Below are 43361 nucleotides of genomic sequence, written 5' to 3' on the forward strand. Positions count from 1 at the left end.
TTTTTGCGGTTCTAAGTGATAGAACAACCCTAATTAGTTGCCCAATAACCCTTTCATGACATTATTTAAAATTTGCTTTTGCGCTTCGGCGGCATTTTTACATTCTTGCGTTTTACTGTCTTCACCCTTCATCAACTTAGCCGTACACTCAGCTAGCACGTCAGTTAACAACTCAGGATCATCGATCAAGTCTTCCACCGAAGGGGTACCACAAGCAGTCAATGCAAACACCAATGGCAATATACCTATAATTTTTTTCATTTTTCTTCCTTAAATACCCATCAAAAAACCCTTAACGCTTGGGTTGAACGCCAAGTTTGCCCCTTCAACTCGTTGAAAAGGCGAGATTTACATATCTATTAACAATTTATCATTTTTAGATACTAAAAAAATATCCCTAAAAATACAATTTTTTCTATTGAAAATCAGCTGCTTATCATCATCTCTCAGGGGAGAACAAAAGTAACTTGTGCGTATTAGGAGCATGGTTACATCAACTATCTTCTATTGCTTTTGTTGCTCACTCATCTCAATTTTATATTAAGGAATCTCAATGAAAGCTTCAAAAATTGCTTTATTCGCAGCAACAGTTATCTCCGTGCCTTCCGTTTACGCTGCTTCTCCTGATTTCAATTATGTTGAAGGGGGTTACGCCAAAATTGATGTCGACAACAGTGATTATGAGCCCGATGGCATTAAAGTATCCGGTTCCGCGTTGGTTGGCAAAAATGTCTTTGTGAATGGCTCATATACCGACACGTCTGATGAAATCGCGAACCGTGACGTTGACTTTAATCAGCTTAGCCTAGGTATTGGTTATCGTATGGCCGCTTCTAGCAATACCGATGTGTATGGCGTAGTTAGTTATGAAGAAGCTGAGCTTGAGTCATATGACGAAAATGGCTATGGCTTAACCGCGGGTATTCGTTCCCGCGTCACACCGAATATTGAGTTGGATGGCGGCGTGTCATATATCGATTTGGACGATGATGATGATACTTACCTGAATTTGGCTGCTAGTTATTATTTCACTCCAGCCGCCGCAGTGAGTGTGTCATATCGCACGTCTGACGATAACGACATCATGGGTGTCTCTGCGCGTTATTCGTTCTAACCCTTGCAAAATCTAAGACGAGGGAACAAATAGATGTTGCCTCGTCTTGTGTTTACTGTATGTGTTTTATGCTAGGCAGTACCCTAAAAATTTTCTAACACGTAATCCGGCAAGTCATCTTCGGACGGCAGTGGCATGGGTACGCCGTGTTCGTCTATGGCGACAAATTTAAAACGTCCTTGAGTTACTTTTTCACGCAAACCAATTCGGTCTCGTCGAACCCAAGCTTCGACATTTATCACCATAGAGGTACGCCCCAACTGCACAACGCTCGTATAAAGGCCTAAAATGTCCCCTACTCTCACTGGGCGAATAAAACTCATGCCATCCACAGACACAGTGACTACTCGACCTTGGACACGCTGGCCAGCACAAATACCTGCGGCAATATCCATTTGAGACAATACCCAGCCGCCAAAAATATCGCCGGCTGCATTTGTATCAGCTGGCATGGCTAGGGTTCGTGTGGTCAATTTACCTAGGGCTTTTTCTTTGTGCATTTCGCTACCTTTATGCTAGTTGTAAGCGGGATAATGAGGGCTGTAGCGAGATTGTAGCATCAATTTAGCCTGTGATTTGATACCAAAGTGCAGGATTTTGTAACGGTGTTTGCAGCGGTAAAATTGGATTTGGCAAATCGATGATCCTGCGCTCACCTAAGCTTCCTTTACGAATAAGCCACTCGTTATATTTCATAAATAACGCTTCGAACGAGCCATCGTCGATAGCAGCCAATAAACCTCGCTCTATATCCGCAGCAAGCGTTTTATCATCCCCATTCACAAAGAAATAAATGGCGGCTGGGTAGCGCAACAAAATGTTCTTTTCCACCGTTAAATTAAATTCAGGTCGTGCTTCCAATTCATCCCAGATTTCAATCAGCGAACGAGGGAAAAAATCGAAGCGTTCTTTATTTAGCATATCAAACAGCCGCTCATATTTAGACGATGACATCACATCAATGTCACTATTGTTCAATATGTAGGTGTCTGGCCAATCATGGCCTTGCCCCGCGGTTAGTTTTTGTAAATCCTGCAGATTGTTTATTTGGTCGAATTTGCCTTGGTCACTGGCATGGATCAAAAACAATCGCCATCCTATCAGTCCTTTATAAATCGGTATTCGTATGGGAATAAAATTGTCTTCACGCTCTTGCGTTGTCATTGTCCACACCACGTCGGCAGCATTTTCTTTACCCACCATACGCAGGGCGCGACTTTGCGTCATCAGTGCATTGCTTTGTTTGAGTCGGTAGGTTTTATTCAGTTTGCTGATCGCCAGTTGCAATAAGCGTACTGGATAAATAGGGCGACTATCTTTTATTGAAAGGGGTTTTGGGTAAAGGATGACCGTTTCGGCTCCAGCTTGATCTTCTGTCGCGCCTTGGCCAACCCGCGTAAATAGCGACAATAGTGCAACCACTAGAAATACACTGACGTGCCTTGAATAGGTATTCAAATTAGGCCTCCTCATTAGCCTATAGCTTGGTACATTTATACCCCGTACGTACCCGCTCACTTGGGTATCGAATTTACCTTTTTTAATTGACTTAATCAATTTAACAGTTCACACGAATAACGCTACTGAAAAATAAGCCATCTCACTTAGGGTGGTTCCTCCCCCTGAATACGTATGCATGGCCTAGCCTATTGCTGCGGCTTCACCAATAATGAGCGTCAGCTAAAGCACCCGACCAGCATGTTAATATAAGCCTACATCGAACAAAAGGATCACCGAATGTCCCATTTATATCGAGCACCTTTTTATCAGATTATTATATGTTTAAGCGTACTTTGGGCGTTCCCTGCCAGCGCACTTGTAAAACCGTCTTCACCTAGCCCATCGGTGGATCCGTTTTGGAAAAATGCCGTGGTTTATTTCATGCTGACCGACCGTTTTGCCAATGGTGATAAGCACAACGATAACAACTTCAACCGTCAGCAAGATGGCGCCACGCTTAGAAATTTTATGGGCGGTGATTTAAAGGGCGTTACCCAAAAGATAAAATCCGGCTACTTTCACGACCTGGGCGTTAGCGTGTTGTGGATAACCCCAGTAAATGAACAAATTCATGGTTATTGGGACGAAGATTGGGGACGTAGTTATCCATTTCACGGTTATTGGCCAAAAGATTGGACTTCCGTTGATCCTAACTTCGGCACTGAAGCTGAGATGGCCGAAATGATCGCCACTGCCCATCAACATGGTATGAGAGTATTGGCCGATGTGATCATTAATCACACCGGACCTAAAACACTCAGCGATGTGGCCTGGCCAAATGAATGGATCAGAACTCAACCTACCTGTAGTTGGACCAGTTATGCAGGCAACGTAACCTGCGCCCTTGCCGACAGCCTGACTGATATACGTACTGAGTCTGACGACCCAGTTGACCTGCCCGCTTTTTTAATCGAAAAATGGCGCACAGAAGGGCGGCTTGAAAAAGAACAAACAGAACTTAATGCCTTTTTCGCCCGCACCCAACTGCCAAGGGCACCGAAGAATTACATCATCAAGTGGCTCACCGACTGGGTACGGGAATACGGCATTGATGGCTTTCGAGTCGATACCGCTAAACATGTGGAAGCCCAAGTGTGGCAAACCTTGAAGATTGAAGCGACCACAGCCCTTAACCAATGGAGAACTGCGCACCCTGAGCGAGCGCTTGATGACAAACCCTTTTTCATGATCGGGGAGGTCATGCATTTTGGTGTGAACGGCTTTAAAAACACCCCAAAGGGTACACGCTTATACGACTACGGTGATAAGCAAGTGGATTTCTATGATTATGGTTTTGATAGCTTAATCAATATGGGGTTTGCTACCCATGCTAACCAGCCAATGGAGCAAATATTCAGTACGTATTCCCATGAGCTAAACCAAGGCCCATTAAGCGGTGTTGGGGTACTTAACTATGTGGTTTCCCACGACGATCCTGAGCCTTATGATCCCCAGCACACAACCCCTTATCAAACCGCTCTTAAGCTAATGCTCGCCCCAGGGGCAGTACAAATTTATTACGGCGATGAACTAGCCCGTAACCTCAGCTACCCAGACGCCATCGGAGATGCCACATGGCGCTCATTCATGAACTGGCAAGATCTAGCTCAGCCTGAAACCCAACGATTATTACAACATTGGCAAAAACTCGGGCAATTTCGCCAAGCACATTTAGCTGTTGGTGCGGGCATACATAAAAAGTTGAGTGACAAACCCTATGTATTTCAGCGGACTTTGGCTGAACAAGGCACACACCAAGCCGACAAGGTGTTAGTTGGAATTGCTATGCCCAAGGGTGAGAAAACCCTGCACCTTAACGGCTTGTTCCCGGATGGCAGTGAAATAACAGATTATTACTCAAATACCCGAGTCGAAGTACATGATAACAAAGTGATCCTCAATACGCCTTTTAGCGTGGTGTTACTGGGTGTACAAAGTGAAAACGATTAACTGACGGTCACGGTATATTTGCCCAAAACAGCGGGATAAATAGGATGATTAACCACTCTATATTTGCAGCACACATTGCGTATGTTGTGGTTAATCATAAGAACTATTTTAAAATATTGGACACCACTGCAAGATAGCTTTTGCAAAACTCTCTCTTGCATGCAGTTTATTTGCCCATGCTTGTACTGCGGGAAACTGTGCAAAATTGTAACCTACACCCGACAACGTGAAATGCAACGGCACCCACGTAATGTCTGCCAGCGTAAATTGCTCGCCAACCAACCAATCTTGGTGAGTTAATCTGGTATTCGCTTTTTCAAAAAAGTGGTCCAAGGTTTGCTCCGCTTCTTTAGCGTCTGCCACTGAGAAACCTTTACTGCTCGCGTTATGAAATTCCACTAGCTCTTTATTCGTTTGCAGCTTCTCATAGGCCTGTCGCTGTTGGTCCGACTGTTTCATTTTTCCCTGCATCTTATGGTAATAGATGTAGGTTTTCACTGCCTTTACATGGATCGCACCAGCGGATTTCATCCACCAGTACATTTCATCTAAGTCTTCTGAGGATTCCGGTCTAAGGGCCGACTCGGGGAAGGTTTGGTCAATATAGTCAATAATGTCATCGGATTCGATGATCACCACGCCGTCGTGCACCAAAGTCGGTACGACCCCATTGGGATTAATCCCAAAATATTCCGCTGTAATGTGCTCTTTTTTGGTGATATCTAAGTGATGGCTAGTCCAGGCTAGTTTTTTCTCTTCCAGCGTCATGCGCACACGCATTGCACAGTTTGACACACCCGAATGATACAAATGTAAGCCCTTGAACCCGAGCACCTCTTTGTTGGTTGGTGTAACAATCCCCATGGCAGTACCTCACAGCAAGTAAATAAAAGAGGCTTACTATAATTAAACTCCAATAGAATGATAATATTCAAAAATAACTACTATTTGTTCACATTTTGGAAACAATAAATGAATGAACTAGAATGCATACGGGCGTTTGTAAAAGTAGCGGAAGTCGGCAGCTTTACCGAAGCCGCTCGGCAAATGAATGTCGCTAAGTCAGCCGTCACAAAACGTATTAATCAACTTGAACAACACCTTGAGTTGCAGTTATTTCAACGATCCACCAGGCGTCTTTCCATTACCGAAGGCGGCACTGTCTTCTATCAGCGCAGCATTCATGTTCTTGGGGAGTTGGAACAAGCAAAAGCAGACGTAAGTACCCTTGAGTGGAGCCTAAGCGGTACCTTGCGGGTGAGCTGTGTTTCCTCCTTTACTCAGCTCTATTTAGCGGATGACCTATGCGAATTTCGCCAACAACACCCTGATTTGCTGATTGATTTTAGCCAGCACGACCGCTATTGCGATCCGGTGCAAGAAGGCTTTGATTTAAGTATTCAAACTGACGTTGCCCACAGCGAAATTCTGCAAAAAGTTGAAATTGCGCCTTTAAAGCGCCTTATAGTCGGCTCACCCGCCTATTTAGAAAAACAGGGAATACCAACAAAACCCGAAGACTTAAGCAAACATGCTCTGGCCCACAACCGCTATATTCATCCAGATTTCACCATGCATTTCGAAAATACAAAAGAGGTCGTTTCAGTCCCTTTTACCCCTACCTATTCATCGAACACCATCATCCTTCTGCGTTCAGCAGTGATGAAAGGGCAGTGTTTAGCCATGATGCCAATCTTCTTTATCGAGCAGGAAATTATGTCCGGCGAGCTTGTTCCTGTGCTGACCGATTACCGCATGGAGGGAGCCAAACTGTGCGCCTTTTACCGAAAGTCAGCGTTTGTACCAATGAAAGCTCGGATTTTCTTAAACTTTCTCAAGCGCAAATACGGTGATATACCGCCCTGGGAACAAAGGTTACTCCTGAAAAACCCCGAATTATCTTACGCGTTGGGGATTGCCCCATAAGGGGCTTTCACTCCAATTACTCGTTATCCATGCCTGGTTTTTGCCATACACGCACGTACTCAATGGCAAAATCAACCACCCCATCGTCTTTTTCACCTTGAGGGCTATTAGCTTCAAGATCAGCTTTTGACTCAGGGTAACCCCGCCAAGGAAACGTCTCTTGGTCTAGCCACAAGTGCATGGCCTTATCGATCACGTAACCTTTTTTAAAGCCGCGTTTTTTAGCCCATTGCTCAATCGTCTCTTTTGATGCTTGACTAAAAAGCTCACCATCAATGAAGTACCGTATACCGCTGTGAGTCCATTCGAACCCATAAGTATGGAAATCGTCAGCCACTCTAAAACCAAGATCCTTGGTTTCGGTGTAGGTCACGTTTTTACCGTTTTCTTGACCTAGGTTGGGATTCCAATCGTGCAGCGACCACCACAAGTCACGATCTCTGTGGGCTTGGCCTTTAATACGATGACTACCGAAGTGCTCAAACATATCCAGTTCAAGCTCACTGTCATTTCGTTGGCCGTTCTCAGTTTCATGGCGCGTCATCCAAAAAGCACTAGAGACTTCCGCATCGGCAGCCTTCGCGCGAATTTCCATGTAGCCATATTTGAAAATTTTGCGATTAATTAACGCTGCCGTAGTGATATTTTCATATTTACTGATAACTTGATCAGCCCCCATGGATCACTCGCTTGCTCACTAAAAGGAAAATCGGGCTCCCAGCGAGTTTCAAGCATCAACTTGCCGTCTTCCAAGCGATAATTACGACCAGAAAACTGTGATGGTGCACGGCCAATCCACACTTCACGCTCAGGATGATCGGGATCTTTATAAACCGGCTTGCCATTTTCAAATTTACCCACCACATACCAACGATCCTCATCTAGGCTGCTGCCTTCGAATTCGTCACTGACGTCCGTGTTTAATACCCAGCCGCCAGCATTGCTTGGATCAGAAAGAGGCATAACCTGGTCTGATGCAGCCCCTGATGTAGCGCTAAAAAACAGACCTGCAGCCATAGCACCCACGCCCATAAAGGATCGAAACCACCCAGTGGAATATGTACCCATAATAACCTTCTCCCATCAAAAATTAATTGCAACAACAAACATTGCACATAATTAAACATATGATGTTTAATTTATCAATCTAAATGTTATTTTTTTGTTACTTAGGGTTAAACATGAAGACAGTTTCAGAGAAGATGCCCCTATGACAGCTCACTTGATTTTGTCCCTCGGCCGAATATGACGAGGCCTATCCTGTGCTTTTAACACTTCGGTATATTAAGATCCCTGAGTAGGAGCTTGGTTTTTATATGTTTTGTTATAAATCACACTACTTGCCCTGCTACGTATCCACTCGACCAGGCCCACTGGAAATTGTAGCCGCCCAACCAGCCAGTGACGTCCATCACTTCGCCGATAAAATATAATCCCTCGACGTCTTTTGCCATCATGGTTTTAGAAGACAGCGCATCTGTGTCGACCCCGCCTAGGGTGACTTCGGCGGTGCGGTAGCCTTCGGTACCATTGGGTTTCAATTGCCACTGATGAAACGCCTGTGCAACCTCGTTTAGACTCTTGCCTTGATATTGTTTCAACGGCTTGTTCTCAATCCCTAGGTAAGGCAACACAGTTTGTACGTAGCGCTTGGGATAAAATGCTGATAGCGCATTGCTGAGCAAAACATCGGGTTGATGCTGCTGCGCTTTCTGCAGTTGCTCGTGTAAATCACCGTTGGGATATAAATCGAACTCAACCCCTTGACCTGGCTCCCAGAACGAAGAGATTTGCAGCACCGCTGGGCCGCTTAAACCGCGGTGGGTGAACAAAATATTTTCATTGAAGCTGGTGTCGTTACAACTGGCGCTAGCATCAAGTGAGATACCACTTAACCCAGCCAATACGCTTTTGTCTTGCTCGTGCAATGTAAAAGGCACTAAACCTGCGCGAGTGGGTTTGACTGGCAAGCCAAATTGTTCAGCTAATTTATAGCCAAAGGGGCTAGCACCGAGTTTAGGTATAGATAAACCGCCAGTCGCCACTACCAATGACGCACACTGGTACTCGCCTTTGCTCGTTTGCAAGGTAAACCCGGAAGGTGTTTTTTCTACGTTAAGCACTTCGCATTGATTGGTGACGGTTGCTGCGGCTTTTTCACACTCACTTAACAGCATATTGAGTATGTCTTTGGCGCTGTCGTCGCAAAATAGCTGACCTAGGGTCTTTTCATGATAAGCAATACCGTACTCGGCGACCAATCCGATGAAGTCCCATTGGGTATAACGGCTTAGAGCCGATTTGCAGAAGTGCTTGTTATCACATAGAAAGTTTTCGTGAGACGCATACATATTAGTGAAGTTACAGCGCCCGCCGCCTGACATTAAAATCTTGCCACCGATACGCTTGGCGTGGTCAAGCACGGCAACACTGCGCCCGCGTTTACCCGCATGGGCGGCACAAAACAAACCTGCGGCCCCTGCACCTAATACTACTACGTCAACTTTATTCAATTTACTGCCTGTTTATTTGCGCCATGTGAGTCGGCGCCGATTATAAGGAATTTAAACTCAAAAACCCAAATAATACCGACATCCATTAAAGTTCGAGTGGTCTGCACATGTATTCAATTTGCTATCAGTGCTAGTGTGCTGGCTTCGTCTGTTTATCACCTAAGAAGCTGCTATGCCTAACAAGCCCCACCATAACAGTAAGTTTATTGATTTGAGTCACCGTATATATGACGGCTTGATCACCTACAAAGGCCTACCAGCACCTATTATGTGCGATTACCTGAGCCGAGAAGAGTCCAAGAAGATTTACGGTGAAAACTATCAGGTACAAATCGGTAAAATCGAGATGGTGAGCAATACGGGCACTTACATAGATACGCCTTTTCATTTCGCCGCCGATGGTGACGATCTTGCTCAAGTGTCTTTAGCATTATTAGCCGACTTACCTGTCTTAGTCATAGATGCGAAAGATAGCATCGAAGTGGGTGTGCACTTTTTCAAAGATCTGGAGGTATCTGGCAAGGCCGTGCTTATCAACACCAACTGGAGTAAACACTGGAATAGTGAACAATACTTTGAAAATCATGCTTTTTTGACCGCGCAAGCAGCCCAACTGCTGCTTGATAAAGGCGTAAGACTAGTAGGAATAGATTCACACAACATCGATGATACCCGAGGCGCAGAGCGTCCTGTACATAGTCTGTTGCTGGGTAATAATGTTCTAATTTGCGAGCACCTAACCAACCTAGAAAAAGTCCCCAGCACCGGCGGCCGATTCTATGCAGTTCCGCCTAAAATCAATGGTGTGGGCACATTTCCTGTCAGGGCGTTTGTACAAATAAAAACAGATTAGCCCTTTTGCAATGCCTCAATGCGTTTCTCTAAGGGTGGGTGGCTCGAAAACAGCTTTTGAACTTTGCCCGCGCTGATGGCAAATGCAGCCATTTCTTCCGGCATGGGCGGGGCATCTTGGTTTTGCTTTAAGCGCTTAAGTGCCGCTATCATATTGTTACGACCTGCTAAGCTTGCCCCACCTGCATCGGCTTTAAATTCACGATACCGCGAGAACCACATCACTATCATCGATGCAAAAATACCTAAAATCACTTGGCTAATAATGGATACGATCCAAAACGCTGGCCCATGACCACGCTCTACTTTGAATACCACGCGGTCAACTACGTGACCAATTACCCGAGATAAAAATACCACGAAGGTATTCAGTACCCCTTGAATAAGTGTCATGGTTACCATGTCGCCATTGGCCACATGGCTAATTTCATGGGCCAGAACAGCTTCAACTTCACTTTGCGTCATGTTTTCAATTAAACCCGTGCTCACGGCTACTAACGCATTGTTTTTATTCCAACCTGTGGCAAATGCATTGGGGCTCCCATGCACAAAAATACCCACTTCCGGCATGCCAATTTTCGCTTGCTCAGCTTGACGCTCCACGGTACGTAACAACCAACTTTCGGTGTCGTTCTCAGGACGCTCAATCACATGTACCTTCATACTGCGCTTCGCCATGAATTTAGAAAGCAAAAGCGAAATAATAGACCCACTAAAACCTATCACAGCGGAGTAAACAAGTAAGGCTTGCAGGTCTAAATCAACGCCGTTTTGCGCCAGCAACCCCTGAAAGCCGAACAGACTAAAGACCAAACTAATCAATGCCATCACGGCAATGTTAGTCGCTAAAAACATTAATATTCGAAACATACCCAGCACTCCAAATTAGATGTGGTTAATATGAGGTCGATATCAACGCAGCGCAATAGTCCTCTGAAAATATCCCTCACGTCAACGCGTAAACACAGCCCAAAACAGGTTCACTTTTATCAAACATATCAGGCAAACTAGTCTTTCCCAGGCACATTTTGCAGCAACGCAATAATAGTACTGTTGTTATTCAACTTAGCTAAATCAAGCAAATAGCCTTTCTCTAGCTCGTTCATCGACCCTTTTGGCAATAGATCTTTGACGGTTTGCTCTTCACCATTGGCGATGGCCGTTTTCAGGGCGGCGAAGTGGGCGATCCCGTGCTTATTTTGTTCGGTTTGATTTGCACTCATGTATGACTCTCCATTAACGATTCACTTATAACCTAACAGCTCGCTCTTCAAAGAATCAACAAGCGTTAATGATTTGTAACGCTTGTATCTGTTCTCGTAAAAAAGAGCATTAAGAGACCCAGTCTATAACCAGCCATTTTGGTGGGCTATTCGTGCCGCTTCGATGCGGTTTTTGGCATCTAACTTACTGCATGCCGAAGATAAATAGTTACGCACCGTGCCTGGCGACAAAAACAGTTTACTGGCAATGTCTTCGGTAGACAGGCCGTCTTTGGCCAAGCGCAAGGCCCGGCGCTCTTTGTCCGACAACGGATCTTTTTCCATCCACGATTCAACCATTAACTCGGGTGCAATGGCACTGCCCCCTTGATGGACTTTTTGAATAGCAGCAATCAGCTCGTGAGAGGGGGAGTCTTTAAGCAGGTAGCCTTTCACCCCTGAGTCCATTGCCCGGCGCAAATAGCCACTTCTGGCAAAGGTGGTCAAAATGATGGTTTTGCATGACATTTTAGCCTCAAAAAGGTGCTGGGCTAGCTCTAACCCCGTCATATCTGGCATTTCAATATCGCTAAGTACAATATCCACTTGTTGTCCGTGCTGGTATTGCATGTAATCAAAGGCCAGTTTGCCAGTGGCGCAGCTATGCACAACCTGTAAGTTGTCTTCTAAATCAAGAATGGTCGCCAAGGCATTGCGTAGCATGGTTTGGTCTTCTGCCAATAGGATGTTAATCATGCGTTACCTCTCGTTCAGGCGTGTGCGCTTTACTGTGTTTTTGCATGGGTAAGGTTACTTCACTCAATGTGCCATTGAAATCACCACCGCTTTTGACTTGTAAAGTGCCGTTAAGCTGCCCTACACGCTCTTCAATGCCTTGAATGCCAAATCCGCTACGTGCGCCTTGCTCATAGCCTTGACCATCATCATAAACACTGAGCACAATCTGCTCGTTTTGTTTTTTTATCCTAGCGGTGACTTTGCTTGCTTTAGCGTGACGAAGAATGTTGGTCACCAATTCGCGCAGCACTATGGCTAACTCTTTGTTCGCCACAGGATCCAATTCAATGAATTGCTCGTCTAGGTTGTCAAACTGGTGATCAAAATCAATATCGACCCCAGCGAATACATTTTTAGCGTTAGCCAACTCACTGAGTAAATCACTGGTACGATAACCGGATACCACTTCTCGCACTTGGCTCAGAGCATCTCGGGCGATATCTTCCAACTGCTTTATTTCCACCCTAGCTTTGGCTAAATCTTTGTCTAACAGTCGCCCAGCCAAGTCTGCTTTTAGGGTGATAACCGAAAATGTATGGCCGATTAAATCATGTAAGTCTCGGGCGATGCGCTCGCGTTCGGCAACCTTAGCTAGGCGCTGGGTTTCTTTGCGCGATAAGACCAATGCTTGCTTGTTTTGCTGTAGCGCATATTGATAGGTATTCATCAGCCCGACAATGACAGTAAAAGCCAAGCCTGGGACATAAAAATAAATCCCTAATTTGAATACAAAGCTTACTGCACACATCCACAGTAATATGCCAAAGACAGTCGCCACCGCAAACTTAACTGATTTTAAACGACTGCACATTGCCCCGGCATAAATGAAAAATGTATTAGCCGTAGGGGTGAGTAAAGCAGCCAAGCTGCCTATCACTAAGATGGCAATGATATGATGGATAAGCTGATTGTTCGGTGCCCAGTAACAATGAAAATACACAGCCAAAAATGCTAAAGTCGCCAATGCCGCCCATAACAATTCCACTGGATTTTGATACGTAAAGGCCACTGGCACAAAGAAAAATGGCAAATAGATCAACAGTAAATAAGGTGTCAGAGGTTCGCTTAAGTTTCTAGGCAACAAGCAATTATCCAGTTTTCGCAGTACTTTGATCACGTATTCCCTTTCCTTGTATGCGCGTTTATGTGCTTTTTCTATTCTGGTTAGACGCTTTTTTTGTTAAACGCTAACATGGCCGAAGCGAAAAACAACGCTGAGAATAACACGAGTATCAACAGATGCTGTATAAGCGACCCACCCGCGTCTTGCCCGACAACCTTTAGGGCTAATTGCGACAAATGATAAGGTGGCAAAAATTGAGCAAATGACTGTAAGTAATCCGGCAACATAGTGATGGGTATCCATAAGCCGGAAAGAAACGATAACGGTAAATAAATCACGTTAACCACAGCTGGGGCGCTTTCTGCTTTAAGGAATAAACCTAGGGTTAGGCCAAGTAGACAAAACGGTAACCCGCCGATAATAAGAATGCCTGATAACATCAATATTTGCAGCAATGATAAGCTCACTCCAGCCAGACCAAACGCAACAACCCCTAAGGTAAGCAACACAATGACAGAGAACCCCATAGAGACAAACAGGCGACTCACAATTTGTGCGGACGCGGGCATGGGAGAGGTCTCTTTTATATCTAACCAACCTTGACCGCGTTCAACAGCGAGCCCTGCACCAAATGAAAATAGCGCAGGCCCTATCACGCCAAACGTGCCATAGGTACACAATAAAAACGTAGCGGCTTGCGGATCGTGTTGGTTCATCAGTACGCCAAAAAACAAATAGAAAATCGCAGGAAACAAAGTTGCCGGTAATGCAAACGCTGGATTACGAATACTCTTTAGCCATTCAAATTTAGTTTCAAGATAGAAAAGCTTAGCCGTTTGCTGCGTGGTCAATTGCAGTGCCTCAACATCTATATTGGCATTCGGTGACGTAGAAATAATGTTTGAATTGCTCATGCGTACTTTCCTTGATCCATATTGTTGTCGTTTAACTGTGTATACGCATCTTCTAGACCCGCACTTGAAACCGTTAAGTCTTGAATATCAGGTTGCTGTCTCAGCAGTGCAGTCAGGGTTTGATTCACATTACGGCTGGCTAACTCAGTAAACTTGCCACTCACCCGAACATGCTCAACCGCTGGGATCTTTTTGTATGCAATCATGGTCTTGCTATTGGGCTCACCCCAGGGATCACTGACACTGAAGCGGATCGTCGAGTGAGAGGCACGTGCTTTTATCTCACTTGTGCTGCCGCGTTGAATAATGTCCCCCTGCTTAAGCAATACAATCTCATCTGCTAGGCTGTCGGCTTCTTCTAAATAATGGCTGGTTAACACAATTGCGGTGCCCGCGGCTTTAAGGTCAAGAATGGCTTGCCAAAGCCCTTTTCGGGCATCTACGTCCATGCCCACACTTGGCTCGTCTAAAAATAGCAACTTAGGGTTACCACAAATGCTCAAGGCAAACAGTAGTCGCTGCTTTTCACCACCAGACAGCTTCTTAGAGTAGCGGTGCTCCATACTTTGTAATCCCGCGTATTCGATGACTTTTTGATATGCCAGCGGATTAGGGTAGTAGCTTTGAAAAAGTTGAATATGCTCTTTTATTTTTAGGGTTTCGGGTAGCGACGCCACTTGCAATAAAGCCCCCGACTGACGCCTTGCCGCCAATGATCCTGGCGGGCAGCCGAACACACTGACTTCGCCCGCATCAGCCTTGAGTCGTCCAAGCAAAATATTGATTAAGGTTGTTTTCCCCGCGCCGTTAGCGCCAAGAATCGCTAACACTTGGGAGCAGTGAATATCTAAGTTGATACAATTGAGGGCTGCTTTACCGTTAAAGCTTTTGCCTACGCCTTGCAGACTAGCAATCACCTTGCCCTGTTGCCAAGTTAAGTGACCGGATACCGCGGTGGAGGAATCTAGCATGTTCATACCTTTCTTCGTTTGTGAGCCTAGGAAGATTATGAACAAGAGGAAGGTGTTACATCACAGACAATTGTCATCAATACCTGATGACAATTGTCATATTCTAGCTGCCATGAAGGTGGCTAGATCTCAAATAAGTGCGAGCAGTGGCAAATAAAGCGTTTAAAGACTCGCCAACATAGTCTGGGCATCACTGACTTCAAACTTACCTGGGGCTTCGATATGCAGCGCTTTTACGATGCTATTTTCGACCAGCATAGAATACCGGCCAGAGCGTAGCCCACCGAAAGTACCTGTGTCTTTTGCTAAGCCGATAGCTTGACTAAACTCGCCACCGCCGTCGGCCAACATAGTCACATGTTCAGCATTTTGCGACTTTCCCCAAGCTTCCATCACGAATGCATCATTCACCGACAGGCAGATGATATTGTCGACGCCTTTATCGGCTAGTTTGTCTGCCAGTGTGATATAGCCAGGTAAATGGGCGTTTGAACAAGTAGGGGTAAACGCACCGGGCACGGCAAACAACACCACTTTTTTATTGGTAAACAGATCTGCGGTAGTAGGGTTAGTGCCTTCGCCGTTTTCGCGCAAGCTAAAGGTAATTTCAGGTAAGGTATCGCCGACTTTAATCATGGTATGTCCTTGTTAATATTCGTAAATAAGATCTAATTAAAACTTAGGTTGCAGTAAGTCCCACTTGTTGCCAAAGCAGTCTTGAAAGATAACGACTGTGGCATAGGGCTCATCTCTTGGTTGCTCTAAGAATGTTACGCCTTTTTGCTGCATGGCGTGGTAATCGCGCTGGAAATCATCGGTTTGCAAGAAAAACGCAACACTCCCTCCGGTTTGATTGCCAACCCACTGACTTTGCTGTTCTTGCGCTTTCATCAGCACCAAGGCCGCACCCGACTGGCCCACTGCGTTGTTCGGCGCAACCCGTACCCAACGACTATCAGGGCCATTCTTAATATCATCAAGTAGGGAAAAGCCTAATGACTGAGTATAAAATTCAATGCCTTTATCATAATCATTCACCAATAAACTGACGTTGCATACACTTTGTTGCATGGGGCTCCTTTTCAACTTGTTTGTGCTTTACGCTAACGCGGCCGGCAGACTCGCGTCAACATGCACTGTGCTAACCTTTCGGATCAGGCAACGTTAATTAATTAAATACACGTCAAAACGGTTCGCCTTGCCTTGCATTTCGATATGGGGTTTGCGCTCTGCCAAAAAAGGCGCGCCGGCCGGGCGTTTTACCACCACACGCTTTTTAGCCAAGGCCAATGCCGGGGCTAATAAGGCGTCGGCATCTTCATCTGGGCCGAGCAATTGTTGGAACAAACGCATTTCTTTTTTCACCGCAGCACTTTTTTTACGGTGAGGGAACATAGGGTCGAGATAAACCACATCGGGCGCCGTATCTGGCCAGTTAGCCATTAAATCGATAGCGATGCCATGATGTAAATGCATGCGTTTAGGTAACCATGAGGCGAGCTCTTCGCTGTACTGAGCGCGGGATAAACCATCCGCTAGTAACGCGGCCACCACAGGTGAACGTTCAATCATATCCACTGTGCAGCCAAGGCTTGCCAATATGAAGGCGTCACGCCCCAGACCGGCAGTGGCATCAAGCACCCGCCAAGCAGTTTGCCCTTTTAGCCCAACGGCTTTTGCTACGGCTTCTTTTTTTCCTCCGCCATGTAAACGCCTAAACGTTAAGGCGTCTGAGGCGAAATCCACCCGTACTTCACCGACTTTTGGTTCATTTAATTGCTTAAGCGCCAAGTGTGCCTCACTTTGCATTAACACCAAGCCATGGCTCACATTTTTCTCAAACCTGAGTTGCCAGTGACAAGCCGTATTTTGCGCTTTATCGATTAACGCGGCACTGGCGCCTGCGGGCACGGTCACCACGGGTAAACCTCTACCGAGGGGGTTATCAAGCATGACCATAGTGCTCTTTATGACCCAACCAACGATTAATGATGGCCTGGGCGTTCGCTGGATATTGCTGCCATAATTGTTGAGACAAGGTTTGTACTTGGGGAATAAGTTCGGCGTCACGCACCAAATCCGCGATACGCAAATCGGCCAAACCGGTTTGTTTGGTACCGAGTAATTCACCTGGGCCGCGAATTTCTAGATCTTGCTGGGCAATATAGAAACCATCTTGGGACTCGCGCAACACCGCTAAGCGTTTAGCGGCAATTTTCGATAAAGGGCTTTGATACATCAATACACAGTGGCTTTCCACTAAGCCCCGCCCTACTCGGCCACGAAGTTGGTGCAACTGGGCCAAACCTAAGCGCTCGGGATTTTCTATGATCATCAAACTGGCATTGGGTACATCAACGCCCACCTCAATAACGGTGGTCGCCACGAGTAAATCCATTTCGCCTTCTTTAAATTGCTGCATGAGGCGTTGTTTTTCATCGGCTTTTAAGCGGCCATGCACTAAACCAACTTTCAGCTCTGGTAAGGCTGACGCTAAGGCAATGGCCGTTTCTTCAGCGGCTTGAGACTGTAATACTTCTGACTCTTCAATCAGAGTGCATACCCAATACGTCTGCCGACCATGCTCAACAGTGGCCAAACGCACCCGTTCTACCACATCGATACGGCGAGTTTCCGGTAATACCACAGTGGTGATAGGCTTTCGTCCAGGCGGTAACTCGTCGATGACAGATGTATCGAGATCCGCATAAGCAGTCATGGCAAGTGTACGAGGGATAGGCGTCGCAGTCATGATCAACTGATGGGGAAATGCGCCTTGTTGTACGCCTTTTTCACGCAGCGCTAAGCGCTGGTGCACACCAAATCTGTGTTGTTCATCCACAATAACCAATGCGAGTGATTGATACTGTACCGCTTCTTGAAACACCGCATGGGTACCAACTAATAGCTGCAGGTGTCCGCTGGCTAGATTTTCAAGCGTCTCATTGCGCGCTTTGCCTTTTAGCTTACCTGCTAACCAACCTACCTCTATCCCAAGCGGAGCAAACCAAGCTTGAAAATTAGTCATGTGTTGCTCGGCCAATAGCTCAGTAGGAGCCATCATCACGACTTGGTAACCAGCACTGATGGCCGACAATGCCGCCATCGCCGCCACTAACGTTTTACCCGAGCCAACATCCCCTTGTACCAAGCGCATCATGGGCGTAGGCCGTTGCATGTCTTGCTGAATATCCTGGATAACCCGCTTTTGGGCCCCAGTTAACTCAAACGGCAGGCTGTCCAATAGCTGCTTTAAAAGAGGATCACTTGGGGTAATGGCAAAGCCTTTTTGTTGCTGACTTTGCTGACTTTGCTGACGAACCTTAAGTACGCTTAAATGGTGCGCCAGTAACTCTTCTAGCGCTAAACGTTGTTGCGCTGGGTGTTTGCCCTCTTCCAGTAAGGTCAGGGTGACATCAGGTGGCGGTCTGTGGACTAGGTGCAGAGCGTCAATTAAGCCCACCTGATGTTGATACATACCATCGGGCAGTAGTTCGGCCAAACCACCTTTATCCAGTAACCCAAGGGCTTGCTCAGTCAAATTACGCAAGGTAATTTGCTTCACCCCTTCGGTTGACGGATAAACAGGTGTGAGTGACTCGGCCAAGTCGGTTGGCGAGTCAGTGTTAATGATTTTGTACTCAGGGTGCATGATCTCAAGGCCAAACTTGCCTGCTCGCACCTCGCCAAAGCAACGAATGCGGGTGCCCTCTTCCAAGCCATTTTTTTGCGCCGCCGAGAAATGAAAAAAACGCAACGTGATCGAGCCGGTACCATCGCTGATACGGACAATAAGCATACGCTTACGGCCAAATTGCACATCGCAGGACATCACGTCGCCCTCAACACTGGTATGTAAGTGCGGCATTAAATCAGCGATAGGATAAATTCGGGTGCGATCTTCATAGCGGTGAGGCAAATGGAACAGCAAGTCTTGCACATGATGCAAAGCAAGCTTTTGTAATTTTTTCTGCGACTTTACTACCCACACCTTTTAGCTGAGTAACCGGCATTTGAGCTAGTCCGAGCATAGAATATCCGCACATCGAATGTCATCGTATTGGGCACTCGCGCTATGTATGCTGGCCCCTAATATCTTGGTGAGGCGCGTCAGCACTGGTGCAAAAAAATATAATTGTGAAAAAGAAATGGCCACACACCTTCTGTCTATATAACGTCGCGCTGCATATTATACTTCACGATTTACCCAAGTGGAGCAAGAACTTAACATCGATTAGTTAGCCTCTTACTAGATAACAGCAGCAAACAAGGTTACAAGGAATATTTGGCAGCTTGATATAATAACTCAGGGGCTAAGCGTTGCTTAAAATCGGGGTTCACATAGCTGAATTTGATCCTGCCTTGTTCGTCTAAAATGAATACCGCCGGGGCCGGTAGTACCGCTTTGTCAGACGTATCAGACGCGTTTAGGTCGATGTTCTTTTTGCTTTTGTACTTGGCTGTCGTCTCATCTGCCACATAATAGCCAATACCAAAGCCACGTATAGCGTTGAGTTTACTGTCAGACAACAGCTGCGCGCTAAATTTGCTTTGCAATTTTTGCGCTTGTAATTGAGCGGGCGTTTCCGGTGATATCGCTAGAATTTGGTATCCGAGTGCATCGAGAGCGTTTTCGATGTCTTGTAAACCAGCAAGTTGTCGATTGCAATATGGGCACCATCCTCCACGATAAAAAATCAATACACTGGGCTTTTGCATGATCAGCGCTTGTAAACTTACCGGTGCGCCATCTGCGGTTTGCAGTTTGCTATTAGGCGCAGTTTGGCCCACTAAAAGCGGCGTCACGTTATTAGCAGCATCGGCTATAATCGTGCGATCAAGGGCAAAGCTAGCAATTGAAAAAAGTGAGCTGAGCAACAGCAAAGCGCTGCCAAAGGTGATTTTAATCTGGTTACGCATGTGATTTCCTTAGTCAGTTAGCGATATGAACACAAAGCCGTATCGATTAGCGGGCATAAAATACAGCCCAACGGCGATGAATGCATTTTATTCTAACAGACTAGGCTAAGGACGTTTATTGGTATACGTCTGCTCGTTATCCCGGGCCGTTTCTTGTTCTAATTTACGCATGCCTTTAGCGGTCATTTGCATTTTTTGCCACCAGCTCGCGTCAGCGACTATGTGACCATTTTCATCGATATGGGGGTAGTCAATACCTTTGTTTTTACAGATTCGGGACAGAATAGGAAAGCCCCCTTCAAACAAAACCCGTTGGCACTCCTGTTCGCTCAAGTTAATGGTTTTATACATACCCACTAATTCCCGTTGACGCTGGGCCTCGTATAACACTACTGCAGCGGCAACTGATACGTTTAATGACTGCACCATTCCAACCATAGGTATGACGATATTTTTGTCAGCCAAGGCTATCGCTTCTTCGGTGGCGCCAGTCTTTTCTTGCCCCAAAATAATGGCGGTTGGTTTGGTGTAATCTATCTCACGAAAATCTACCGCATCATCCGATAGATGCGTTACCAATACTTGCATACCTTGCTGCTTTAAATGACTGACAGCGTCACCTATGCTGGGATGCATATCTGTGTACACCCAGTTTTCGGCGCCCATGGATGTTTTTTTGCGTAACCTGGCTTTGTTATCCCACACCGCATGTATTCGGTTGATACCTACCGCATCACAACTGCGAATAAGCGCCGACACATTGTGTGGCTTGTTTACTTGCTCTAAACAGATCGTTAAGGAAGGCTGGCGGGTAGCAAGTAGTTTACGGATGCGCTGATAACGCTCTGCAGTCATGGAGGCTAAAGCAGTCATAGTTTTATATTCTTATTCTTTTGATGTGACCTTTCTAAATGATCAGCATCTTTTCGTCAGCGCAGGTTAGGTTGAAGCCACCGATGCGCAACACAGCGCCAAACAGGCGCCGGTTATATGGTGTTATATCTGTATTAAAGCCTGTGTTATTCGGGCAATTCCATTACGCCGTCAATTTCAATTTGGGCGCCTCTAGGCAATTCTTTTACCCCAATTGCGGCACGCGCTGGGTAAGGTTGCTTGAAGTACTTGCTCATGATTTCGTTGACGGTGGCAAAGTTAGATAAATCCGTTAAGAAGATATTCACTTTGGCTAAATCGTTAGTGGAGCCACCTGCCGCTTCACACACAGCTTGCACGTTTTTAAATACTTGCTCTGCTTGTGCGGCAAATTCCTCAGAAACCATTTCCATGGTCTCAGCCACAAGTGGAATTTGGCCCGACAAATAAACCGTAGTGCCAGACTTGATCGCTTGGCTGTATGTACCAATAGCTTGTGGAGCCTTGTCAGTATGAATAACAGACTTAGACATAATATGCTTACCTTTTAAAGTTTATACGTTAGGAGATTTATTCGGCTTGGATTGACTGTGTCGAGATACCCGTTGTACTTCGGGCATGATGCGGATTTTCCGCATGACGTCAGCGAGCTGAATACGATCTGTGGTGGTCAATTCGATATTGATGTAATAGATACCGCTTTCTTTTTCTTCGGTTTGTAGGCCGACAATATTAGAGCCACACGACGCAACATTATTGGTTAAGTTGGCCAGCGTCCCTTGGTGGTTAATTAATTCTATACGCAGTGCCGCTTTAAATTCGCCTTGGGGTTTATCGTCCCATTTCATCACTAATACACGTTGCGGCTCTTCTCTGCTTAGCTTACGAATATTGCTACATCCAGATTGGTGGATCATCATGCCACGACCAGGACTGAGTACCGCAACAATTTCGTCCCCTGGGATCGGGTGACAGCAACGAGAATACGATACCAACAAGCCTTCCGTGCCACGAATGGCGACACGGCGACCGTTGTCTGGAATTTCAACCGCTTCACCGAGTAATCGCCGAGCGACGATGGCGCTCAACTCATTGCCTAGCCCGATATCGACAAGCAAAGCGTCAAAATCAGCGTGCTTGGTTTCTTCAACGACACGGTCAATATCCGCTTGGGATATTTCATCTAATTTGGTTTTACCCAAGGCATGGCGCAATAAGCGATTACCCATGCTAAAGGCTTCTTCTGAGCGCTGATTTTTCAGATAATGGCGAATATGCGAACGCGCCCGGGCACTGACCACAAAATTCAACCAACTGGCGTTGGGCTTAGCTCTTGGTGAGGTAATGATTTCAACGGTTTGCCCATTTTCCAGTGGTTTGCTCAATGAATAGGTGCGTCTTTCGACTTTCACCCCGACACACGTATTACCCACCCCTGTGTGTACCGCATAAGCAAAATCTACCGCAGTCGCCCCAAGAGGCAACTCAATAATGCGCCCGTCTGGGGTGAACACGTATATTTCGTCTGGGAACAGATCGGTTTTCACGTTTTCAATAAATTCGAATGAAGAACTGGCGCTTTGCTGCAACTCAATTAATGACTGCATCCACTTACGAGCACGCACTTGAGCCGTGGTATTGCTCGACTCCGAATCGTCTTTGTACATCCAGTGAGCAGCGACGCCGATATCGGCCATTTTGTCCATTTCGGCGGTACGAATTTGTATTTCCACCGGAATACCGTGGGGACCAATCAAAGACGTGTGTAATGACTGATAACCATTCGTACGGGGGATCGCCACGTAATCTTTAAAGCGCCCTTCGATAGGTTTATACAAACCGTGCATAGCACCAAGCGCGCGGTAACAGTTATCAACACTGTCGACCACCACGCGAAACGCGTAGATGTCCATGACTTCGTTAAACATCAACTCTTTGTTTTTCATCTTACGATAAATAGAGTAAAGGTGTTTCTCACGCCCAATGGTTTGCGCGTTGATCCCGAAGGCGGCTAAGCGACCTTCCACTTCTTTGCGGGTGTTCTCAATGATTTCTTTTCGATTCCCCCTAGCCTGCTTCACTGCCGCTTTCAGGGCACGGTGACGCATGGGATACATGGCTTGAAACCCTAAGTCTTCCAATTCATTTTTAATATCATGAATACCCAAACGATGGGCAATAGGCGAATAGATTTCTAAGGTTTCACGGGCAATACGGCGACGCTTATCAGGTCGAAGTGAGCCTAAGGTGCGCATGTTGTGGGTACGATCAGCCAGTTTGATCAAAATCACCCGAATATCTTGCACCATCGCCATTAACATCTTGCGAAAGTTTTCGACTTGGGCTTCTTGTTTGTTACTGAAATGGATTTTTTCGAGTTTACTCACACCTTCAACCAACTCGCCAACCGCTTCGCCAAATTGCGCGCTGAGATCTTCTTTGCTGTGGTCGGTATCTTCAATGACATCGTGCAGCAACGCCGCCATGAGAGTCTCATGATCAAGACGCATATCGGCGAGAATACCCGCAACCGCAACAGGATGAGTAATGTACGGATCGCCGCTGGAGCGCATTTGCCCATCATGGGCATCTCGGGCAACGACAAACGCACGCTGAGTTTCCGCTACCTTGTCCGGTGGCAGGTAAGCCTCAAGCTTTTGTTTTAAACCCTCAAAAAGATACAAGTGTTGCTCATCTCAAACAGTGGAAAGTTTAAGGATACGGTGAATTGGGCGCTAAGCCAACGGCTAAAACATCTGTTTGATGCACGGCCGTTGGTATCAGGCTTTTTTTCTCGAACTTACTGTTCTTGAAGAATGTTTGCTGCAGACTCAAATTGAGCTTGGTCTTGTGCATGTTGATCACGCAAGTTTTCAGCATCAAGAGTCGAAGCGTTTACAAAACCTTCTTCGATTTCACGTAATGCTACAACGGTAGGTTTATCAGTACCTACGGTTACATGTGCAACCTTGCCTTCAATTGCAAGTTGACGAGCACGACGTGCTGCGACTAAAACCAAATCAAACCGATTGCCAATTTTATTTACGGCATCTTCAACTGTTACGCGAGCCATTTTGATCTCCGTCGGGTAGCTATGTTTTCAAAAAAGGTCGCATAGTGTACTTGCAAACCTCAAATTAGAAAAGATCTTTCATGATCTAAGTGCGCAATAATTACCCTAATCCGAGGCTAATAAATTTTCAAACAAGCTTTGATGACGCATGACTTGTTTTTCCTTGCGTAAACGGCGGCTCGAAACAATAGCATCAAGCTCAGCCAATGCCGCGTCAAAATCGTCATTTACCACGATATAATCAAACTCGTGATAGTGAGATATTTCAGACACCGCTTTGTTCATGCGATCTTGGATCACCTCTGGGGCGTCTTGACCACGTTCGGTCAATCGGCGCAATAACTCTTCGCGAGATGGTGGGGCAACAAAAATCGTGGCCGTATCCGGGATCTGCGCTTTCACTTGGCGAGCACCCTGCCAATCTATATCTAAAAATACGTCAATCCCTTTACGTAATGTTTGCTCAATAACCACCTTAGACGTGCCATAGTAATTACCAAACACCTCGGCCCATTCGAAAAATTCTTCTTGGGTAATGAGTTCTTGAAACACCTCACGACTGACAAAATGATAATGCACCCCATCAACCTCCCCCGGACGTGGCGCACGAGTGGTATGGGAAACCGATACCTGCATCGCATTGTTATGAATTTCAGTAGCGTCGTGGTTTTGCAGTAACGCTTTGATTAAGCTAGATTTACCTGCACCAGAAGGCGCTGCAAGTATAAATAAATTTCCGAGTGATTGAGGCATATGAGATTTTCAGTCAAGTAAGTGGATAAAGTGGGTGTTGAGATTTCGATGCAATGTTAGCATATTCCTTTATACAATGGTGCCAATGCACCACAACTGCCCACACAAGGTGAAGCGACAATGAACGACAGCCAATATCATCAAATGGTCGATGACCTGTTAATTAATTTAGAAGAAATGCTCGACGACGTAAAAGCTGACATCGATTACGAATCTGCTAGCAGTATCCTCACCCTCATTTTTGTCAACGGCACTAAGATCATCATCAACAAGCAGCCGCCATTACATCAGTTATGGGTCGCCACCAAATTTAATGGTCATCATTTTAATTTTCAGGATGGTTTGTGGATTGATGAACGCACAGGTGTTGAGTTCTGGCAATTTATGAATGACGCTGCCACCAAGCAAGCGGGCGAGCCCGTTTCTTTCCCCCGCCCGGCCGTTTAAGTTTTAAGAGAGTTTTTACCCCATGAGTGACAGTATTTTATCGTTTGTAGAAGTCAATCCGAGCCAACCCCACAGCGCGGTAGTGATTTGGTTGCATGGTTTAGGTGACTCAGGTAATGGCTTTGCCCCCATAGTACCTGAACTGAAAATGCCTGAGTCATTACCGGTACGCTTTGTATTCCCCCATGCTCCGGTGCGTCCCATCACAGTGAACAACAACATGGAAATGCGCGCCTGGTACGACATTACCAGCATGGATTTCAATCACAGGGCAGATCGTGTCGGTGTTGAAGAGTCAGCTAAGCAAGTTGAACAATTAATCGATACTGAAATTGCTAATGGCACCCCGGCTGAACGTATCGTGTTAGCGGGTTTCTCTCAAGGTGGAGTAATTGCACTGCACTTAGGTACTCGCATTAACAAAAAAATTGCCGGCATTATGGCGTTATCCACATATATGTGCGAGCCAGAGACCCTGACAAGCGAAGCGAGCAATGTGAATAAAGAGACACCCATTTTAGTGGCTCACGGTCAGCAAGATAATGTGGTACCTGTGTTTATGGGCAATGCAGCTTTTAAAGTGCTTGAAGAAAACGGCTATCCTGTGACTTGGCAAGATTACCCTATGCAGCACAGCGTCTGCTTAGAAGAGATCAATCACATTTCAGCTTGGTTACAGGCACGTTTCAGCTAACGTCAGTGCAAAGCGAACTTATCCCAAAAGGCTCGCCTCTTTTGGGATAAAAATGTGATGAAATTAAATGCCTACTGCCGCGGTTTTATAGAGATATACATTCTTTAATAACAACACAGATAACGGTAGGTATTTTTATGATTATTGACACAGTAACCCAAGCAGCAAAAGTTGCGGCTTTATTTATTATGCTTAGTTTCAGTGAAGGCGTCTTAGCACAAGATCCCATCGAAACTGGCTTTTTTAATAACAAGGCTATCTATGGTTACGACACTGTTGCTTATTTCACGCAAAATAAAGCCGTAAAAGGGCACAACACCTTTAGCAAAACCTGGCGCGGGGCAGATTGGTTTTTTAGCTCCCAAGCAAACCTTGATCTATTTAGCGATGATCCAGAGAAATACGCCCCTCAGTACGGCGGATACTGTGCTTATGCCATGGCTACCGGTGATTTTGTGGGCATAGATGAAGACGCATTTGTTATCGACCAGGGTAAGCTCTACCTCAATTACAGCGCCAGCGTGCAAAAAAAATGGCTAGCCAATAAAGCCCAGTATATTGAGCAAGCTGACACCCAATACCCCCAATCAATCGCGCTCGATAATTAATTGTTGGAACACGCTGTTGACCGAGCTAACCATAGCGCCATTAACCAGCCAGCACAGCGCAGAAATATCTGCGCTAGCCATGCGTTCCAAGGCGCATTGGGGATACTCGCCAGCGTTCCTGAAGCAGTGTGAAGCTGAACTAAGCTATTCAGCCGAGCAAATAGCGCACAAAGATTATCATTTTGTCGCCGCTTGGTTAGCCCCCGATACGAATCCTAGCGCGCCCTTAGGTTTTTACGCACTACAGTGTTTATCAAGCAGCCAAATGGAGTTACTGGCCCTTTTTATCTGTCCATCAGCCATAAGCACAGGAGTTGGTCGAGTTTTATTAGGTCACGCCATCGAGTTTGCAAAAAAACAGCGTGCCACCTCACTGATTGTTTATAGCGATCCCCATGCAGCAGGTTTTTATTCCCGTGCTGGCGCCGTTCATTGCGGCTACCAGGTGTCAGGCAGTATCCCTGGGCGCGAATTACCCATCTACCAATTTCCGCTTTAGGAAACCGCTTAAGCACAGAGTATGTGTCACGGCCGATACCAAGCCGCTACTTTCAAGATCCCCTACTAAATTCGGCGCTTGCTTATCGATAACGCGCCTTTTTCGCTAAAACTACGCTTTTGTCTACTCAAAACGAAGACAAATTCTGATAATATCCCTTTATAAACTCGTCAGTTAATAGTGAATTTTTCATGTCAGATCGCGTCATTCGTATCGCCACACGCAAAAGTGCGTTAGCCATGTGGCAAGCAGAATATGTACAGGCCAAACTTCTTTCGGCTCATCCCCATATCAGTGTTGAGCTTGTGCCCATGTCTACCCAAGGTGATCGCATCCTAGACACTCCGCTGGCTAAAATTGGTGGCAAAGGTTTATTCATCAAAGAATTAGAAGTCGCCATGAGCGAGGGTCGTGCCGATATTGCCGTGCATTCAATGAAAGATGTGCCGGTAGACTTCCCCGAAGGTTTTGGTTTGCATTGCATATGCGAACGTGAAAATCCTTATGACGCATTTGTTTCTAATACCTACGCAAGCATCGAAGATTTACCCCAAGGTGCTGTAGTCGGTACCTCAAGTTTGCGCCGTCAGTGCCAAATTCGCAGTGCGCGTCCCGACTTGACCATTCGCGACTTGCGCGGCAACGTGAACACACGTTTAGCCAAGTTAGACGAGGGACAGTACGACGCCATCATATTAGCTGCCGCAGGGTTAATACGTTTAGAGATGCGTGAGCGTATTAAGACTTACATCGAACCCACGGTATCTTTACCCGCAGTTGGACAAGGCGCGGTTGGCATTGAATGTCGCGACGATGACGCAGAGCTAATCGCATTGCTTCAGCCTCTCAATCATGCTGATACTGAATCCCGTGTTAAAGCTGAGCGTGCTATGAACGCCAAGTTGGACGGTGGTTGTCAGGTACCTATCGGCAGTTACGCCGTGCTAAACGGTGACGAGTTGTACTTACGCGGCTTAGTGGGCTCACCAGATGGTAGTGTGTTGTTACTGGCAGAGAAACGCGGCAAGGTGAGCGACGCGATTAACATAGGCGTTGATGTAGCAGAGCAACTACTTAGTCAAGGTGCCGGCGAGATCCTTAAGGCGTTATATCAAGATTAACTTATGACCCTGTTGATATTTCGCCCAGAGCAAAAATGCGCCATTAGCGCAACTCGTTTCATTGCAGCGGGATTACCCGCAATTGCTGTGGGCCTTATCGACACCCAAGCATGTGAAGCTGCACTTGCAACCTTGCCAAGCATACTTAGTACCCTTAATGCAGACGACAGCATTATCGTGACCAGTACGGTGGCCACGCAGTTATTAGCGCTGCGTCACATACGGCTACCCCAGCAGGTGAATACATATGCCGTCGGTGCCAGTACAGCCCAAGGGTTAATTGAACAAGGTTATCAGGTCATGGTACCGAGCGCGCCCACGACCGAGGGACTGCTAGCCCTGAATGAACTCAAACAGTTAACAGGTAAAAAAGTCGTTATTATTAAAGGCCAAGGCGGACGCCAAGACTTAGCTCAGCAGCTGACTTTGCGCGGTGCAGCCATATCCTTAGCAGATATTTATCAACGGATAAAAATTGCCACCCCAAAAGCCACACAACAGTGGCAAGCTGAGCAGATAAGATGCATCATTGCTACCAGTGGTGAAATGATTGAAAGCGCGTTTGAACAATTCGACCCTAAGTGGTTGCAATCTTTACCTTGGATTGTAGTGAGCCCCCGAACTGAACAAATTGCCGCTAAATTCGGTATAAACACAATATTATTAAGCGATGACGCTAGCGATCAGGCACTTATTCGCCGTGCCAAGGAATTTTTGGAGCATTAAATGGCAGACCAATCAGATACAAACAACGCTCAGGGCAACAAGCCGAAGGACGAGACACATGATAAGCCTAACACGATCAAGTCAAGTGCAGTGATTACCCCTGCACCACCTAAAGCTGAGCCAAAAACGAATACCGATATAAAGCATCCTACAGCTCCTTTGAAAAGCGACAACAACGTGAAAAAAACCTCCAGCACACGCGATACCTCCGCCACCAGCTCAACGCCCAAAGCGAAAGACGACAGCAATAACAAGCCCGTCAAAACGGGGATTTTATGGTTTGTAACCTTAATCAACTTGTTAATCTTATTGTTAATCGTGGCAGGTGCCTATTGGGGCTGGACCCAATGGGAACAGCAAAAGGCGAGTCAACAAAGCAGTCAAAGCGAACAACAAGACATTCTGAACCGTCAGGCTCAGCAAAATCTGTCAATTACCGATGAAGTACGAGAGCAGAATCGCCGCTTAGAAACACAACTTCGCACCTTAGGCCAGGAGCTGCAAAGCGCCTCGAGCGATGCACAAGTTGCTAGCGATCAATCTCAAGCCAACAAACAAATGCTCAGTTCCATTGCTGGTCGTCGTCCGGCGGACTGGTTGCTAGCCGAAGCAGATTTTTTAGTACGCATAGCCGGTCGTAAATTATGGTTAGAACATGACGTTAAAACGGCGAGTGCCATGCTGCAATCTGCTGACAGCCGCCTACAGGATTTAGACGACCCAAGTTTACTGCCTGTGCGGGAACGTTTAGCAAATGACATACAAGCTTTGGCGCAAGTTAACCCGGTTTCCCTGTCGACTATTGCGCTTAATATCAGTGCATTGCTGCCCCAGGTAGACAAGCTCCCGTTGAATACATTTGAACGCCCAGACATCGCAAGTGAACAGAGCAACCAAGTATCAGAGTCGGTTGACGATTGGCAGGCAAACTTGTCACGAGCCTGGGCCGCTTTTACGAAAGACTTCTTCAGTTACAAGAAAAAAGAGGTAGAAATTCAGCCTTACATGTCAGCTCAGCAGCAATGGTTAGCCACAGAGCAGCTTAAATTGTCACTACTGCAAGCCCAAAGCGCAGTATTAAGAGAGAATATTGCGCTATACCAAGCGTCGTTGCAAAACGCCCAGCGTGTATTAGCGACTGACTTCGCCGGTGATAATAGCGCGGTTAATCAGTTTTCTCAGCGTGTAGCCGAATTAGCAGACACAGATATCAAACGGGTCTACCCGAGTCAATTTAGCGCAGCCCCTGCACTTCAGGATGTGATCCAGCAACGTATCGACAATGTGTTTGTTAACGGAGTCAGCCAACCATGATCAGAATTCTCATGGTCTTTGTGGCCCTACTTATTGCGGTACTGATTGGCTCATTGATATTCGATGATAAAGGCTACGTTTTTATCGACTTTGCTGGTTATGTTATCGAAATGAACGTGTTTTCCATGGCGATCATGACCATTTTACTGATTGTCGGTTTGCTCTTGTTCTCTTGGGTGATTAAAAAGCTAATCATGCTCATTTCAGGCTCAAAGAACTGGTTAGGTAACTGGGGTTCACGCAAGAAAAAGCGCGCCTTTACCAATGGCTTGATTGCATTGGCTGAGCAGAACTATCTTGAAGCACGTAAGCAGCTTGCCAGCATAGAGCAGGAAGATTTCGACGGCTTGAATTTGTTAGCCGCAGCTGAAGCAGAGCTACAGCTGCAAAACCCAGCCGGCGCACAAGAAAACTGGCGATTAGCCACGTCCTATCCTAAATCCGCTTTTGCCGCCAAACTTTGCCTAGTGCGTGATCATTTACAACAGCAGCAGCCGGATAAAGCCCTAGCGATACTGGATGATCTGGAGGACAAACAAAAACGTCAGAAGTCAGTATTGCTGCTACGCGCACAAGCCATGGTGCAAGGGGGTAAATGGAACGAGTTAAAAGCCTGTCTTCCGTCTTGGAAAAAAGCCTTAGGCGAGCATTATGAGCATTACATGCAATTGGCGTCACAAGGTAATTTCGCTGAAATTGCCAGCAAAGAAGGCGCCAATCAATTAAAAGAAAATTGGCATGCTTTGCCCAAGTCCACTCGCCGGGATCCCGCATTACAAGCTGCATATATTAAGCAGTTAATCGATCAAGGCATGCATATAGATGCCGAAGCAGAACTAGGTGAGTATCACAAAAATAAACCTCACCCTATGTTGTTGCCGCTATATCGGGAACTTAAGTTGTCGCAACCGACTAGCGCTTTAAAACAGTTGGAGCAATGGCTCAAAGCAGACGATATGAACATAGAGTTACTCTCAACGTTAGGCGTATTGGCCTTTAACGCCAATGATTTAAGCCTAGCGGAAAAGGCCTTAAGTAAAGCCATAAAATTGGGTAACCGTCAGCGAGATATTTTACTTCTAGCCAGAATTAAAGAGTCGCAACAAGACAGTCAGCAAGCGTTGGCACTTTATAAACAAGGCCTAGATCAAACCAACGAACTGACAAAAGCAGACTAATATGCCCTCATTTTTACCATTGGCGAAATGGTTGTTAGCCATTTCGCTTTTTTCTGCGACTCAGGTTTTCGCTCATGACTCCCATGCGCTTGGCGAAATCCTGGTGAAAAAAAACCACGCCCCGGCTTTTGAAGTTATCGTACTCGGAGACAGCGGTGGTATCGAAGATGGTAATCTAAGTGCTTTTTTACTGCGAGGGGTTAACGAGCCCAACTATGTGGCCCTAGATGCTGGCACGTTGGTTAACGGTATTAATCAAAGCGTTAAGCGCGGCGCATTCGCCGATTTAGCCTTAGCTGATGATAACAAATGGGGTACGACCGGTACCATTTTGCGTGATCACGTTAAAGGCTACTTACTCAGCCATGCCCATCTTGATCATATAAATGGCATGTTAGTCGCTTCGCCTGAAGATAGCGCAAAAAACATATACGCTTTGCCGTCGGTGAATAACATGATTGGCGAAACCTATTTTAATGGCATAGCCTGGGCCAATTTCAGTGATCGCGGCATACCGCCTTTACTCAATAAATACCATGTGGTGGATTTGCTACCAGGCAAAACAACCACGATTGCCAATACAGAACTAAAAGTGACCGCGTTTAGCCTCAGCCACCCAGTTGAGTCCAGTGCCTTTGTCATTGAGCAGGGTAACGATATGTTTGTATATTTTGGCGATACCGGAGCAGACATAGTAGAAAAACAGGGCAAGTTAGCAGCCATTTGGACTTATCTAGCCCAGCAGATTAAGCATAAAACCTTACGCGGTATCATCATTGAAACGTCATTTGAAAATGAGCGCCCTCATAACTTACTGTTTGGTCACCTCACGCCTGATTTACTGATGGCCGAGCTGGCTAGTTTAGCCGCTAAAATTGATGGCGACGCCCCACTGAAAGATTTAACAGTGCTTATCAGTCATATTAAATATACTTTGGCCAAAAACGTTGACCCTAGAGCGACCATCAAGCAACAGCTAAATGACGCCAATCAGTTAGGACTGAATATTATTATCCCTAAGCAAGGTCAAAAATTGCTTTTTTAGTGGTGTCTTGGAAGAGTTAAGCAAGATATAAGAGCAATACTAAGTACAGTGCCTACATCTTGCCTGCGAGCGAAAAAGCCTAGCTTATAAACACAATTCTCGTAACGGTATGGTGGCTGCGCCAATGGATACCGGGTGTTTATCTACACCTGATACCACAATTTTAGGCATAGGGCGTTTAGCTCCCCGTCTAAACTGGGCGTATACATCAATTCGCGGTATCACCATCTCAGCCAACTCTTTAGGAATGTGTCCGCCTAAAATAATCGCCTCGGCATCAAGCAAGGCAGAGCAACAGGTCGCGACCAAGTCGAAAGAATCTTGCACTTTGAATATCCATTCTTCAACGCCAGGCCAGTCCGGATCGAACTCTTCATGCAGGTTGTAGATTGAACTGAAATTAACGCCATTTTTCTTCAATATACGTTTCAGTAACTCTAGATTCGGATGGGCGTATATTTTGGTTGGTAACATGTCGCCCAGCTCCCCTGCGTTGCCGTAGCTACCGCGCAGTACTTCGGCATTGTTTACCACCCCACCACCAAACGCTGACGAAACAAATAGGTATACGAAGTTTTTATATTGTCGGCCTACACCCGTAACACCTTCACCAGCAGCCGCGCCAGTGCCATCATTCACGACCCAGGTTGGCAATGTAAAGTGGCTAGACACTATTTGTACTATGTCCACTTGTGACCACTCTTCTAACATGTGGTGGGTATTCATCTTGCCGTCCATTGAACTGAAAAAGCCAGATATCCCCACCCCCATGCCTAACGCACGGCTTTCATCAAGCTTACATTCATCCGTTAGCTCACTGACTAAGGTTTGTGTGGTCTCAAGTACATGGGCAATGCTCATGTCGTCCATTTCACGCAATTTGGTCGCAATCACATTACCGGCAAAGTCCATCACGGCCACGCCGATTGCATCCAGCAATATAGAGACACCAAAGGTATAGGCGTATTCTGGGTTTAGCTCGATGCCAAAGCCTGGTTTACCTTTTGGATTAGGGATCATTTCTTCGGTTTGGCGCAGCACTTTAGCCTGAGTGAGGCCTTTCAATAAACGGGATACCGTTTGTTGGGGAATTTTAGTCGCAGCCACAAGTTGACTTTGAGTCACTCGCCGTTCCCAGAAGACAATTTTGATAATATCACGCTCAATATCTTGAAAAAGCTTACTGCCTTTACCTAGCGTAAACCCTGAACGTAAATATTGACTGTTGTCGATTGAAAACATCTGTAATACATCTACCTTAAAACGCTATAGCCTATTTGAAACCCCGGTAAAGAACAAGAAACTATCGCTGGGGACGTCTCTAGTTCGTTACCTTTGGGATAGATAAAGCAAGCAAATTTCACGTTATACCCATAACTAGCCATAACGTGCTATTCAATAATAATGGCTCGAAAATCGTTAACGTTGGTATTCGTCGGTCCGGTTATAACCAAGTCGTTAATTGCGGCAAAAAACTGATGACTGTTATGAGTAGCCAATAGTTCACTGGCATTAACGCCTGCTGATGCAGCGCGGGTTAACGTCGTCTGGTCAATATAAGCACCTGCCACGTCTTTACTGCCATCAACACCATCGGTATCACAAGCCATGGCACAAATGCCCGCTACACCATCAAGTTCAAGCGCTAAGGCCATTAAATATTCTTGATTAGGCCCGCCGTCTCCATACTCTTTGCCTACAGTAACGGTTAATTCGCCGCCTGAAAACAGCATGACGCGCTGCCCCTTCGCCTTACATGCTAACGCGTGTTTGGCATGTATTTTAGCGACGTCTCTGGCTTCACCTTGAATATCGTAACCCAGTACTTGTGTTTGCCAGCCCTGCTTTTGAGCCACATCAATAGCAGCATCAATGGCGTGCTGTGCGTTTGCCACAATGTGATATTCGCTTGCAACCTTATGCCCAGGAGACGCTTCTGGTTTCGCCAGATAATTAGCAATGCTACCCACCGGCGACCAATGATATTTCTGTAAAATGGCCAATGCTTGAGCCTTAGTTGACGGATCAGCAATAGTCGGACCCGAGGCAATATCGGCGGCGTTATCACCGACCACATCCGAAATCATCAAGGTGACGTGCTTCGATTTAGCCGCCTCGGCCAATCTGCCGCCTTTCACTAGCGATAACTGCTTACGCACAGTATTAATTTCATCAATACTGGCGCCGCTTCTGAGTAAAAACTGATTGAGTTGCTGTTTATCCGCAAAGGGTACATCGTCCACCGGCAAACACATCAGCGACGAGCCTCCACCTGAAATTAAAAACAAAATAGGCGTGGTCGCTGGGGTGCTTTTCACCAAGGCCAGTAGTTGTTTACCGGCAATTAAACTGTTGTCGTCAGGTGTCGGATGATTCGCTGTGAGTACTTCGATTTTGCCCGTATCACCGGCGCTTTCATATCCGTAACGAGTCACTACCGCACCGTAACACTTGTCACCCAAGGTTTTGTGTACTTCGGCGGCCATTTCTGCCGCCGCTTTACCTGCACCCACAACGCATATGCCATTGCTGGTATCGAGTTTACTTAACTGCTCGGCCATGCAAGCGCTAGGCTTGCAAGCTGCGACTGCGGTGTTAAATAAGTCGAGTAAAAAAGCGTGATATTTCATGAGAAAACCTTAAGCAAAAGCGGTTGGAATAAACAAACAAAATGCAATCATGGCTGCAAACATGCCCAGCAACAGCACCACATCTTTGCTCGTCAAAATTGACAATGAAATAGGGCCTTCTGCAATCTCTCTCTCGCTAGACTGATAGGTAAAGGGCTTAATCTTACTCATTAACATCGCCATAATAATCGTCACCACAAAGCCGATGAAGTTCCACCAGAACCAAAAGATCTCCGGTGCGATAACCGATATCAGCAAGTTAAACAACACGCCACTAATCAGGCCAATGTTCACGTGCAAACCTGACGTACTTTTTGTCAACACGGCCAGTAAGAACACCGCGAGAATCGGTCCATAGAACAACGAACCCACCTTGTTAATCGCTTCGATAATCGTTGGCGCGATATTGCCCGCATAAAGCGACAAGACTAGGGTCACTGCGCCCCAAACTAAGCCCATGTATTTAGCCAGTTTTAGGTAATTGTTTTGACTCAGCTCTTTGTTGGTTATGCGGCAGTAATCTTCGATGGTAACCGCTGATAATGAATTAATCGCTGAGCTCAATGACGACATAGCAGCAGCCAAAATGGCCACGACCAACAAGCCAATTAAGCCGTGGGGTAGGTAGTTAAGAATAAACATCGGCATCATCCAATCTGGATTATCCGTTGGGATCTTTGCCATAAAGCTGGGTTCAGTCATGGCCAGCGTGCCCACAATCAAACCTGAGAGACAATATAAAATAGTGATAGGAAAACGAATAACACCGTTGGCCAATATCATATAACGAAGATTTTCTGGATCTTTAGCGGATAGTGCCCGCTGAGCCTGCGTTTGATCACAGCCGTAATAGGATGCATACAACACCACCCCACCAAATATCATGGGCCAGAAGCCAAAACCGTCACCACTAAAACCGTATGAATCAAACTTAATGGCTTGCAAACGATCGGGATCGACATTGGCAACAAAGGCATCGACACCACCTAAATAATACAGGCCATAGCCGATACACGCGATGGTACCTAACACGATAATGACCATTTGGATGGCGTCACCGTATACCACTGCCTTCATGCCGCCTTGCAGCGAATAAAGCACGGTAATAACCCCAGTTAACAAGATGGCTTGCCATGCTTCAATACCCATGGTGCCTTGCAAAATGAGGGATACAGCATAAATCATAATGCCGGTAGCAAATGCCCGGCTAAACTGAAACACTATGCTGATCAATACGCGGGTAGAACGGCCAAAACGTTCTTCAAGGTAATCGTAAATACTGACAATGCCAGCCCGGTACAACTTAGGTAAAATGGTGGCCAAAATTAGGATCATGGCCAAAGGCACACCTAACTCGTATGACAGCCATTGCATGCCGCCACCTTCACGTAACCCCACAAAAGCGGGGGCTGAAATAAAACTAATAGCTGATAGCTGGGTGGCCATGACCGACAACGCCAAGGGTTTCCATCCTAGACTTTTCCCACCCAGAAAATAGTCACTTTTATTTGTCTGTTCTCGCAACATAAATCCCATGACCAATAGGGCCACCAAATACAATGCAACAATCAAAAAATCTAGTGTATTCATAATACTCTTCACATATCTGCACGAACTAAAACCATACCGCTCGCGCTGCTAAATTAAAAGACGGTGGGTAATCCCCCTAGGGGATATTTTCCGTAGGGGGATTACTCAACCTAAATGGCGCAAGCAGGCACCGACACACAAACTCATTTAAAAATCATATCTCGCTGTTAGGCTCACGCGGCGTGGTAACACAGGTCGGCCAATGAAGAACTCTCCCCCCGACACTTGGCTGTTGCCTTGGCGCGGAGAACCTTCGGTAATGCCGTCACTGTCAAACAAGTTCCACACGTTGATACCAACACGAATTCGCTGGTCATTATTGAGCTCCCAAGAATAACCCGCGTTCAAAGTCGCAACTGTGTGGCTATCAAGCTCAACTGAGTTATCGTCGTTAGCGTAAGCATCACCGAAGTAGCTCAAACCTAAACGCGCATCAACAAAGCCGTTGTTGTAAGACACAGCCAGGTTACCGGAGAATTCAGGTTGTCTTCTGGGTTGCTTACCCACGTTAGCGCCTTCACTAAATTCAGCATCCTGATAGGTCACGTTACCCTCAAGGATCACTTCATCCGTCATATTCCAGCGAGTAATAATTTCAGCACCTGTGGTTTCAGTAGATTGCTGCTTAACCACTTCAAGTAGACCGCCAGCCCCGTCATTTTCAAAATCAACTGAACGACGATTATCCAAATTCGCTAAGAACAAAGACGCATCTATGTATAAACCTTTAGGGAAGTATTTAAAGCCAATCGCGCCTAGGGTGATATCTTCGCCCTCGTAACTTTGCGGCTCACCATTGTCGTTAAACGTAATACTTCTGATCTGCGGGAAGAAATAACCCGTTGACGCGTTTGCATAAAGGTTAAGGTTTTGGTCTTCCATTTTGTACAACAAGGCAGCAGAGAATGCTGCTTCAGTGGTTGCCACTTCACCGTAGGTGAAACGACCATTACCCGTGGTATTAACTTGTAAGTTTGGCGCTAAAAAGGGGTCATCATTGACGACAACCTCCTCGCTGCCTTCTGACTTAGTTGTCCCTTCTGCACGCTCAATACGCGCACCCACATCAAATGCCCATTGGTCATTTTCCATTTGGTCGGTGATGTAAAATGCCATGCGCTTGCTGGTCAAATCTTTGTTGGTATAACTTGTACCTGGCCCTACAACACCGTTTTTCGAATATTGCACTGTCTCACCTGCCTCATTGGTGAAAGACAGATCAACCAAACGTGCACTATCACCATTGCTAAAGTCGGCCAAATAGCTGGAGATAATGTTGTAATCCATTTGCGAAGAATTGATAAAGAAGGTACCGATATTCACCGTATGATCGAAACCGCCGCCTTCTAACTCACCTGTTAAGTTGAATTCAGTACTGAAGAAATCACCGTCACGTTGACGATCGAGTAAGCGGTTACCAAATAACTGGTAGTCGTCTGGCAGGGCGTTGCCCGTTTCCGACCATGTATAGTTTGCTGTGCCTAAGGCGCTTAAAACGTCACCATTTGCGGTACGTGCTAAGTTGTTGGCGTAGCCTTCTTGAGACTCAGGAGTATTGGCAATGCCGTCCCCGTCTAAAAATAAATTGAACTGGTGGTCGTAGCTGGCTACTTTCGCCTTACCCGCTAAGCGCCAAGTGTCAGTTAAGTCTTTTTCAAAATCGACACCAAATGAACCACCTTCGGTCAAAACACCATTACGAATAGGTGACTCGTACGTGCCATCGGCTGTGTCATAGCGTAAATCGGCTGCAGCTACGGTTTGCGCAACATAAACGGTTTTGCCGTCATTACCGGTTAAACGTTCACGGTTATCACCATCAAGGGGTAAAGGCAGGAAGAACTGAACTTGATCATCAATCATTTGACCATGAAAGGTAATATGGCCGTCGTCGAATTCTTTACGAATGTTACCTCTAAGTTGGTAACCTTTGGTTTCTAAGCCCGTATCTAAAGGGCCTTCATCGTAACGGTAGAAGCCAGAAATCGCATAATACAGATTTTCATCACTGGAAAGTGCACCACTGTTATAAAAGTCAGTTCTAACACGGCCTTCTTCCGCCACTTCTACTTGCACTGTGCTTTCAGGATCATCGCTACCCGTGCGAGAAATATAGTTAATAATGCCAGCGACCGAGCCAGGTCCAAACAAGTTAGATACACCACCACCTACATACTCGACCCTTTCGATGCCGATGTCAGGACGGTAGTACACATCTTGCGCTGACGATGTCATGCCAGATTGAAACGCAGGCATACCATCATAGTTAAGCGGCGTGAACTGAAATTGCCCGCCAGAGGGTAAACCGCGAACAAATGCATTAGTAGCCACTTCACCACCGCCACCTTCTACTTTAATGCCGGGAACACTCATTAGAATATCGGCCTGACTTGAGAAGCCAGTATTTGCTATTTGATCTTTTCCAATCAAGGTCGTTTTTGCAGGTGTGTCTGCTTCTGTACGGGCAACGCTTGAACCGGTCACAATGATGTTTTCGAACTCATCGTTATTGGGTGTTTCCGTATTCGCTTCTTGAGCAAGTAGCGGTGTAGCAAACAATATCGAAATGGCGCAGGCAATAGGTGTCATTTTCATGGTGTTCTCCAACTCTTTTTAAGATGGTCAATGTCAATGGTGTGTTCGTCTGAAATGAAGCGAACGTTTAACTAATGTTATTAATTTGTTACTTCGAGATTGATTAAAACACACAAAAAAAACATTTACAACCCATAATGAGTGCTTTAAGATTCGATTATCGTCAGATAACTCAAAAAGAGCACCCGTTATGACTACCAATGTTAATAAAGTAAATTCTTCAGAGACTGCTGCACTAATCAAAAAAGCTAAAGAGACATTGGTTGCCAATGATCTTGGTGGCTATACAGTCCCAACCCATGGCTTGTATCCATTTCAATGGAACTGGGACTCTGCTATCACAGCCCTAGGCTGGAAGCACTTCAACGAACCCCGCGCTTGGCAAGAAATCGAAGTATTACTCGACGGCCAGTGGGATAACGGCATGGTGCCACATATTTTGTTTCATCAAGACTCTACGACTTACTTCCCCGGGCCAGACGTTTGGGGGTCAGACAAGCGTGTTAAAAGTACATCTATTTCCCAGCCGCCCGTTGTAGCAAGCGTCGTTAAAGACATGTTAGAGACAGCTGACGATAAAACCTTCGCCCGCGGCAAAGCCGAATCATTATTTTCTAGCTTAGTCGACTATCACCTATGGTGGTATAAAGAAAGAGATCCACTCAATACGGGTTTAGTGGTCAGTTACCACCCCTGGGAGTCAGGCATGGACAACAGTCCCGCATGGGACGAGGCCTTAGCGGCGGTACCTTGTGTTGACTGGGAATATGAGCGCCGCGACTTGGGCCATGTAGATTCATCACAACGCCCCCATAAAAGTGAATATGACCGTTTTCTATTTTTAGTCGACTTCTTTAAAAAGCATAAATTCGACAGCGAAGTCATCTTTAATGAGTGCCCTTATAAGGTAAACGACATAGGTATCATCGCTATTTTGCATAAAGGCAGTAAAGATATACTCGCTTTGGGTGAAACTCTGGGTATACAAGATGAACGCTTAGATTACATCGCAGAACGTATTGCCCTCACCCAAAGCGCCATTTCAACTTTATGGTGCCCAGAAGCACAATACTTTTATTGCCGTAACGTGTTAACCGACACCTTATGTAAGGTACGCACATCGGCAGGCATGCTGACCCTATTTGCAGGTTTGGCAAATACCGAGCAAAAAGAAATTTTAAACACCAAAGCTCAGCAGTGGAACGCAGCCAGCCAATATTGTATTGCATCTACTCACCCAGAAGAGAGCCGCTATGAGCCACAGCGTTACTGGCGTGGACCAATCTGGCTACACATTAACTGGATGATCGCGCTAGGTTTTGAAAACGAAGGCTTTCAACAAACCGCAGATAAATTGCAAAGCGACTGTCGTGCATTGGTGGATTTATCTGGTTACTACGAATATTTCAACCCAGAAACGGGCGCAGGTTGTGGTGGTAAAGATTTCTCTTGGACTGCAGCAATCGCTTTGCATTGGTTGCTGTAACGTTTAACGCAGTACATGAAGGGCTTGGTATGAAAAAAATACTCTGTTTTGGCGAAGCCCTAGTGGACTTGCTGTCGAACACCTTAGACGATGACAGCGTGACACAAGAGTCATTTATTAAATTTGCCGGTGGCGCACCGGCAAACGTCAGTGTTGCCGCGGCTAAACTCGGTGGCAACGCGTATTTTTCTGGCATGCTTAGCAGCGACATGTTCGGTGATTTTTTATTGAAATCACTGCAAAAACACGGCGTTAAAACCGATTATGTGTGCGTAATGAGCGAAGCCAAAACTGCCCTTGCTTTTGTATCACTCGACGATGAAGGTGAGCGCACCTTCGAGTTTTACCGTGATAACAGCGCCGACTTACGATTCGCCTATAGCGACTTTAAAACTCATTGGTTCGAAGATTGTAGCCTGTTTCATTTCTGCTCGAACACACTCACTGAGCAAAATATTTATGACAGCACCGCATTCGGCATCAAAATGGCCCAGGATAGTGGTTGTTTAGTGAGTTTTGATATCAATTTACGCCTGAATTTATGGTCAGCGAACGACATTCCCAGAGTGAAAATTCTACCGCTACTGGCAAGTTGCAACATTATCAAAGCCTCAAAAGAAGAATTACACTATCTGGCTGGTGAGCAACCCCCAGAAGAGTTTATTCAAGACGTACTCCACAGTGGCTGCCAACTGTTTGTAGTAACTGACAGCTGCCGGCCAATGCATTGGTATACCCAAAGTGGCCACGCAAGTTATTGCCCCACCAGCGTAAAAATGCTCGACGCCACCGCTGCGGGTGACGCATTTGTTGGCGGCTTACTTTATCAGTTGGGTCAATTAGATTTAACCCAACAAAGCCTTAAAGCGCTATGTAAACAGCCGGATAAATTAACCCCAATCATGGAATTTTCCTCACTGTGCGGAGCACATGCAGCTTCTCGTAAAGGTGCATTCGTCTCGTTACCGTCTCAACAATCACTCGCTGAATTCAGGAGCTCACTATGACAACCGGCGCGCCACAATTTACTAGCCCTACATTTCTGCTTGCGCATATCAGCGACACGCTCAAATTTTATGAAAGCAACGTGGACGACCCTCACGGCGGTTTCTACCAAAACTTTTTAGACAACGGCGAAGTGTACGACAAAGGCACACGCCATTTAGTCAGCTCAACACGTTTTGTGTTCAATTATGCGCGGGCCTATCAAGAGTTCGGCCAAGACAAATACCTTGCCCGAGTAAAATCTGGCATTGAGTTTATTCGCCGTGCCCACTATATCCCGGCAACAGGCGGCTACAACTGGCTACTGGATGTACAAAACGGCAACGTCACCGCCAAAGACCAAACAAACCACTGTTATGGCTTCGCGTTCGTGATCCTTGCCTACAGCTGGGCTTTGCGGGCCGGTATCGAAGAGGCCCGGGAGTATCTGCATGAAACCTGGCAAACCATGGAAAAACATTTCTGGGACGCCAGCGCAGGCTTATATAAAGACCAATGCAATGCCGATTTCAGTGTGTGCGACAGTTACCGTGGGCAAAATGCCAATATGCACACCTGTGAAGCCCTCATTGCGGCCTTTGAAGCCAGTGGTGAACGTCGCTTCCTTGACCGCGCCATTGCCTTAGCCGACAAAATGACCAACCAACAAGCTGCCTTAATGGGTGGCTTGATTTGGGAGCATTATGATCTCAATTGGCAAGTCGACCTTGAATACAACAAAGCCGATCCGAAGAACTTATTTCGCCCTTGGGGTTTTCAGCCAGGCCACCAAACTGAATGGGCTAAGTTATTGTTATTTATCGCTAAGCACGACCAGCGCCCGTGGTTAATTGAGCGTGCTAAAGCACTATTCGACCAATCATTAGCCGTCGCGTGGGATAACGAGCACGGTGGCATATTTTACGGCTTCGCCCCAGACATGAGTATTTGCGACAACGAAAAATACTTCTGGGTACAAGCTGAAACCATGTGCTGTGCAGCCTACTTACATCACCACACGGGTGACGCGGTTTATCAACAGTGGTACGACAAAATCTGGCAGTACTCATGGCAACATATGGTCGATCATCAATACGGCGCCTGGTTCAGAATACTGACTCACGACAATCAAAAAATCGACCAACTAAAAAGCCCCATAGGCAAAACGGACTATCACACCATGGGTGCTTGTTTTGACGTGCTCGCGTTAATTAAACGCCACCCCATGGCGTAAACGAGCAGCACGAGTGTGTATGGCGCCCCCTTTAAGCCATACATGCTCACCTATTTTCAGCGAATTAAATGCCAGATTATTCCGCTATAGCAAACACAATGAAACAAAAGTAAAACCGAAAGGGCAATCGACTCAAAATAAACTTGCTCCACAAAGCACCAATTTCCCTCGAATAACAAAATAACACTGGAAAATGCCTACAGTTTCTTTAGAATCAGCGCTCACAAAATGAAGTACCCGTAGCTCAGCGGGATAATGATTGGTCGCAACGCGACGAGAGGTGACTTAACGTCACGTCGAGAGAGAAGAACGACAAATCGTGGATGATTTGGCTGGAACCAAGCTTCATGGATGAAAACGAAGAAAGTAAACTATATTAATGCACCCGTAGCTCAGCTGGATAGAGCGTTGCCCTCCGGAGGCAAAGGTCATGAGTTCGAATCTCGTCGGGTGCACCATTTTTAAAAGCCTATCAAGTTATCAACCACTAACACTTTACTCTCTGTGACCAGATTGTGACCAGAATATTTTTATTTAAAAGTCCATTACTCCAATTCAGCTTTTTGAGCATGATTAATTTTAGTAGCTTGACTCAACTTATAAACCACTCTCAAACCACCCTTTGCTGTTTCCTCTTCATTAAATTCAAACAACTCAGTAGCCAACATAAAACTCTTTAATGTTTTATGGCCATAGCTCTCGCGTAAAACCGAAAGCTCATCATGCATGTGCTCCCTTATTAAATTACCAGCCAAACTGAGCGGTACCCATCCATCTTCTTTACCCCC

Annotated in this window: 43 protein-coding genes, 1 tRNA gene and 1 pseudogene; 17 read left to right on the forward strand and 28 right to left on the reverse strand. The window is 46.1% G+C overall.

Annotated features, from left to right (window positions below):
* Nucleotides 1–33: 33 nt before the first annotated feature.
* Entirely contained in the window at nt 34–261 is a 228-nt protein-coding gene (locus GPLA_RS15140; RefSeq protein ID WP_007105819.1) for an EexN family lipoprotein, read from the reverse strand.
* A gap of 292 nt (nt 262–553) precedes the next feature.
* On the opposite strand from GPLA_RS15140, the gene GPLA_RS15145 reads away from it, so the two are divergent.
* Nucleotides 554–1114: a porin gene (locus GPLA_RS15145; RefSeq protein WP_007105820.1), complete on the forward strand. Its 561-nt coding sequence runs from the start codon at nt 554–556 to the stop codon at nt 1112–1114.
* An 83-nt stretch (nt 1115–1197) separates the two neighbouring features.
* Here the strand turns inward: GPLA_RS15145 and GPLA_RS15150 are convergent, their stop codons facing one another.
* Both GPLA_RS15150 and GPLA_RS15155 read right to left on the reverse strand, forming a co-directional pair.
* On the reverse strand, nt 1198–1614 hold the full coding sequence (locus GPLA_RS15150) for an acyl-CoA thioesterase (protein WP_007105821.1): 417 nt from the start codon (nt 1612–1614) through the stop codon (nt 1198–1200).
* Between the two features lie 64 nt (nt 1615–1678).
* Nucleotides 1679–2572: a type 2 periplasmic-binding domain-containing protein gene (locus GPLA_RS15155; protein ID WP_007105822.1), complete on the reverse strand. Its 894-nt coding sequence runs from the start codon at nt 2570–2572 to the stop codon at nt 1679–1681.
* Nucleotides 2573–2851: 279 nt separating this feature from the next.
* Here GPLA_RS15155 and GPLA_RS15160 point away from each other — a divergent pair, with 279 nt between their 5' ends.
* Entirely contained in the window at nt 2852–4564 is a 1713-nt protein-coding gene (locus tag GPLA_RS15160; protein WP_007105823.1) for an alpha-amylase family glycosyl hydrolase, read from the forward strand.
* Between the two features lie 108 nt (nt 4565–4672).
* On the opposite strand, the gene GPLA_RS15165 is transcribed toward GPLA_RS15160, so the two are convergent.
* On the reverse strand, nt 4673–5428 hold the full coding sequence (locus GPLA_RS15165) for a glutathione S-transferase family protein (protein WP_007105824.1): 756 nt from the start codon (nt 5426–5428) through the stop codon (nt 4673–4675).
* Nucleotides 5429–5536: 108 nt separating this feature from the next.
* Here GPLA_RS15165 and GPLA_RS15170 point away from each other — a divergent pair, with 108 nt between their 5' ends.
* Nucleotides 5537–6490 carry a LysR family transcriptional regulator gene (locus GPLA_RS15170; RefSeq protein WP_007105825.1) on the forward strand — a complete coding sequence of 318 codons (954 nt, stop codon included), beginning with the start codon at nt 5537–5539 and terminating at the stop codon, nt 6488–6490.
* Between the two features lie 16 nt (nt 6491–6506).
* On the opposite strand, the gene GPLA_RS15175 is transcribed toward GPLA_RS15170, so the two are convergent.
* From GPLA_RS15175 to GPLA_RS15180, 3 genes are all read right to left on the reverse strand, one after another.
* Complete coding sequence (locus tag GPLA_RS15175) at nt 6507–7169, reverse strand: family 16 glycosylhydrolase (RefSeq protein WP_226993128.1); 663 nt, start codon at nt 7167–7169, stop codon at nt 6507–6509.
* A complete protein-coding gene (locus GPLA_RS24070; protein WP_226993129.1) occupies nt 7115–7558 on the reverse strand; it encodes a LamG domain-containing protein in 444 nt (147 codons plus the stop codon). The genes GPLA_RS15175 and GPLA_RS24070 overlap by 55 nt, the downstream gene beginning before the upstream one ends.
* Before the next feature lie 263 nt (nt 7559–7821).
* On the reverse strand, nt 7822–9003 hold the full coding sequence (locus GPLA_RS15180; RefSeq protein ID WP_007105826.1) for a BaiN/RdsA family NAD(P)/FAD-dependent oxidoreductase: 1182 nt from the start codon (nt 9001–9003) through the stop codon (nt 7822–7824).
* A gap of 172 nt (nt 9004–9175) precedes the next feature.
* Here GPLA_RS15180 and GPLA_RS15185 point away from each other — a divergent pair, with 172 nt between their 5' ends.
* Nucleotides 9176–9856, forward strand: coding sequence for a cyclase family protein (locus GPLA_RS15185; RefSeq protein WP_007105827.1), 681 nt, complete (start codon nt 9176–9178; stop codon nt 9854–9856).
* Here GPLA_RS15185 and htpX read toward each other — a convergent pair.
* The 16 genes and pseudogenes from htpX to gmk all read right to left on the reverse strand — a co-directional run bounded on the left by htpX (nt 9853) and on the right by gmk (nt 24422).
* Entirely contained in the window at nt 9853–10725 is an 873-nt protein-coding gene (gene htpX, locus GPLA_RS15190; protein ID WP_007105828.1) for a protease HtpX, read from the reverse strand. The genes GPLA_RS15185 and htpX overlap by 4 nt on opposite strands.
* Nucleotides 10726–10862: 137 nt before the next feature.
* The gene (locus GPLA_RS15195) at nt 10863–11078 is read right to left on the reverse strand and encodes a hypothetical protein (protein ID WP_007105829.1); all 216 of its coding nucleotides are present in this window, start codon (nt 11076–11078) and stop codon (nt 10863–10865) included.
* 123 nt (nt 11079–11201) lie between these two features.
* Nucleotides 11202–11813 carry a response regulator transcription factor gene (locus GPLA_RS15200; RefSeq protein WP_007105830.1) on the reverse strand — a complete coding sequence of 204 codons (612 nt, stop codon included), beginning with the start codon at nt 11811–11813 and terminating at the stop codon, nt 11202–11204.
* On the reverse strand, nt 11806–12972 hold the full coding sequence (locus GPLA_RS15205; protein ID WP_007105831.1) for a sensor histidine kinase: 1167 nt from the start codon (nt 12970–12972) through the stop codon (nt 11806–11808). Before GPLA_RS15205 ends, GPLA_RS15200 begins: the two co-directional genes overlap by 8 nt.
* A gap of 47 nt (nt 12973–13019) precedes the next feature.
* Nucleotides 13020–13832, reverse strand: a complete 813-nt coding sequence (locus GPLA_RS15210; protein WP_007105832.1) for an ABC transporter permease — start codon at nt 13830–13832, stop codon at nt 13020–13022.
* Nucleotides 13829–14803 carry an ABC transporter ATP-binding protein gene (locus tag GPLA_RS15215; protein ID WP_007105833.1) on the reverse strand — a complete coding sequence of 325 codons (975 nt, stop codon included), beginning with the start codon at nt 14801–14803 and terminating at the stop codon, nt 13829–13831. The genes GPLA_RS15210 and GPLA_RS15215 overlap by 4 nt, the downstream gene beginning before the upstream one ends.
* 162 nt (nt 14804–14965) lie before the next feature.
* The gene (locus tag GPLA_RS15220) at nt 14966–15439 is read right to left on the reverse strand and encodes a peroxiredoxin (RefSeq protein ID WP_007105834.1); all 474 of its coding nucleotides are present in this window, start codon (nt 15437–15439) and stop codon (nt 14966–14968) included.
* A gap of 36 nt (nt 15440–15475) precedes the next feature.
* Complete coding sequence (locus tag GPLA_RS15225; RefSeq protein ID WP_007105835.1) at nt 15476–15874, reverse strand: VOC family protein; 399 nt, start codon at nt 15872–15874, stop codon at nt 15476–15478.
* Nucleotides 15875–15967: 93 nt separating this feature from the next.
* Nucleotides 15968–16762: a class I SAM-dependent methyltransferase gene (locus GPLA_RS15230; RefSeq protein ID WP_007105836.1), complete on the reverse strand. Its 795-nt coding sequence runs from the start codon at nt 16760–16762 to the stop codon at nt 15968–15970.
* Nucleotides 16749–18834 (reverse strand): annotated as a pseudogene (gene recG / locus GPLA_RS15235) (ATP-dependent DNA helicase RecG). Before recG ends, GPLA_RS15230 begins: the two are co-directional and overlap by 14 nt.
* A gap of 241 nt (nt 18835–19075) precedes the next feature.
* On the reverse strand, nt 19076–19723 hold the full coding sequence (locus tag GPLA_RS15240) for a peroxiredoxin-like family protein (RefSeq protein WP_007105838.1): 648 nt from the start codon (nt 19721–19723) through the stop codon (nt 19076–19078).
* Between the two features lie 105 nt (nt 19724–19828).
* Entirely contained in the window at nt 19829–20578 is a 750-nt protein-coding gene (trmH, locus tag GPLA_RS15245; RefSeq protein ID WP_051997689.1) for a tRNA (guanosine(18)-2'-O)-methyltransferase TrmH, read from the reverse strand.
* Nucleotides 20579–20742: 164 nt separating this feature from the next.
* On the reverse strand, nt 20743–21129 hold the full coding sequence (locus GPLA_RS15250; RefSeq protein ID WP_007105840.1) for a RidA family protein: 387 nt from the start codon (nt 21127–21129) through the stop codon (nt 20743–20745).
* Between the two features lie 21 nt (nt 21130–21150).
* Entirely contained in the window at nt 21151–23280 is a 2130-nt protein-coding gene (gene spoT / locus GPLA_RS15255) for a bifunctional GTP diphosphokinase/guanosine-3',5'-bis pyrophosphate 3'-pyrophosphohydrolase (RefSeq protein ID WP_007105841.1), read from the reverse strand.
* Nucleotides 23281–23396: 116 nt separating this feature from the next.
* Entirely contained in the window at nt 23397–23669 is a 273-nt protein-coding gene (rpoZ, locus tag GPLA_RS15260) for a DNA-directed RNA polymerase subunit omega (RefSeq protein WP_007105842.1), read from the reverse strand.
* A 105-nt stretch (nt 23670–23774) separates the two neighbouring features.
* Nucleotides 23775–24422, reverse strand: a complete 648-nt coding sequence (gene gmk / locus GPLA_RS15265; protein ID WP_007105843.1) for a guanylate kinase — start codon at nt 24420–24422, stop codon at nt 23775–23777.
* Nucleotides 24423–24542: 120 nt separating this feature from the next.
* Between gmk and cyaY the strand changes: the two genes are divergently transcribed.
* From cyaY to GPLA_RS15310, 9 genes are all read left to right on the forward strand, one after another.
* Nucleotides 24543–24869: an iron donor protein CyaY gene (gene cyaY, locus GPLA_RS15270; protein WP_007105844.1), complete on the forward strand. Its 327-nt coding sequence runs from the start codon at nt 24543–24545 to the stop codon at nt 24867–24869.
* Between the two features lie 22 nt (nt 24870–24891).
* Entirely contained in the window at nt 24892–25563 is a 672-nt protein-coding gene (locus GPLA_RS15275; RefSeq protein ID WP_007105845.1) for an alpha/beta hydrolase, read from the forward strand.
* Between the two features lie 137 nt (nt 25564–25700).
* Nucleotides 25701–26171: a YHS domain-containing (seleno)protein gene (locus tag GPLA_RS15280; protein ID WP_007105846.1), complete on the forward strand. Its 471-nt coding sequence runs from the start codon at nt 25701–25703 to the stop codon at nt 26169–26171.
* Between the two features lie 16 nt (nt 26172–26187).
* The gene (locus GPLA_RS15285; protein WP_007105847.1) at nt 26188–26670 is read left to right on the forward strand and encodes a GNAT family N-acetyltransferase; all 483 of its coding nucleotides are present in this window, start codon (nt 26188–26190) and stop codon (nt 26668–26670) included.
* 191 nt (nt 26671–26861) lie between these two features.
* The gene (gene hemC / locus GPLA_RS15290) at nt 26862–27791 is read left to right on the forward strand and encodes a hydroxymethylbilane synthase (RefSeq protein WP_007105848.1); all 930 of its coding nucleotides are present in this window, start codon (nt 26862–26864) and stop codon (nt 27789–27791) included.
* Between the two features lie 3 nt (nt 27792–27794).
* Entirely contained in the window at nt 27795–28517 is a 723-nt protein-coding gene (locus GPLA_RS15295; protein ID WP_007105849.1) for a uroporphyrinogen-III synthase, read from the forward strand.
* Complete coding sequence (locus tag GPLA_RS15300) at nt 28518–29831, forward strand: uroporphyrinogen-III C-methyltransferase (protein WP_007105850.1); 1314 nt, start codon at nt 28518–28520, stop codon at nt 29829–29831.
* A complete protein-coding gene (locus tag GPLA_RS15305) occupies nt 29828–31009 on the forward strand; it encodes a heme biosynthesis HemY N-terminal domain-containing protein (protein ID WP_007105851.1) in 1182 nt (393 codons plus the stop codon). Before GPLA_RS15300 ends, GPLA_RS15305 begins: the two co-directional genes overlap by 4 nt.
* A 1-nt stretch (nt 31010) precedes the next feature.
* Nucleotides 31011–32054, forward strand: coding sequence for an MBL fold metallo-hydrolase (locus tag GPLA_RS15310; protein ID WP_007105852.1), 1044 nt, complete (start codon nt 31011–31013; stop codon nt 32052–32054).
* An 84-nt stretch (nt 32055–32138) separates the two neighbouring features.
* Here the strand turns inward: GPLA_RS15310 and GPLA_RS15315 are convergent, their stop codons facing one another.
* The 4 genes from GPLA_RS15315 to GPLA_RS15330 all read right to left on the reverse strand — a co-directional run bounded on the left by GPLA_RS15315 (nt 32139) and on the right by GPLA_RS15330 (nt 38869).
* A complete protein-coding gene (locus GPLA_RS15315) occupies nt 32139–33296 on the reverse strand; it encodes an ROK family transcriptional regulator (protein ID WP_007105853.1) in 1158 nt (385 codons plus the stop codon).
* 149 nt (nt 33297–33445) lie between these two features.
* Entirely contained in the window at nt 33446–34684 is a 1239-nt protein-coding gene (locus GPLA_RS15320; protein WP_007105854.1) for a glycerate kinase type-2 family protein, read from the reverse strand.
* A gap of 9 nt (nt 34685–34693) precedes the next feature.
* Nucleotides 34694–36274, reverse strand: coding sequence for a sodium:solute symporter (locus tag GPLA_RS15325; protein WP_007105855.1), 1581 nt, complete (start codon nt 36272–36274; stop codon nt 34694–34696).
* 147 nt (nt 36275–36421) lie between these two features.
* Nucleotides 36422–38869 carry a TonB-dependent receptor gene (locus GPLA_RS15330; RefSeq protein ID WP_007105856.1) on the reverse strand — a complete coding sequence of 816 codons (2448 nt, stop codon included), beginning with the start codon at nt 38867–38869 and terminating at the stop codon, nt 36422–36424.
* A 190-nt stretch (nt 38870–39059) separates the two neighbouring features.
* Here GPLA_RS15330 and GPLA_RS15335 point away from each other — a divergent pair, with 190 nt between their 5' ends.
* The 4 genes from GPLA_RS15335 (at nt 39060) to GPLA_RS15350 (ending at nt 43031) form a co-directional block, all read left to right on the forward strand.
* Complete coding sequence (locus tag GPLA_RS15335) at nt 39060–40355, forward strand: MGH1-like glycoside hydrolase domain-containing protein (protein ID WP_007105857.1); 1296 nt, start codon at nt 39060–39062, stop codon at nt 40353–40355.
* A 29-nt stretch (nt 40356–40384) separates the two neighbouring features.
* Nucleotides 40385–41362, forward strand: a complete 978-nt coding sequence (locus GPLA_RS15340) for a carbohydrate kinase family protein (protein WP_007105858.1) — start codon at nt 40385–40387, stop codon at nt 41360–41362.
* Nucleotides 41359–42573, forward strand: a complete 1215-nt coding sequence (locus tag GPLA_RS15345) for an AGE family epimerase/isomerase (RefSeq protein ID WP_007105859.1) — start codon at nt 41359–41361, stop codon at nt 42571–42573. Before GPLA_RS15340 ends, GPLA_RS15345 begins: the two co-directional genes overlap by 4 nt.
* Before the next feature lie 381 nt (nt 42574–42954).
* A tRNA-Arg gene (locus GPLA_RS15350) sits at nt 42955–43031 on the forward strand.
* 87 nt (nt 43032–43118) lie between these two features.
* Here GPLA_RS15350 and GPLA_RS23620 read toward each other — a convergent pair.
* Nucleotides 43119–43361 (reverse strand): hypothetical protein (locus GPLA_RS23620; RefSeq protein ID WP_040515014.1); only part of this gene is annotated, 243 nt, incomplete at its 5' end.

This window comes from Paraglaciecola polaris LMG 21857, from assembly GCF_000315055.1.
Classification (GTDB): Bacteria; Pseudomonadota; Gammaproteobacteria; order Enterobacterales; family Alteromonadaceae; genus Paraglaciecola; species Paraglaciecola polaris.

Coding starts and splice junctions, on each gene's coding strand:
- GPLA_RS15320 (WP_007105854.1), bottom strand. CDS start 34,684: ATGAAATATCACGCTTTTTTACTCGACTTATTTAACACCGCAGTCGCA.
- GPLA_RS15225 (WP_007105835.1), bottom strand. CDS start 15,874: ATGCAACAAAGTGTATGCAACGTCAGTTTATTGGTGAATGATTATGAT.
- GPLA_RS15340 (WP_007105858.1), top strand. CDS start 40,385: ATGAAAAAAATACTCTGTTTTGGCGAAGCCCTAGTGGACTTGCTGTCG.
- gmk (WP_007105843.1), bottom strand. CDS start 24,422: ATGCCTCAATCACTCGGAAATTTATTTATACTTGCAGCGCCTTCTGGT.
- GPLA_RS15310 (WP_007105852.1), top strand. CDS start 31,011: ATGCCCTCATTTTTACCATTGGCGAAATGGTTGTTAGCCATTTCGCTT.
- GPLA_RS15300 (WP_007105850.1), top strand. CDS start 28,518: ATGGCAGACCAATCAGATACAAACAACGCTCAGGGCAACAAGCCGAAG.
- trmH (WP_051997689.1), bottom strand. CDS start 20,578: ATGACTGCAGAGCGTTATCAGCGCATCCGTAAACTACTTGCTACCCGC.
- GPLA_RS15175 (WP_226993128.1), bottom strand. CDS start 7,169: ATGGGGGCTGATCAAGTTATCAGTAAATATGAAAATATCACTACGGCA.
- GPLA_RS15165 (WP_007105824.1), bottom strand. CDS start 5,428: ATGGGGATTGTTACACCAACCAACAAAGAGGTGCTCGGGTTCAAGGGC.
- GPLA_RS15140 (WP_007105819.1), bottom strand. CDS start 261: ATGAAAAAAATTATAGGTATATTGCCATTGGTGTTTGCATTGACTGCT.
- GPLA_RS15335 (WP_007105857.1), top strand. CDS start 39,060: ATGACTACCAATGTTAATAAAGTAAATTCTTCAGAGACTGCTGCACTA.
- GPLA_RS15210 (WP_007105832.1), bottom strand. CDS start 13,832: ATGAGCAATTCAAACATTATTTCTACGTCACCGAATGCCAATATAGAT.
- GPLA_RS15220 (WP_007105834.1), bottom strand. CDS start 15,439: ATGATTAAAGTCGGCGATACCTTACCTGAAATTACCTTTAGCTTGCGC.
- GPLA_RS15230 (WP_007105836.1), bottom strand. CDS start 16,762: ATGGTCATGCTTGATAACCCCCTCGGTAGAGGTTTACCCGTGGTGACC.
- GPLA_RS15345 (WP_007105859.1), top strand. CDS start 41,359: ATGACAACCGGCGCGCCACAATTTACTAGCCCTACATTTCTGCTTGCG.
- GPLA_RS15330 (WP_007105856.1), bottom strand. CDS start 38,869: ATGAAAATGACACCTATTGCCTGCGCCATTTCGATATTGTTTGCTACA.
- GPLA_RS15200 (WP_007105830.1), bottom strand. CDS start 11,813: ATGATTAACATCCTATTGGCAGAAGACCAAACCATGCTACGCAATGCC.
- GPLA_RS15185 (WP_007105827.1), top strand. CDS start 9,176: ATGCCTAACAAGCCCCACCATAACAGTAAGTTTATTGATTTGAGTCAC.
- rpoZ (WP_007105842.1), bottom strand. CDS start 23,669: ATGGCTCGCGTAACAGTTGAAGATGCCGTAAATAAAATTGGCAATCGG.
- GPLA_RS15150 (WP_007105821.1), bottom strand. CDS start 1,614: ATGCACAAAGAAAAAGCCCTAGGTAAATTGACCACACGAACCCTAGCC.
- GPLA_RS15160 (WP_007105823.1), top strand. CDS start 2,852: ATGTCCCATTTATATCGAGCACCTTTTTATCAGATTATTATATGTTTA.
- GPLA_RS15240 (WP_007105838.1), bottom strand. CDS start 19,723: ATGCGTAACCAGATTAAAATCACCTTTGGCAGCGCTTTGCTGTTGCTC.
- GPLA_RS15305 (WP_007105851.1), top strand. CDS start 29,828: ATGATCAGAATTCTCATGGTCTTTGTGGCCCTACTTATTGCGGTACTG.
- GPLA_RS15280 (WP_007105846.1), top strand. CDS start 25,701: ATGATTATTGACACAGTAACCCAAGCAGCAAAAGTTGCGGCTTTATTT.
- htpX (WP_007105828.1), bottom strand. CDS start 10,725: ATGTTTCGAATATTAATGTTTTTAGCGACTAACATTGCCGTGATGGCA.
- GPLA_RS15250 (WP_007105840.1), bottom strand. CDS start 21,129: ATGTCTAAGTCTGTTATTCATACTGACAAGGCTCCACAAGCTATTGGT.
- GPLA_RS15325 (WP_007105855.1), bottom strand. CDS start 36,274: ATGAATACACTAGATTTTTTGATTGTTGCATTGTATTTGGTGGCCCTA.
- GPLA_RS15215 (WP_007105833.1), bottom strand. CDS start 14,803: ATGCTAGATTCCTCCACCGCGGTATCCGGTCACTTAACTTGGCAACAG.
- cyaY (WP_007105844.1), top strand. CDS start 24,543: ATGAACGACAGCCAATATCATCAAATGGTCGATGACCTGTTAATTAAT.
- GPLA_RS15195 (WP_007105829.1), bottom strand. CDS start 11,078: ATGAGTGCAAATCAAACCGAACAAAATAAGCACGGGATCGCCCACTTC.
- GPLA_RS15170 (WP_007105825.1), top strand. CDS start 5,537: ATGAATGAACTAGAATGCATACGGGCGTTTGTAAAAGTAGCGGAAGTC.
- GPLA_RS15275 (WP_007105845.1), top strand. CDS start 24,892: ATGAGTGACAGTATTTTATCGTTTGTAGAAGTCAATCCGAGCCAACCC.
- hemC (WP_007105848.1), top strand. CDS start 26,862: ATGTCAGATCGCGTCATTCGTATCGCCACACGCAAAAGTGCGTTAGCC.
- GPLA_RS15295 (WP_007105849.1), top strand. CDS start 27,795: ATGACCCTGTTGATATTTCGCCCAGAGCAAAAATGCGCCATTAGCGCA.
- GPLA_RS24070 (WP_226993129.1), bottom strand. CDS start 7,558: ATGGGTACATATTCCACTGGGTGGTTTCGATCCTTTATGGGCGTGGGT.
- GPLA_RS15145 (WP_007105820.1), top strand. CDS start 554: ATGAAAGCTTCAAAAATTGCTTTATTCGCAGCAACAGTTATCTCCGTG.
- GPLA_RS15315 (WP_007105853.1), bottom strand. CDS start 33,296: ATGTTTTCAATCGACAACAGTCAATATTTACGTTCAGGGTTTACGCTA.